This is a genomic window from Hydrogenophaga sp. SL48, assembly GCF_021729865.1.
GTDB lineage: Bacteria > Pseudomonadota > Gammaproteobacteria > Burkholderiales > Burkholderiaceae_C > Hydrogenophaga.
Genome location: NZ_CP063400.1, coordinates 5,362,955 through 5,418,119 on the forward strand (window position 1 = coordinate 5,362,955; position 55,165 = coordinate 5,418,119).

At 66.9% G+C, this 55,165-nt stretch carries 58 protein-coding genes (2 of these 58 cut by a window edge); 22 read left to right on the forward strand and 36 right to left on the reverse strand.

The features are described from left to right. The 3 genes from IM738_RS25565 to IM738_RS25575 all read right to left on the reverse strand — a co-directional run. On the reverse strand, window positions 1–496 hold the 5' portion of the coding sequence (locus IM738_RS25565; protein WP_236963796.1) for a multifunctional CCA addition/repair protein. The gene continues 815 nt to the left of window position 1, outside the view; the window shows 496 of its 1,311 coding nt (coding positions 1–496); the start codon lies at window positions 494–496; its stop codon lies off the left edge, out of view. 24 nt (window positions 497–520) lie between these two features. Beyond that, window positions 521–1,228 carry a glutathione S-transferase family protein gene (locus IM738_RS25570; RefSeq protein ID WP_236963797.1) on the reverse strand — a complete coding sequence of 236 codons (708 nt, stop codon included), beginning with the start codon at window positions 1,226–1,228 and terminating at the stop codon, window positions 521–523. Between the two features lie 255 nt (window positions 1,229–1,483). Continuing rightward, window positions 1,484–1,813: a metal-sensitive transcriptional regulator gene (locus tag IM738_RS25575; RefSeq protein ID WP_236963798.1), complete on the reverse strand. Its 330-nt coding sequence runs from the start codon at window positions 1,811–1,813 to the stop codon at window positions 1,484–1,486. A 234-nt stretch (window positions 1,814–2,047) separates the two neighbouring features. Between IM738_RS25575 and IM738_RS25580 the strand changes: the two genes are divergently transcribed. Together IM738_RS25580 and IM738_RS25585 are read left to right on the forward strand one after the other, a co-directional pair. After that, the gene (locus IM738_RS25580; protein ID WP_236963799.1) at window positions 2,048–2,626 is read left to right on the forward strand and encodes a DUF302 domain-containing protein; all 579 of its coding nucleotides are present in this window, start codon (window positions 2,048–2,050) and stop codon (window positions 2,624–2,626) included. A 54-nt stretch (window positions 2,627–2,680) separates the two neighbouring features. Then, window positions 2,681–3,931, forward strand: coding sequence for an OmpP1/FadL family transporter (locus IM738_RS25585; RefSeq protein ID WP_236963800.1), 1,251 nt, complete (start codon window positions 2,681–2,683; stop codon window positions 3,929–3,931). Window positions 3,932–4,072: 141 nt separating this feature from the next. On the opposite strand, the gene IM738_RS25590 is transcribed toward IM738_RS25585, so the two are convergent. Together IM738_RS25590 and IM738_RS25595 are read right to left on the reverse strand one after the other, a co-directional pair. Continuing rightward, window positions 4,073–5,026, reverse strand: a complete 954-nt coding sequence (locus tag IM738_RS25590; protein WP_236963801.1) for a complex I NDUFA9 subunit family protein — start codon at window positions 5,024–5,026, stop codon at window positions 4,073–4,075. Further along, on the reverse strand, window positions 5,023–7,011 hold the full coding sequence (locus IM738_RS25595; protein WP_236963802.1) for a lytic transglycosylase domain-containing protein: 1,989 nt from the start codon (window positions 7,009–7,011) through the stop codon (window positions 5,023–5,025). Before IM738_RS25595 ends, IM738_RS25590 begins: the two co-directional genes overlap by 4 nt. Window positions 7,012–7,059: 48 nt before the next feature. Here IM738_RS25595 and IM738_RS25600 point away from each other — a divergent pair, with 48 nt between their 5' ends. Both IM738_RS25600 and IM738_RS25605 read left to right on the forward strand, forming a co-directional pair. Continuing rightward, a complete protein-coding gene (locus IM738_RS25600) occupies window positions 7,060–7,653 on the forward strand; it encodes a 5-formyltetrahydrofolate cyclo-ligase (RefSeq protein ID WP_236963803.1) in 594 nt (197 codons plus the stop codon). Between the two features lie 4 nt (window positions 7,654–7,657). Continuing rightward, on the forward strand, window positions 7,658–8,818 hold the full coding sequence (locus IM738_RS25605) for an alpha/beta hydrolase family protein (RefSeq protein ID WP_236963804.1): 1,161 nt from the start codon (window positions 7,658–7,660) through the stop codon (window positions 8,816–8,818). Window positions 8,819–8,843: 25 nt separating this feature from the next. Here IM738_RS25605 and IM738_RS25610 read toward each other — a convergent pair whose 3' ends face one another. From IM738_RS25610 to IM738_RS25625, 4 genes are all read right to left on the reverse strand, one after another. After that, window positions 8,844–10,217 (reverse strand): ATP-binding protein, encoded by a 1,374-nt coding sequence (locus IM738_RS25610; protein ID WP_236963805.1) that lies wholly within the window; start codon window positions 10,215–10,217, stop codon window positions 8,844–8,846. A gap of 63 nt (window positions 10,218–10,280) precedes the next feature. Then, window positions 10,281–10,658 carry a response regulator transcription factor gene (locus tag IM738_RS25615; protein WP_236963806.1) on the reverse strand — a complete coding sequence of 126 codons (378 nt, stop codon included), beginning with the start codon at window positions 10,656–10,658 and terminating at the stop codon, window positions 10,281–10,283. A 38-nt stretch (window positions 10,659–10,696) separates the two neighbouring features. After that, on the reverse strand, window positions 10,697–11,128 hold the full coding sequence (locus IM738_RS25620) for a BON domain-containing protein (protein ID WP_236963807.1): 432 nt from the start codon (window positions 11,126–11,128) through the stop codon (window positions 10,697–10,699). A gap of 154 nt (window positions 11,129–11,282) precedes the next feature. Further along, window positions 11,283–11,504: a CsbD family protein gene (locus IM738_RS25625; RefSeq protein WP_236963808.1), complete on the reverse strand. Its 222-nt coding sequence runs from the start codon at window positions 11,502–11,504 to the stop codon at window positions 11,283–11,285. Between the two features lie 270 nt (window positions 11,505–11,774). On the opposite strand from IM738_RS25625, the gene IM738_RS25630 reads away from it, so the two are divergent. Next, window positions 11,775–12,407: a response regulator gene (locus tag IM738_RS25630; protein WP_236963809.1), complete on the forward strand. Its 633-nt coding sequence runs from the start codon at window positions 11,775–11,777 to the stop codon at window positions 12,405–12,407. A gap of 33 nt (window positions 12,408–12,440) precedes the next feature. Here the strand turns inward: IM738_RS25630 and IM738_RS25635 are convergent, their stop codons facing one another. From IM738_RS25635 to IM738_RS25665, 7 genes are all read right to left on the reverse strand, one after another. Then, on the reverse strand, window positions 12,441–13,040 hold the full coding sequence (locus IM738_RS25635) for a hypothetical protein (RefSeq protein ID WP_236963810.1): 600 nt from the start codon (window positions 13,038–13,040) through the stop codon (window positions 12,441–12,443). Continuing rightward, window positions 13,037–13,420: a hypothetical protein gene (locus tag IM738_RS25640; RefSeq protein ID WP_236963811.1), complete on the reverse strand. Its 384-nt coding sequence runs from the start codon at window positions 13,418–13,420 to the stop codon at window positions 13,037–13,039. Before IM738_RS25640 ends, IM738_RS25635 begins: the two co-directional genes overlap by 4 nt. A gap of 89 nt (window positions 13,421–13,509) precedes the next feature. Next, complete coding sequence (locus tag IM738_RS25645) at window positions 13,510–13,932, reverse strand: hypothetical protein (RefSeq protein WP_236963812.1); 423 nt, start codon at window positions 13,930–13,932, stop codon at window positions 13,510–13,512. 65 nt (window positions 13,933–13,997) lie between these two features. After that, window positions 13,998–14,159, reverse strand: coding sequence for a DUF1328 domain-containing protein (locus IM738_RS25650; protein ID WP_236963813.1), 162 nt, complete (start codon window positions 14,157–14,159; stop codon window positions 13,998–14,000). Between the two features lie 241 nt (window positions 14,160–14,400). Continuing rightward, on the reverse strand, window positions 14,401–16,857 hold the full coding sequence (locus IM738_RS25655; protein ID WP_236963814.1) for an AI-2E family transporter: 2,457 nt from the start codon (window positions 16,855–16,857) through the stop codon (window positions 14,401–14,403). A gap of 103 nt (window positions 16,858–16,960) precedes the next feature. Continuing rightward, on the reverse strand, window positions 16,961–17,878 hold the full coding sequence (locus tag IM738_RS25660; protein WP_236963815.1) for a DMT family transporter: 918 nt from the start codon (window positions 17,876–17,878) through the stop codon (window positions 16,961–16,963). Between the two features lie 313 nt (window positions 17,879–18,191). Continuing rightward, window positions 18,192–19,202 (reverse strand): LysR substrate-binding domain-containing protein, encoded by a 1,011-nt coding sequence (locus IM738_RS25665; protein ID WP_236963816.1) that lies wholly within the window; start codon window positions 19,200–19,202, stop codon window positions 18,192–18,194. 128 nt (window positions 19,203–19,330) lie between these two features. On the opposite strand from IM738_RS25665, the gene IM738_RS25670 reads away from it, so the two are divergent. After that, window positions 19,331–19,810 (forward strand): DUF2917 domain-containing protein, encoded by a 480-nt coding sequence (locus IM738_RS25670; protein WP_236963817.1) that lies wholly within the window; start codon window positions 19,331–19,333, stop codon window positions 19,808–19,810. A 137-nt stretch (window positions 19,811–19,947) separates the two neighbouring features. On the opposite strand, the gene IM738_RS25675 is transcribed toward IM738_RS25670, so the two are convergent. Beyond that, on the reverse strand, window positions 19,948–20,319 hold the full coding sequence (locus IM738_RS25675; protein WP_236963818.1) for a TfoX/Sxy family protein: 372 nt from the start codon (window positions 20,317–20,319) through the stop codon (window positions 19,948–19,950). Between the two features lie 178 nt (window positions 20,320–20,497). On the opposite strand from IM738_RS25675, the gene IM738_RS25680 reads away from it, so the two are divergent. Continuing rightward, the gene (locus tag IM738_RS25680) at window positions 20,498–21,097 is read left to right on the forward strand and encodes a TetR/AcrR family transcriptional regulator (RefSeq protein ID WP_236963819.1); all 600 of its coding nucleotides are present in this window, start codon (window positions 20,498–20,500) and stop codon (window positions 21,095–21,097) included. A 110-nt stretch (window positions 21,098–21,207) separates the two neighbouring features. Continuing rightward, window positions 21,208–22,197 (forward strand): MBL fold metallo-hydrolase, encoded by a 990-nt coding sequence (locus IM738_RS25685; RefSeq protein ID WP_236963820.1) that lies wholly within the window; start codon window positions 21,208–21,210, stop codon window positions 22,195–22,197. A 101-nt stretch (window positions 22,198–22,298) separates the two neighbouring features. On the opposite strand, the gene IM738_RS25690 is transcribed toward IM738_RS25685, so the two are convergent. After that, window positions 22,299–22,721, reverse strand: coding sequence for a PKD domain-containing protein (locus tag IM738_RS25690; protein ID WP_236963821.1), 423 nt, complete (start codon window positions 22,719–22,721; stop codon window positions 22,299–22,301). Window positions 22,722–22,817: 96 nt separating this feature from the next. Between IM738_RS25690 and IM738_RS25695 the strand changes: the two genes are divergently transcribed. Next, window positions 22,818–24,083: an anion transporter gene (locus tag IM738_RS25695; protein ID WP_236963822.1), complete on the forward strand. Its 1,266-nt coding sequence runs from the start codon at window positions 22,818–22,820 to the stop codon at window positions 24,081–24,083. On the opposite strand, the gene IM738_RS25700 is transcribed toward IM738_RS25695, so the two are convergent. The 6 genes from IM738_RS25700 to IM738_RS25725 all read right to left on the reverse strand — a co-directional run bounded on the left by IM738_RS25700 (window position 24,073) and on the right by IM738_RS25725 (window position 29,058). Continuing rightward, window positions 24,073–24,861 carry an amino acid ABC transporter ATP-binding protein gene (locus IM738_RS25700; RefSeq protein ID WP_442908472.1) on the reverse strand — a complete coding sequence of 263 codons (789 nt, stop codon included), beginning with the start codon at window positions 24,859–24,861 and terminating at the stop codon, window positions 24,073–24,075. The two genes, IM738_RS25695 and IM738_RS25700, sit on opposite strands and share 11 nt — an antisense overlap. Beyond that, on the reverse strand, window positions 24,848–25,498 hold the full coding sequence (locus IM738_RS25705) for an amino acid ABC transporter permease (RefSeq protein WP_236963823.1): 651 nt from the start codon (window positions 25,496–25,498) through the stop codon (window positions 24,848–24,850). The genes IM738_RS25700 and IM738_RS25705 overlap by 14 nt, the downstream gene beginning before the upstream one ends. A gap of 141 nt (window positions 25,499–25,639) precedes the next feature. Next, on the reverse strand, window positions 25,640–26,308 hold the full coding sequence (locus IM738_RS25710) for an amino acid ABC transporter permease (RefSeq protein ID WP_236963824.1): 669 nt from the start codon (window positions 26,306–26,308) through the stop codon (window positions 25,640–25,642). Window positions 26,309–26,339: 31 nt separating this feature from the next. After that, window positions 26,340–27,110, reverse strand: a complete 771-nt coding sequence (locus IM738_RS25715; protein WP_442908534.1) for a transporter substrate-binding domain-containing protein — start codon at window positions 27,108–27,110, stop codon at window positions 26,340–26,342. Between the two features lie 20 nt (window positions 27,111–27,130). After that, window positions 27,131–27,874: a GntR family transcriptional regulator gene (locus tag IM738_RS25720; RefSeq protein WP_236963826.1), complete on the reverse strand. Its 744-nt coding sequence runs from the start codon at window positions 27,872–27,874 to the stop codon at window positions 27,131–27,133. 263 nt (window positions 27,875–28,137) lie between these two features. Beyond that, window positions 28,138–29,058, reverse strand: a complete 921-nt coding sequence (locus IM738_RS25725) for a DUF6279 family lipoprotein (protein ID WP_236963827.1) — start codon at window positions 29,056–29,058, stop codon at window positions 28,138–28,140. On the opposite strand from IM738_RS25725, the gene glmU reads away from it, so the two are divergent. Continuing rightward, window positions 29,057–30,466 (forward strand): bifunctional UDP-N-acetylglucosamine diphosphorylase/glucosamine-1-phosphate N-acetyltransferase GlmU, encoded by a 1,410-nt coding sequence (glmU, locus tag IM738_RS25730; RefSeq protein ID WP_236963828.1) that lies wholly within the window; start codon window positions 29,057–29,059, stop codon window positions 30,464–30,466. The genes IM738_RS25725 and glmU overlap by 2 nt on opposite strands. A gap of 27 nt (window positions 30,467–30,493) precedes the next feature. Here the strand turns inward: glmU and IM738_RS25735 are convergent, their stop codons facing one another. Beyond that, window positions 30,494–31,198: a DUF2726 domain-containing protein gene (locus tag IM738_RS25735; protein ID WP_236963829.1), complete on the reverse strand. Its 705-nt coding sequence runs from the start codon at window positions 31,196–31,198 to the stop codon at window positions 30,494–30,496. A gap of 83 nt (window positions 31,199–31,281) precedes the next feature. Beyond that, on the reverse strand, window positions 31,282–31,776 hold the full coding sequence (locus tag IM738_RS25740) for an Lrp/AsnC family transcriptional regulator (RefSeq protein ID WP_236963830.1): 495 nt from the start codon (window positions 31,774–31,776) through the stop codon (window positions 31,282–31,284). 137 nt (window positions 31,777–31,913) lie between these two features. Here IM738_RS25740 and glmS point away from each other — a divergent pair, with 137 nt between their 5' ends. The 3 genes from glmS to IM738_RS25755 all read left to right on the forward strand — a co-directional run bounded on the left by glmS (window position 31,914) and on the right by IM738_RS25755 (window position 35,339). Further along, window positions 31,914–33,782 carry a glutamine--fructose-6-phosphate transaminase (isomerizing) gene (glmS, locus tag IM738_RS25745; protein WP_236963831.1) on the forward strand — a complete coding sequence of 623 codons (1,869 nt, stop codon included), beginning with the start codon at window positions 31,914–31,916 and terminating at the stop codon, window positions 33,780–33,782. A 670-nt stretch (window positions 33,783–34,452) separates the two neighbouring features. Next, complete coding sequence (locus IM738_RS25750; RefSeq protein ID WP_236963832.1) at window positions 34,453–34,779, forward strand: type II toxin-antitoxin system PrlF family antitoxin; 327 nt, start codon at window positions 34,453–34,455, stop codon at window positions 34,777–34,779. Beyond that, window positions 34,776–35,339, forward strand: coding sequence for a type II toxin-antitoxin system YhaV family toxin (locus tag IM738_RS25755; protein ID WP_236963833.1), 564 nt, complete (start codon window positions 34,776–34,778; stop codon window positions 35,337–35,339). Before IM738_RS25750 ends, IM738_RS25755 begins: the two co-directional genes overlap by 4 nt. Before the next feature lie 311 nt (window positions 35,340–35,650). Here the strand turns inward: IM738_RS25755 and IM738_RS25760 are convergent, their stop codons facing one another. The 9 genes from IM738_RS25760 to IM738_RS25800 form a co-directional block, all read right to left on the reverse strand. Continuing rightward, complete coding sequence (locus IM738_RS25760) at window positions 35,651–36,940, reverse strand: glycerate kinase type-2 family protein (protein ID WP_236963834.1); 1,290 nt, start codon at window positions 36,938–36,940, stop codon at window positions 35,651–35,653. 28 nt (window positions 36,941–36,968) lie between these two features. Then, on the reverse strand, window positions 36,969–37,499 hold the full coding sequence (locus tag IM738_RS25765) for a hypothetical protein (protein WP_236963835.1): 531 nt from the start codon (window positions 37,497–37,499) through the stop codon (window positions 36,969–36,971). A gap of 183 nt (window positions 37,500–37,682) precedes the next feature. After that, complete coding sequence (locus tag IM738_RS25770) at window positions 37,683–38,639, reverse strand: D-2-hydroxyacid dehydrogenase (protein WP_236963836.1); 957 nt, start codon at window positions 38,637–38,639, stop codon at window positions 37,683–37,685. 23 nt (window positions 38,640–38,662) lie between these two features. Further along, entirely contained in the window at window positions 38,663–39,640 is a 978-nt protein-coding gene (locus IM738_RS25775) for a Bug family tripartite tricarboxylate transporter substrate binding protein (RefSeq protein ID WP_236963837.1), read from the reverse strand. A gap of 34 nt (window positions 39,641–39,674) precedes the next feature. Further along, window positions 39,675–40,391 (reverse strand): alpha/beta fold hydrolase, encoded by a 717-nt coding sequence (locus IM738_RS25780; protein WP_236963838.1) that lies wholly within the window; start codon window positions 40,389–40,391, stop codon window positions 39,675–39,677. Between the two features lie 31 nt (window positions 40,392–40,422). Further along, window positions 40,423–40,815, reverse strand: coding sequence for a VOC family protein (locus tag IM738_RS25785; RefSeq protein WP_236963839.1), 393 nt, complete (start codon window positions 40,813–40,815; stop codon window positions 40,423–40,425). Next, on the reverse strand, window positions 40,812–41,750 hold the full coding sequence (locus tag IM738_RS25790) for a hydroxymethylglutaryl-CoA lyase (protein ID WP_236963840.1): 939 nt from the start codon (window positions 41,748–41,750) through the stop codon (window positions 40,812–40,814). The genes IM738_RS25785 and IM738_RS25790 overlap by 4 nt, the downstream gene beginning before the upstream one ends. A 1-nt stretch (window position 41,751) precedes the next feature. Beyond that, a complete protein-coding gene (locus IM738_RS25795; protein ID WP_236963841.1) occupies window positions 41,752–42,990 on the reverse strand; it encodes a CaiB/BaiF CoA transferase family protein in 1,239 nt (412 codons plus the stop codon). Between the two features lie 33 nt (window positions 42,991–43,023). Next, window positions 43,024–43,956, reverse strand: coding sequence for a LysR substrate-binding domain-containing protein (locus tag IM738_RS25800; RefSeq protein ID WP_236963842.1), 933 nt, complete (start codon window positions 43,954–43,956; stop codon window positions 43,024–43,026). A gap of 489 nt (window positions 43,957–44,445) precedes the next feature. Between IM738_RS25800 and IM738_RS25805 the strand changes: the two genes are divergently transcribed. Next, on the forward strand, window positions 44,446–45,321 hold the full coding sequence (locus tag IM738_RS25805) for a tyrosine-type recombinase/integrase (RefSeq protein ID WP_236963843.1): 876 nt from the start codon (window positions 44,446–44,448) through the stop codon (window positions 45,319–45,321). Window positions 45,322–45,328: 7 nt separating this feature from the next. Further along, window positions 45,329–46,534 carry an IS91 family transposase gene (locus IM738_RS25810; protein WP_236963844.1) on the forward strand — a complete coding sequence of 402 codons (1,206 nt, stop codon included), beginning with the start codon at window positions 45,329–45,331 and terminating at the stop codon, window positions 46,532–46,534. Window positions 46,535–47,262: 728 nt separating this feature from the next. On the opposite strand, the gene IM738_RS25815 is transcribed toward IM738_RS25810, so the two are convergent. Next, window positions 47,263–47,916: a TetR/AcrR family transcriptional regulator gene (locus tag IM738_RS25815; protein WP_272907879.1), complete on the reverse strand. Its 654-nt coding sequence runs from the start codon at window positions 47,914–47,916 to the stop codon at window positions 47,263–47,265. Window positions 47,917–48,000: 84 nt separating this feature from the next. On the opposite strand from IM738_RS25815, the gene IM738_RS25820 reads away from it, so the two are divergent. From IM738_RS25820 to IM738_RS25850, 7 genes are all read left to right on the forward strand, one after another. Further along, on the forward strand, window positions 48,001–48,894 hold the full coding sequence (locus IM738_RS25820; RefSeq protein WP_236963846.1) for an NAD(P)/FAD-dependent oxidoreductase: 894 nt from the start codon (window positions 48,001–48,003) through the stop codon (window positions 48,892–48,894). A 109-nt stretch (window positions 48,895–49,003) separates the two neighbouring features. Beyond that, entirely contained in the window at window positions 49,004–49,885 is an 882-nt protein-coding gene (locus IM738_RS25825; protein ID WP_236963847.1) for a class I SAM-dependent methyltransferase, read from the forward strand. Between the two features lie 38 nt (window positions 49,886–49,923). Beyond that, a complete protein-coding gene (locus IM738_RS25830; RefSeq protein WP_236963848.1) occupies window positions 49,924–50,730 on the forward strand; it encodes an oxidoreductase in 807 nt (268 codons plus the stop codon). A gap of 47 nt (window positions 50,731–50,777) precedes the next feature. Then, window positions 50,778–51,239: a methyltransferase family protein gene (locus IM738_RS25835; protein ID WP_236963849.1), complete on the forward strand. Its 462-nt coding sequence runs from the start codon at window positions 50,778–50,780 to the stop codon at window positions 51,237–51,239. 212 nt (window positions 51,240–51,451) lie between these two features. Beyond that, window positions 51,452–52,909 carry an efflux transporter outer membrane subunit gene (locus tag IM738_RS25840; protein ID WP_236963850.1) on the forward strand — a complete coding sequence of 486 codons (1,458 nt, stop codon included), beginning with the start codon at window positions 51,452–51,454 and terminating at the stop codon, window positions 52,907–52,909. Then, the gene (locus tag IM738_RS25845) at window positions 52,906–54,039 is read left to right on the forward strand and encodes an efflux RND transporter periplasmic adaptor subunit (protein ID WP_236963851.1); all 1,134 of its coding nucleotides are present in this window, start codon (window positions 52,906–52,908) and stop codon (window positions 54,037–54,039) included. Before IM738_RS25840 ends, IM738_RS25845 begins: the two co-directional genes overlap by 4 nt. Further along, on the forward strand, window positions 54,036–55,165 hold the beginning of the coding sequence (locus IM738_RS25850; RefSeq protein WP_236963852.1) for an efflux RND transporter permease subunit. 1,963 nt of this gene lie beyond the right edge of the window; the window shows 1,130 of its 3,093 coding nt (coding positions 1–1,130); its start codon is at window positions 54,036–54,038; the stop codon falls past the right edge of the window. The genes IM738_RS25845 and IM738_RS25850 overlap by 4 nt, the downstream gene beginning before the upstream one ends.

Here is a 55,165-nt window from a genome sequence, read left to right on the forward strand (position 1 = left end):
CGGGGGCGACCGAAAAGTCCGGGAAACGGGCGGCAAAACGCGCCACACGCAGGATGCGCACCGGGTCTTCGGCAAAGGCGTGGGTCACGTGGCGCAGCACCCGTGCCCGCAGGTCGCTCAGGCCACCGTGGGGGTCGATCAGGGGCGCCCGGGCCGGGTCGTCGGCGTCGCCCAGGGCCACGGCCATCGCATTGATGGTGAGGTCGCGCCGCGCCAGATCGTCCTCGAGTGTGACGCTGGGGTCGGCGTGGAAGGCAAAGCCCTGGTAGCCCGGGGCTGTCTTGCGCTCTGTGCGCGCGAGCGCGTATTCCTCGCGGGTTTCAGGGTGCAGAAACACCGGGAAGTCGCGACCCACGGGCAGAAAGCCCCGGTCCTGCATGGCCTGAGGTGTCGCACCCACCACCACCCAGTCGCGGTCCACATGCGACGGCGTGGCGTTCGCACCCTCCGCCATCCAGGCGTCCCGCACCGCCCCGCCCACAAGATAGATGTCCATGGGCGGGAGTTTAGGGGGAACGCTTCAGCGGCCCAATCGGTAGGGCTCTTCGAAATCGAGGAAGTCGTGTTCGGCCAGCGCGCCGTCGATCCAGGCCCGCACGCCCGGCAGCGCGGCCACGCGGTCCACATACGCCTGCAGGTCGGCGGCCAGTGGCAGCGCGTAGGTCTTCAGCCGCATGCACACCGGCGCGAAGTAGGCGTCGGCGATGCTGAACGACCCGAACAGCAGGGGGCCACCGCCATCGGGCAGGGTCGCGGGCTGGGCCGCGAGCAGCTCGCCCCAGAGCCCGCTGAGCCGCGCCAGGTCGGCGCGCACGCCGGCCTGGTCGCGCCAGATCAGGCGGCCGGTGTCGGGCAACGAGGCTTCGATGTTCATCGGGCAGTGGCTGCGCAACGAGCCGAAGCCGCTGTGCATTTCGGCGCAGACGCTGCGCGCGCGGGCCCGCTGCTTCGGGTCGACCGGCCAGAGGGTCTTCTCGGGAAAGCGCTCGGCCAGGTACTCGGCGATGGCCAGCGTGTCCCAGACCGCGAAGCCGTCATCCACCAGCACCGGCACCTTGCCCACCGGGTTCACGCCGCGCAGCTGCTTCTTGAAGCTGGAGTCCGCCTCGAACGAGTCGAAGCGCACCATGACCTCCTCAAAGGGAATGCCGGCCTGCGTCATCAGCACCCAGGGGCGCATGGACCAGGACGAATAGTTTTTGTTGCCGATGAAGAGCTGCAATGCCATGGGTGAAATCTCCGTGTGAAGGCGCCCATGCTAAGCCCTGGCCGGCGCCGCATTGATGCCAAAAAACCGCGGTATTGATTCGAGCGAAACAGCCACTCGCCAGCGATGCAGCAGCTTGCTGCGCAAGCTTGCGTGCGACCTCCGGCGCGAAATGCCTCAACCCAGAACGCGGCGGAACTGGCTTTGCCAGGCCGCTCGAGTTGCCCCCTTGAGGGGGTGACGGGCTGCAAGCCCGGCGCGGGGGTGGTTCTCGTGTTATGCGTATTTTTCGAGAATCCGCGTCGAACGCTCGACCTCGCGGAAGGTCTGGTCTTCGGACTCCGACACCGACACCGCTTCCATCACCGAGCAGGCCATCATCCGGTAGAAGGCCTTGTCCATGGCCTTGCGCGCGGCCGACATCTGCTGTGCCACGTCTTCGCAGGGACGGCCACTCTCGACCATGTCGATCAGGCCGCGCACCTGCCCTTCGATGCGCTTGAGCCGGTTGACCACGTCGCGCTGGTGTTCAGAGCGGAAGGTGGCCGAGGCCGACAGCGGGGGGGTGGCGGCGGCAGCTGGCTTGGATTTGGCGGTGGTGGCCATGGAGTGTCCCGTGTGGTGAGTCGGGTCGAGTGTGCCAAAAATTCGAAAGCCCGGGCAACTTGCCGGATGGTTGTTGCCCCATGAGCTTGGTGACTACCCTACCCCCTAGGGTAGTCACCAATGGCGATATTCGAATGCATGGATACGGTGGAGGGTGTCAGCGGTTGAGAAAAGTCAAGGCACGGACGCCTTGCTCTTTCTCGGCCAACACCCATCCACTTCAAGGAATGTTTCATGCCGTTCTGGACACGCTTATCCCTGGGCCTGGCCCTGGTCGCCACCCTGCTCGCCACCACCGGTTGCGGGACGATTTCCACCATGGGCAAACTCGAAAGCGGTGCCGGAGCCGAGGCATCCCGCATGTGGGACCGCTGGATCGAGGGCAATGGCGACATCGCCATTGCCACCACCTGGGAAGCCAAGGTCAAGCCCGGCGTGAGTGCCAAAGACGTGGAAGAGATCCTCAAGGCCGTGGCCGTGGAGCGCAACATGCGCGATGTGGGCACGTTGCCACTGTCCAAAGAACTCGAAGCGCGCTCGGGCAAGAAAGAAAAGCTGCTGACGGTCTACTCGTTCTGCAGCCCGGGAACCGCCCGCAAGATGGTGGACTTCAGCCCCCACATGGCCGCCTACCTGCCTTGCCGCGTGTCGGTGGTCGAGCTCGACGACGGGAGCCTTTGGCTCTACACCCTCAACATGGACATGATGGTCAAGATGGGCCGCAAGCTGCCTTCGCCGCTGAAGGAAGAAGCCCAGGCCGTGCGCGACACGATCTGGGAAATGATGCAACGCGCCTCCAAGGGCGAGTTCTGACCCGAACGCCAGCGCCTGGACAGACTTCACCCCCACAACAACGGAGACACCCTCATGAACTTCCCCCTCCACGCCGTGCGCGCTGCCGCGCTGATCGCCGCTGGCAGCGCCCTGACGGCCGCCCACGCCACCGATGGCTACTTCTCCCATGGTTACGGCATCAAGGCCAAGGGCATGGGCGGGGCCGCCACCGCCCTGGCCCAGGACGCCTTTGCCGGGGCCAACAACCCGGCCTCGGCGGCCTTCACCGGTGGGCGCCTGGACCTGGGCGTGGACCTGTTCATGCCCGACCGCGAGATGTCGCGCACCGGAACCGGCGGCATGCTCGACACCACGGTGCGCAGCGGCAAACGCAACTTCCTGGTCCCGGAGTTCGGCTACATCCAGCCCCTCTCCAGCGACATGGCCGCCGGCGTGACGGTCTACGGCAACGGCGGCATGAACACCACCTATCCCGGCGGTCAGCTCAATTGCGGGCAAGGTCCGGCCAACGCGCTGTGCGGCTCGGGCGAGCTGGGGGTGGACCTGATCCAGCTGGTGGTCGCGCCCACGTTCGCCTACAAGCTCAACCCCCGGCACAGCGTCGGCGTGTCACCCCTGCTGGTGTACCAGGCCTTCAAGGCGTATGGCCTCGAAGGCTTCTCCCGGATGTCGGTGGACGCAGGCCATCTGACGGGCAGTGGCTATGACTACAGCTCCGGTTTCGGGGTGCGCCTGGGCTACATGGGTCAGCTTTCCGACACGGTGAGCGTGGGGGCGTCGTATTCGCCGAAGGTCAACATGAGCCGCTTCAAGGAATACGCCGGCCTGTTCGCCAACGGCGGTGACTTCGACATCCCGGAAAACCTGAGTGTCGGCGTCGCTGTGAAGGCCACGCCCCAGCTGACGCTGGCCGCCGATTACCAGCGCATCGGCTACGGCGACGTGCCCGCGATCGGCAATGCCGCCACGGCGGGCCCGCTGGGCGGTTCACCAGGCGGTGGCTTCGGCTGGCAGAACATCGACGTGTTCAAGCTCGGCGCGCAATGGCAGATGAGCCCCCAGCTGACGCTGCGCGCGGGCTACACCCGCAGCGACAACCCGGTCACCTCGGCCAACATCACCCCCAACATCCTGGCGCCCGGCGTGATGAAGTCGCACTTCACCTTGGGTGCCACACACGCGCTGGCCAAGGACACCGAACTCAGCTGGTCGTTCATGTACGCGCCACGCGTGAAAGTCACTGGCCCATCGATGCTGGGTGGCACCGAGACCGTCAGCATGCGCCAGACCGCCTTGGGCGTGCAGTGGGCGACGAGGTTTTAAGTACCCCCCGCAGCGCTTCGCGCTACCCCCTGGGGGCGGCACTGGCCGTCCGGCAAAGCCGGCCCGGCGGTGCCCTGGGGGCACCGTTTCAGGCGACTGGGTGGCGCTTCGGCGCCATCTTCATCTTCTATCGACGTTGTGTCAGCGACGCAGGCCGCGCCGGAACCCGTCCAGATGGCTGCGGCCACCGCGCTGGCCTAGGTAGGTTGGTGCGACGGACCGCACCGACGCGGGTTCGATCCCCAGGGACTTCAGCCCAGGCCACTGGCCATTCGCGACGTTGTCCACCTGCATGGCCGCGAGGTTGTCGCGGCTCATGAGCGGCTCGCCAGGCATCAGCTCCATCAGGCGGGCCTGCAACTGGCCCAGCGCCCTCGGCAACGGCAACACTGGCCGGGCACGGCTGCCGAATTCGCCGGCGATGTGCACCAACTGGGCCAGGGTCAGCACATCGGGTCCGGCGCAGTCGAAGGTCTGGCCTACGCTGCTCATCGGCAGGCCGCTGTCGCGCAGGCAGGCGATCACCGCGCTGGTCACATCTTCCACCCACACCGGCTGGAAACGCGCGGTCGAACCGGCCAGCGGCACCACCGGAAACACCGCCTGCAGTTGCGCAAACAGGTTCAGGAAACGGTCGCCTGCGCCAAAGATGACGCTGGGCCGCAGGATGCTCAGGTCCAGCCCGGCAGCGCGCAGAACCTCTTCGCCCCGCGCCTTGCTGCGCTGGTACATCGACGGGCCATCGAGCGCCACACCGAGCGCGCTCACGTGCACCAGCCGGCGCACCCCCGTGGCGTGGCAGGCGCGCGCCAGGGTGGCGGGCAGGGTCACGTGGGCGCGTTCGAACGAGGCCTCGTTGCCGTGCAGGATGGCCACGAGGTTGACCACCGCGTCGTGCCCTGGCAGCAGGCGGCGCAGGCTGGCTTCGTCGTGCACGTCGGCCTCGATCACGGTCAGGCGCGGCAGGTGCTGCACCGCTGCTGCGTTGAGGGCGCGCCGTGTGGGCACCGTGCTGCGCCAGCCCTCGCGCTGGATTTTTTCGCAGACATGGCGACCGACGAAGCCGGTGCCGCCGAGGACGAGGATGTTGTTCAAGGGAGTTCTTTGTGGATGGCGTTCGGGTCGAGCGCCGGGCCGACCACGCCCATGCGCGCGCGCAGTGACTGTGGCTGGCCGGTGATCAGGGCCGCGTAGCTGGTGGTGTTGGCGAGCACCTTCTTGACGTAGTCGCGGGTCTCTTCGAAGGGGATGTTCTCGGCCCAGATCTCGCCCGGGAGCACGGCGCCCTCGCGCCAGGCGCGCGCGCGCCTTGGTCCGGCGTTGTAGGCGGCGGCGGCCAGCGGGAGCGAGCCTTCGAGATCGTCGAGCGCGAACTTCAGGTAGGCCGTGCCGATCAGGATGTTGGTGTCGCGGTCGGTGATCTGGTGCGACTGGAAGTCGGTCAGGCCGATCTTGCGCGCGGTCCATCGCGCGGTGGCGGGCATCACCTGCATCAGGCCCGAGGCGCCCACGCCCGAGCGGGCGTCGGTGACGAAGCGGCTCTCCTGCCGGATCAGGCCATAGACGTAGGCGGGATCGAGCCCGATCTCGGCCGCGCGCCGGATCACCAGCGCGCGGTGCGGCATCGGGAAGCGCTGCGCGTGGTCCTGCAGGTCGCGGGTGCGCTCGCTGGTGTTGATGCACCGGTCCCACAGCTCGTTCTGGCAGGCCAGTGCGGCGGCGGCCAGCAGTTCGCGATCGGTCATGCCGCCGGCCGTGTGCAGGTTGGTGCTGTAGTTCCACTCGCGCACGCCTTCGCTGCGCAGGCCCAGCCGGATCGCGGCCAGCGCCCGCTGCAGGCCGGGGTGGGCCTGCAGCCAGGCCAGCTCCTGGGGCGTCAGCGGGGCCGGGGCTGGTGGTGTGGTGATGGGCCGCCCCAGCTCTTCCAGGGCCAGCTGTTCGTGGTAGCCGCGGGCCGAGGCGATGGATTCGTAGAGCGCGCGGGCCTGGGCCTGGGCCGACTGCGCGTCGGGCTCCTTGAGCGCCTGCAGCGCGCGCGCGCGCCAGTAGACCCAGGTGGGTTCGTTGCGCTGGACCTCTTCCATGGCGGCGATGGCGTCGCGCACATGGCCCCAGGCGCCGGCCCGCAGGCCCGCGCGCGCCTTCCAGGCCAGGTGATCGGCGTGCATGAGCCGGTCGTCCCCGTTCACGAAGGCGGCCAGCGCCGGCCCTTGCGGTGTCTGCGCCAGACGCTTGCCGATCACGCCCCAGAGCCAGCTGCGCTCTTCATTCGTGAGCTGCGTTTTCCAGCGCATGTGCTCCATCTCGCGCGCGGCCGCAGCGGTGTCGAGGCTGGCCAGGCGGATGATGGCCAGCGTGACCAGCTCCTTGGTGCGGGGGCGGATGGCGGTGAACTTCTCATCGAGGTAACGCGCGGGGTCCACGGCGATGGCACTGACCATGCCGATCCATTCCGGGTTCAACAGCGCAACGGCCTGGGTCACGACCGCGGGGCGGTTGCTTTCCATCGCCAGGCGCGCGCGCTGCCAGACCACCTCGGGCTGGAGGTGGCCGCTGTCGAGAAAGGCCTTGGCCGCGGTGGCGCAACCGTCGTCGGCCTCGCGCTGCGCGTGCCAGAGTTGTGCGACCTGCCGGGCGGCTTCATCGGCCGGCTTGCGGCGGGCCACGGCGTCGAGCATCAGCGCATAACACCGCACCTGCCGGTCATCGTTCATGCGGTAGCGCGGCAGCTCGGCTTCGAAATTGCCCCAGTCCCGCTGCCGGCCCAGTTGCAGCAGCCAGTCGTTGCGCAAGCGGTCTTCCCAGTAGGTGCCTGCCATGCTGACCATCGCCGCACGCACCTCGTCGGGGCTGGCGGTCTCCAGCCTGGCCTTGGCGTCCCAGTAGATGGCCATGGGTTCGAGCACGTGGCCGCGCACCCGGGGCAGCAGGGTGCTGAGCGCCAACGTGTTGTTGCGCCGGAAGGCGTCGCGCATTTCCAGCAGGGCCGCATCGGCACTGCCTTGTGCCCAGGCGGCGCCCTGCATCAGCAGCGCGGCCATAATGGGCACAAGACCCTGTTTCAGGATCACCAGTTTCATGCGGCGATTATGGACAACAAAGACGTTCAACCTGCAACCGTTCGGCCTTTGGATGGGCCCAAACCCGCTTGGCGCAAACAACTGATCGAGAAGCGCCAGAACCTGGCCGACCGGGCCTGGCGCAACGACCTGTTGCAGCGCGTGATGCGCGTCTGGTTGATCCACCGGCCCGACGCGGTGATCGGCGCCTACTGGCCCATCAAGGGCGAGTTCGACCCGCTGCCGGCGCTGTTCCGCTGGCAGGAGGCGGGGCTCGAAGAAGACGCCCAGGGCGCCCAGAAGCACCGCCGCATCGGGCTGCCGGTGGTCAACAAAATTGATAAGACGCTCACCTTCTACAGCTGGTTCCCAGGCTGCCCGATGGAAGAAGACGCCTACGGCATCCCGAAGCCGAAAGACACCGAGATCATCGAGCCCACGCTCATCTTCGTGCCCTGCGTGGGCTATGGCCCGGGTGGCTACCGGCTGGGCTACGGTGGCGGTTTCTACGACCGCACGCTGGCCTCGCTGAGCCCCAAGCCCTTCACCGTGGGCCTGGGTTACGACTTCTCCTACCTGCCCGACCTGATGCCCGAGTCGCACGACGTGCCGCTGGACGCGATCCTGGCCGACACCGGGGTGATGTGGCCCGTGAGCGGGTGACGCGGTGAGCGGACTGACGCACCAGTGGGTGCACATCGCCTACCGCGAAACCAGCGCCTTCACCGAAACCTACGGTTTTTCCGGCAGCCAGGGCGCGGTCAACCTCGAAGGCCTGCTGATCAGCGCGCCCGGCGCCTCGCGCGAGGTGGTGTTCCTGATGATGCACCCCAGCTCCACGCTGCAGCTGCTCCCCTTGCCCCCCGCGCTGGCCGCGGCCGGTTACCCGGTGCTGTGCATGGGCAGCCGCTACGCCAAGAACGACACGGCGCTGATCATGGAGAAGGTGGTGCTGGACATGGGCGCCTGCGTGCGCCACGCCAAAGAGGTGCTGGGTTTTGAGCGCGTGATCCTCATGGGCTGGTCGGGCGGCGGGTCGCTGGCGCTGTTCTACCAGTCGCAGGCCGAGCACCCGACCATCACCCAGACACCGGCGGGCGACCCGGTGGACATCGTGGGTGCGGGCCTGATCCCGGCCGATGGTGTGGTGCTGGAGGCCGCGCACCGTTCGCGCGCCCAGTGCCTGCGCGACTGGATCGACCCGTCCGTGATCGACGAGGCCGACCCGGACCAGCGCAATCCCTCCTTCGATCTGTATGCGCCGTCACTGCCCTTCAGCGCGCCGTACCCGGCCGACTGGCTGGCGGCCTACCGCGCGGCCCAGCTCGCGCGCCTGCGGCGCATCACGGACCGCGTGAAAGAAACCCTGGACGAGCTGCGGCGCCGGGGCGGTGCCGAGCTGGAGCGCGGTTTTGTCACCCACCGCACCCTGGCCGACCCGCGTTTCCTTGACGGCTCCATCGACCCCAACGGCCGCCCCGTGGGCCGCTGTTACCTCGGGGTGCCGGAGACCGTGAACAGCGGACCGGTGGGCATGGCGCGTTTCTCGACGCTGCGCTCCTGGCTCTCGCAGTGGTCCATTGACGACTCGCGCGCCGATGGCGAGGCCTGCGCGCGCCAGGTCAGCGTGCCGCTGCTGGCCATCGAACACGGCGCGGACGATGCCGTGCCGCAGCCCGACATCGGCCTCATGTTTGCCGCGGCCGGCAGCGCTGACAAGGAGATGCACGTGATCCCCGGCGCCAACCACTACTTCCAGGGCCAGCCGGTGCCCTTGCAGGCGTCGGTGCTGCTGGTGAGCGACTGGGTGGCACGCCAGCTGGGGTGACGGCCGGGCGGTGAGGGCGCCGCCGTCAGGCGGGCGCTGGCGCGGCCTGGGTCGCGGGCAGTTCGGCGGTGATGGTGGTGCCGTGCCCCGGCGCGCTGAAGACCGTCAAGCGCCCGCCGTGCGATTCCATGCGCACCCGCATGCCGCTCAGACCGTGGCGCCCGTGGGGAACCCGGGCGGGAGAAAAGCCCTGCCCGTCGTCCTGAACCGAGAGCTGCACCGCCGGGCCGAGCTGTTTCAACCGCACCTGCACCCGGGCGCACTGCGCGTATTTGCCGATGTTGGTCAGCGATTCCTGCGCGACCCTGAACAGGGTCAGCTCGGCACCGCGGTCCACGGCGACGGGCTGCAGCTCGGTCTCCACCGGTTTGCCCAGCACGCCGGCCATGTCGCGGCACAACATGTCCAGCGCCGGCACGAGCCCCAGCTGGTCCAGCGACGAGGGGCGCAGGTTTTCGATGATGCGGCGCTTGATCGCGATGCCCTCGTTGAGGCGTGATTCCACCGACGCCAGGCGCTCGGTGGCCTTCTCCGGCATGTCGGGCAGGCGGCGCAACCGGGCAAACTCCAGTTTCATCGCGGTCAGCAACCCACCCATCTCGTCGTGCAGTTCGCGCGCGACGTGGGCCCTTTCGTCTTCCCGGGCGTTGACCAGGTGGGTGGCCATCTCGGTGAGTTCGGCGGTCCGCTCTTTCACCCGGTCGGCCAGCAGCAGCCGCTCCCGGGCCAGCTTGCGGTCTTCCTCGCGCAACAGGTGCTGGAAGTAAAACAGCGCCAGCGCGGTGGCCAGCGCCAGCAGGTGGATGGCCAGCCGGTTCAGCGACAGCGCCCGGTACAGCGAATACCGGGCGTTCTCCTGGATGGCGCCCGACTTCTGCAGCACCAGATCGAACTCCTCGCGCAACTCGTTCCGGCGTGTGCGCGTGACGGCACTGACAGACGCGGCGATGGCCTTCGCGGTGTCGCCGCGCTCAAACGCCTCTACCCAGGCGTCGGTGCCGCGCACGTGATCCGCCAGAAGCCGTTCCACCCGTTCGAGCGAGATGGTGTGGTCGGGGTCCATCTGGCGCACCAGCGCGACAGCGTCATTTTTCAGGCTGTCCAGGCGCTGGAGCGTCTCCCGGTACTTGGCGAGCTCCTGCGGGGCCTTCGACATGAGGTACGACCGGGCGTGCAGGTCCGTGTCCGTCAGGGCCTGCAGCGCTTCGGCCGACCGGATGCGTGCGTCGGTGAGGGCAATGCCGCTGGACAAGGTGCGATGGGAGTGCTGGTAGGTGGACTCGTTGATCCCCATGGCCGCCACACCCACCACCACCACGACCGGCATCAGGTAGCGGCCGCGCGCCACCCATTCGATGGTGGAGCGCAGTTTTCCGGGTGCGGTGTCTTCCAAGCTCATGATCGGGGCCGGCCTGCCAGGGTGATGGGGGTGCAAGGGTAGCTCACCGGGGCGAGGCTGCGATCAGGCGCTGGGCATGCCTTCGCAGTAGGTGATCAGTTCGTCGAGTTCCCGTGATTTGTCGAAGAGCCGGTCGGCGCCGAGGGCCGCGCAGCGCTGTCGCATGTCGGGAGAGGGGTAGTTGGTCAGCACCACACGGCGCATCGGCAGGTTCAGCGCCTGCGCGCGCGCCAGCACCCCCAGGCCACTTCCCGAGGCGAGGAAGATGTCCACGATGACCAGGTCGAGGTCTTCCTTGCGCTGCTCCAGTTCCCGAACCGCGTCGGCCTCGGTGCGCGCAGTACCGACCACGCGCACCGGCGTCAATTCCTCCAGGGTGGTGACCAGGTCTTTCAGGATGACGGGGTTGTCCTCCACGATGAAGGCGCGAACAGGGGACATGGTCGTGGGTCGTCGGCAGCAGTCAGGGTGAGTTGGCGCTACGGCTTCTTGACCAGGGTGAGGTGGTTCTTCACGTCCACCACGCCCGTCACCGCCTTGACCAGGGTGGTGGCCCGGTTGATGGCCTCTGCGCTGGGCGCGGGGCCGTACAGCGAGACCACCGCGTTGGTCGTGTCGACGCTGATGGCCCGCGCACTCAGCTCGGCGTCGGCCGCCAGCGTGCCTTTGACGCGTGCCGTGATGGTCAGGTCTGCAGACGAAGCGGACATCGCGTTGACGGCACTGACCGCGTTGTCCTTGACCTCGATCGCGACTTCCTTTGATTTTTCAATCGCACTGTCGACCCTCTGGCCGACGGTGGGGGGTGGGGCGGGCGCCGTCTGGGCGCATGCGCCGAGGCTGGTCAAGGCCGCGACGGCAAAGGTCGCGAGCGCGGTGCGCGACACAGGAAAGTGGGCGTGTGTGGACATGGTGTGAAGCCTTGGTGAACGACATCGCGACCGCGTGGGGCGTTTGAAACACAGTGTATCGGTGGCGCTGTCATGGGGTTGTAGGACATGGCTGACAACACCGGGGCTCGCGTGAGCGCCTGGCGCGTCAGCCGGCGGGTTCAGCGGCGGGTCATCAGGGTTTTTTGAACCAGTCGTCGCTCGCGCGGCTTTCCCAGTCGGCCACCTGTTTTTCGGCTTCGTCCTTGGCGCAGCCGTAGCGCTCCTGGATCTTGCCGGTGAGCTGTTCGCGTTTGCCGGCCACGACGTTCCAGTCGTCGTCGGTGAGCTTGCCCCATTGTTCGATGGCCTTGCCCTTGAGTTGTTTCCAGTTGCCTTCAATGCGGTCCCAGTTCATGGTGATGCTCCTTCGTCAGTGGTGTTGCGGGCCCCCGTGGGAGCCCCCGGAAAACAGCGGCGAGCGGTGTCGCCGGGCTGTGTAGAAACTGTAGTTTTTTGAACGGTCAGCCGGTGTCGGTGCGCACAGCGTTGGCCTGTAGGACAGCGTGCCGTCGGTGCGTCGGTTCGGAGCCGACCCGGGGCGCGTCCTCCCACCGGGCAGGCACCGCATTCCCGCGTTACAGTGCGCCTTTCCGCGCCGCGGGCGCACCAGACACGGAGGCACGGGATGATTCGAGTGGGGATCGTGGACGACCACAAAATCGTGCGCGCGGGGCTCAAGCAGTTCCTGTCCGAGCACGTGGACCTGCGCGTGACTGGGGAGGCCGGCAACGGGGTCGAGGCGCTCGAACTGGCCCGCCAGGGCGAGGTGGATGTGTTGCTGCTCGACCTCTCCATGCCCGAACAGGGCGGTGTCGATGCGCTCAAGGCCATCAAGGCGCGGGCGCCCGAGCTGCCCGTGCTCATCCTCAGCGGGTTTCCCGAAACCCACTACGCCATCACCCTGCTGCGCCAGGGCGCCAGCGGTTATCTCAACAAGGAGTGCGACCCCGAAGAGATCGTGCAGGCGATCCGCACGGTGTCGATGGGGCGCAAGTACATCAGCCAGGCCGTGGCCACGCTGCTGGCCGAAGGCGTGGCCGGCGGGCTGGAGCGGCCGGCCCACGAGCTGTTGTCCGAGCGCGAGCTGCAGGTGTTTCTGCGCCTGGCCAAGGGCGAGACCATCGGCAGCATGGCCGAGGCCATGTTCCTCAGCGTCAAGACGGTCAGCACCTACCGCACGAGGGTGCTGGAGAAGCTCAAGCTCGGCAGCAACAGCGAGCTCACCTACTACGCCATGACCCATGGCCTGATCCAGTAGGCCGCTGCCTGCCCCTGCAGAGGGGCTGACGCGCTAAGGGGTTTCGCCCGGGGGCGGCGGTGCGGTGGCGTCCGCCTCGCGGTCCTGCGCGCGTTGGGCCTGTTGGCCCAGGTCGCTGATCCAGGCCGCGAGCGCCCCGGCCACGGCCATCTGCACCGAGGCGTGTCCCAATTGCGACCAGAGCATGCCCCCCAGATTGGCGCGCCACGGCGCCCAGCGGTTCCTGGCCGCTCCGAAGACCCAGGGCGTGAGGCTCACCAGCGCCGCGCCCACCGCTGCACCGGCCGCCAGCGCGGCCCAGGGGTGACGGCGCACGATGGGGTTGACCTGTTGCGCCACGGCGGACGCCACCAGCTCCGCCGGTGCGTGCCAGGGCTGCCGTCGCCACCACCGCCGTGCCAGCGTCTGGGCGGCGCCGAAGAGCCCGAGTCCCACGCCGTGCCGCCTCATGCGTGCGGCGAACGAGGCGGCCGGGAATGCGCTGGTGCCGTGAGCGGTGGCGCCTTGCACAGGGGCGCTCCCGCAGTGGGAAGGCTCTTCGGGCGACAAGGCCAGGATCAACCGGGTGCGGGACGCCTCGATCCGCGCGAGCGCTGCGGCCTTGCGCTGTGGCTGTGGCAGCGGGAGGTTCATTCGTCGCCCAGGATTTTCAGCGTGGCCATGTCCTGAGCCCATTGCGCGCGCAGGGACTCGAACGCTGGAGGCTCGCGGCGCGTGGCCGCGATCCATGCCAACAGGGCCGCGCCCAGCAGCGGCACCGCCGGCACGGCCCACAGGAGCCAGGGCATGGGCATGGACGCCAGCGGAAGCACCGCCCACAGCAGCAGCGAGGTGCCCATCAGCATCAGGCCGACCAGGCCCAGCACGGCGGTGGTCACCCAGATCAGGGCGCGCGATTTCAGTTGTCCCGTCACACCCTGCCACTCGGCCATGGCGAGGTCGACGTAGGCGTCAGCGTGCTCGGTGAGCAGGCCGGGCTGCTGGGCCAGGGAGATGAAAAGGGGGTGGATCACGGCAGGCGCGCTTTCTTGCAGGCAGGGTCTTCAACACACCGCTGCGAGACCACCCGCCGAAGCGGGTGGTCTCGCAGGGGGCGGTTGTTTCAATGGTGGCTGGCGCGGTTGCGGGTGGCCCAGCTGATCGCCAGCGTCACCGCGGCGCCAGCGGCCATGGCGATCAGCAGCGCCTTCGTGGGCTCCCGGCGCACGTAGCTGGCGGTCTGGTCGTTCAGCTGATGCGCCTTGTCGGCCACCGCGGCGCGCGCAGCCCGGGCCTTCTCGATCCCGGCGCGGGCCAGCTCTTCGGCGGAGGTGGCGGCGCGGGAGATCGTCGCCGGAATGGCGTCGCGCAGCTGGTGGATGCCGGCCTGGACGGCTTTTTCGGTTTCGGCGGTGGCTCGCTGGGCTTCGTTCATCAGGTCGTCGGCCTTGCCGACGACCCGGGACGCAGCGACTTCGGCCACGCGGGCGCCGGTGTCCACCATGTCCTGGGCGGCGGCGGTGATGTGTTGGGTGGTGGCATTCATCTTGGGCTCCTTGAGTGAGTGAAGGGTGAGGGTGGGCGGTGAGTGGGCCGGCGTCGGTGCCGTGTTCAGCGCTTGAGCCAGCCGAACAGGAAACTGACGACGGCCATCACCAGGAAGACCACGAACAGGATCTTGGCGATGCCGGCGGCGCTGGCGGCGATGCCGCCAAAGCCCAACACCGCTGCGATCAGCGCGACAACCAGAAAGACAACGGCGTAGTGCAACATGGACAACTCCTGAATCCCCCCGGTGGGGTGGTGGGCTTCGCAACGCCTGTCGCTGCGATGAATGAAGTCTATGGACGCGCTGTCCTTCACGGTGTCGGTCAATCCCACGGGTTGGCGTAGGACTGGGCCGACAGGGCGTCCCTGAGCGTGGGGGCTCAGCGATCCACCGCCGGGCCGCCCCAAGGCGGATCAGCCCCCTCGGGGGGCAGCGACCCGCGCAGCGGCGGAGCGTGGGGGCTCATCAGACCACGTTGCCGTGCAGCCGGGCGGTCAGGCTGAGGCCGAAGGCCGCTTCCACCTGCGCCTGCTCCGGTTCCCGGTGGTCGCGAGCCGACCGTGCCGTGATCAGGGCCTGCACCTCGGGCGCCAGATCCATGGCCATCTGGGACAGCAACTCGGCTTCGCCATGGGCCAGCGCATGGCCGGCGGGCGCATGCAGCGCGAGCACGCCCAGCACCGCGCCGCGGGTGTCCAGCACCGGCTTCCCCGCGAAGAAGAGGTACCGTTCCAGGGCCGGGTGCTGGCCGGCGGCCTGCGCCGGATCGAGATGCAGCTCGGGCTGGGCGCTCTCACCCGCCAGCAGCCGACCCGGAGGCGAGGTGTCGGGCGGCATGGATTCGGTGGACCAGCCGGGCTCGGGCACATCCCCCGCCAGCAGGCAGCGCACCTGGGTGGCCCCGGTGGACACCATGAGGCTCACCACGGGCACACGGAACACCGCGGCGGCGCGCTGCACGCTGCGGTGGATCGCTTCTTCCCGGGCTTGCACCGGCGTCGGTGCGGTGGCAGCGCCAGGCTGACCCGGGCCGTCGCCATCGCCACCTTGCGCGGGCGGCGCTTCGGTGCGCTCGTGCTCGGCCAGCGCCAGCACCTCCGGCAGCCGGAACAGCACGGCCGACACCCCGATGGCCTGTTGCCGTTCGGGCTCGGCCAGCGCCTCGACGCCCCGCCAGGCCACCAGCCGGACCACCACGTCCGGCCAGTGGCGGCGCAGCCGCCGGCACACCAGTCGCACCTGCGTGTCGGGGGCCTTGGACAAAGAGCACAGGTAGACCACCTCCACCGACGCCGCATCGCGCAGATCCGCACGGCCCTGCTGGAGGGCGGCCACCGGCAGGGCGCGGGCGCGCAGGCCGGCGTGGGCCAGTGCGTGCGCCAGCATGTCGGCCGACAGGGTGTCGAGCTCGGTGCGCAGGCCCACGCACAGCAGCGTCGGCGCGAGGGCGTTCGAGGCCTGTGCGGCGGTGTCGTCGGCCTGCAGCTCGGTCACGAAACGCGCCGTGCCGTCGAGCAGGCGGTGGCGGTGGGCGGCGGTCACGCCTTCGTCGCTCAGGCGCGCGGCCAGCCCCAGCATCGGCAAGGCCGTGTCGCCGTAGAAACGCGCCAGCGAGGTCTGCCGCACCTCCTGGTAGGCCATGTCCTCGGCCTCGTCGAGGTCGCCTGAAATCAGCCTGTGGTAGAGCTGGGTGGCGCTGTCGAACACCGGCTCGCTGCCCAGCAGCACCTCCAGGAAGCGCAGCGGGGCCAGGTGGCGGCCAACCACCACCAGGCACACCGTCAGCGGTGTCGCCAACACCAGGCCCAGCGGCCCCCACAGCGTGGCCCAGAAGGCGGCCGAGATCAGCACCGCCAGCGGCGACACGCCGGTGTTGCCGCTGTAGGCCAGCGGCTCGACGACGTTGTTGCTGATGACCTCGAGGACCAGGATCAGGGCCAGTGTCCACAGCACGACCGACCAGCCCGGGTCCACGGCGAACGCCAGCACGAGCGGGAAGATGGCGCCGATGGCCGGCCCGAGAAACGGGATGAAACGCAGCAGCGCCGCCAGCCCGCCCCAGAGCCAGGCGCCGGGCACGCCGATCCACCACAGGCCCAGCGCCATCGGGATGCCGTAGCCCACGTTGACCAGCACCTGGGCCAGCAGGTAGCGGCTGACCTTCTCGGCCGACTCGGACAGGGCGTCGGCCATCTGGTGCTGGTCGCCGCCCATCACCCTCAGCAGACGGTCGCGCAGCTCGATGCGCTGCAGCAGCATGAACACCACCAGGATGATCACCAGGCCGGCGGTGGCCAGCTGCACCCCCACCGTGGTCAGCACGTTCAGGGCGACCTCCTGCGGGCTGCTGTCGCTGGTGTCGACCGTGACGCGGGTGGCGCCCGGGGACTCCTTCTTGCCCATGTCCAGGGTCTTGGTGGCGGCATCGAACTCGCCCATGACCACGCCGAAAATCCGGCCGAACTCCCGCACCGTGCCCGACGGCACCACCGCCGGCCGCAGGTCGTGCAGCTTCTTCTGGATGTTCTTCCGGTAGGTGGGCAGCTCCTTGCCGAAGTCGCTGACCTGGTTGGCCATCAGCGCGCCGGCGCCCACCAGCATGGACAGTGTCAGCGTGAGCACCGCGCCCACCGCCACGCCGCGCGGCACCGAATGGCGACGCAGCCAGGTCACCACCGGGTCGAGCACGAACGCGAGCAGCGCGGCAAACGCCAGCGGCATGAGCAGCGTCTTGCCGTGGTGGAGGGCGAGGATGCCCAGGCCCAGGGCGGCGCCGGAGAACACGAAGCGCTGCACCCCCGGCAGCACCTGGGTGTCCGTGCCGCTGGCCGACGGGGCGGTGTCGCGTGGCGGGCCGGCCGCGGGGCCGGGGGCGGCCGTGGCGGGCTGGGACGGATCGGGGTTCGACGGGGGGGTGTTCACGGCAGGGGGGCTCTCGGGGAGGTTCGGCCGCTGTGCCGGGCCAGCACTGGGGGTGGGATCGGGCCTCATTTTGCATGAGGTCGGCCTGCGGTGCAGGCGCGTTTCAGGGGTGCTCCGCGTTGGCGTGCACCTCGCTGATGCGCTGTTCGCGGCGCACGAGGTAGAGGCCGCTGCCCACGATGATGGCCGCGCCGAACCAGGTGTGCGCGCCGGGCAGGGTCTGCCAGATCAGCCAGTCCAGCCCCACGCCCCAGGCCAGGGCGGTGTATTCGAACGGCGCCACCGCGCTGGCCTGCCCGCTGCGGAAGGCCTCGTTGATGGTGAGCTGGCCCAGAAAACCCGTGACCGCCAGCGCGAGCAGCAGCGCCGTGTGGTCCAGCGACACCGGCTTCCAGTCGCTCCACGCCAGCAGCCCGCCGCCCACGCTCATGAACAGCATCATGGTCAGGATCAGCGATTCGGTGCTGTCGGTGCGGCTGAGCAGCCGGCCCGCGACGGCGGCCACCGCGTAGCAGAAGGCGGCGATGATCACCGCGATGCCGCCGGTGGTGGCGAACCCGGCCTGCAGGTCACCACCGCTGGGCCGGATCGCCACCAGCACGCCGATGAAGCCGACCCCGATGGCCCACCAGTGCGCCTGGGGCACGCGCTCCTTGAGCACCGGCACCGACAGCGCCGTGATCAGCAGCGGCGCGATGAAGAAGATGGTGTAGGTGGCCGACAGCGGCAGCTCGCTCACGCCGCGCGTGAACAGCGAGAGCATGGTGATGCCCAGCAGGCCGCGCAGGATGTGCAGCGACCAGCGCAGGTTTTTCAGCCGCCCCCAGCCGCGCCGCCACTGGATCCAGGCCAGCACCAGCGGCAACGCCGTCAGCCCGCGCAGGCAGGCCATCTGCAGCGGCGGGTAGTGCGCCGACAGCGTCTTGAGCACCGCGTCCATGAGCGAGAAGAACATCACCGCCAGCAGCATGTTGACGATGCTGCGCAGGTTGCCGGCGGCGTGTTGGGCTTGTGAGGTCATGGGATCAGAAGAAGAGCCGCGCAGTCTGCCTGAAACAGGGGGAGATCAGGGCACCACCCAAGGTCCCGCAGAAGGAACCGCTGCCACCTGCGTTCCCCACCGGAGCGCGTGCCCGAGCCCGGCACACGCCGAAGACCCGGCTCCGCCGGTCCAAGGGCGTGGTCCCCCTTGGGGGGAAGCCGCGCAGCGGCGCAGGGGGAAGCCTTCCATCACCGGAGCGCGTGCCCGAACCCAGCACACGCCGAAGATCCGGCTCCGCCGGTCCAAGGGCGTGGTCCCCCTGGGGGGAAGCCGCGCAGCGGCGCAGGGGGGGTCAATCCATGTGATCGACGGTGTCCGGGTCGGGCACATCGCCCACCGCTTCGCGCGTCGCGGCCGCCTGTTGCTGCAGCCAGTCGCTGAAGGCTTTCACCTCCGGGCGCTGCAGGCTGCGTGGGGCCACCACCAGCCAGTACACCAGCGGCGAGTCCAGCCGCATCTGTGGCAGGGGTTCGACCAGGTCGCCGCTGGCCAGGCTCTCGGCCACCAGCGGCAACCGCGCCAGCGCCACGCCCTGGCCGGTGAGCGCGGCCTGCACGATCTGATGGGCGTAGTTGAAATACAGCCAGCGCTGGGGCGAGAGCTTGGTTTTGGCGCCTTTGCGCGCCGCACCCGAGGTCGAGAAATTTTCGAGCCAACGTTGCCAGGTCAGCCATTCCAGGTGGCGCGTGCGGTGTGCGTCGCCGGCCTCGATCAGGGTCACCTTGGACAGGTCGTCCAGCGTGGCGATGCGGTGGGTTTTCAGCAGCCAGGGGCTGGCCACCGGCGTGAGCTGCTCGCCAAACAGCCGGATCGCGCCGGCCGGCATGGCCTGCGGCACCGCGTAGCGCAGCGCGAGGTCGACGTCGGCCGTGCTCAGGTCCACCGCGACATCGGACGCGTCGATGCGGATGTCGATGTCCGGGTGCTCGCGCTGGAAGGCCTCGAGGCGCGGGATCAGCCACATCGAGGCGAACGAGGCCCAGGTCGTGATGGCCACGCTCTTGCGCCCGGCGCTCTGGCGGATCTGACGCACGGCCGCATCAATCCGCTCCAGCGCCGAGCCCGCCGCGCGCAGCAGCTGGTTGCCCGCGCTCGTCATCTCCACGGCGCGCGTGTGGCGCAGGAAGAGGGCGGTGCCCACCTCGTCTTCCAGGGCCTGGATCTGCCGGCTGACCGCGCTCTGCGTGAGAGACAGTTCCTCGGCGGCGGCACGGAAGTTGAGGTGTCTCGCCACCGCCTCGAAAGCGCGCAGGTGGCCGGCCGAGATCGGGCGGGTGCGGGGGTGGCTGGAGGTGAGCTGCATGGTCAACGGGCGGGTGGGGGCTGCGGGATTGATGCGTTTATCGAATCAATAGCTTATCCCCATTTCATTGGACGGGCGGGCCTGCGCGCGAGAAGATGCCCCCCAATCTGCTGTTTCTGGAGAATGCCATGTCCCACCTCTCTGCCCCTGCTGTCCGTTGCCGCTCTGTGGGCGCCTGGCGCCTGCACCCCGGCCACGCCATGAGCCTGCGGCCGAAGCAGCCCGCCGTGTTGCGCGTGTATTGCGGGCGCGTGTGGGCCACCCTCGGGCAAGGCGCCGAGGTGGGGGCGCCCGACGACGGCGGCGACCGTTTTCTGGGCCCGGGCGAGGTGCTGGTCGTGCCGGCCGGTGCGAGCCTGGTCATGGAGCCGGTCACGGTGCCCGGCGACCGGGGGCCGGTGCATTTCGACTGGAGCGACGCCAGTGCGGCGGCGGCACCCAGCCGGTTTGACTGCGAAGTGGCCGCCCCGGCGCGGGAGCTGCGCTCCTCGCTCGGGCACGCGGCCGTGGCGCTGACGCGCATGGTGTTCGGTCTGCTGGGCTACAGCGAATTCCTGGTGGCCGGGCGGGGACGGGTGCTCTCGCCGTTGGAATCACTTCGTTCTTGATTGGGGGCACCCCCGCCGCGCTGCGCGCGACCCCCAAGGGGGCGGCACTGGCCGTCCGGCAAAGCCGGCCCGGCGGTGCCCTGAGGGGCTTCCCTGCGTCCCATGGGCACCACCCGCAGAACGCTTTCGAGAACGCCTCAAGACTTTGAAGCCTTGGGTTTTTTCGCCGGCTTGCGCGCCGCGACCGCCGCGTCCAAGGCCAGCCGCGCCCAAGGTGCCATGAGCGCGGGCGATTCCAGCGCGTCTTCGGGCGGCGTGTGGTAGTGCAGGGACATGGTCTTGCCCTTGGCCTCGTACCGGAACGGCTGCGCACCGGCGGCCAGCCAGCGCGGTTCCGTTTCGGCGTTGGTCTTGAGGAACAGGGTGTCCCAGGCAATGATCGCCACGTTCATGCCGTCCACCGAAATCCCCCAGCCACCGAACATGCGCACCGCCTTGCACGGCCCCAGGCAGGACAGCAGCTCGCAGGCGTGCAGGACAAACGGATCGGTGATGGGTTGGGTGGCCATGCGCCATCGTAGTGAGCAGTGCGCAGCGCAACAAGCCGTCGGCGCGAAATGACTTCACCCCAGGGCACCGCGGAACCGGCTTTGCCGGGCCGCCAGTGCCGCCCCTTGAGGGGCGGAGCGGCTGCGCGCAGCGAGCAAGCGACGGGGGTGGGTCACATCAAGTGGACAATGTCCACCCATGGCCAGACCCAAATCCGCTTCCCACGACCTCAAGCGCGATCAAATCCTCGACGTCGCCGCCCAGTGTTTTGCCCTGCAGAGTTTCCCGGCGGCGAGCATGAACCACATCGCCACCGCCTGCGGCACCAGCAAGGCGCGGCTCTACCACTACTACGAGAGCAAGGAAGCGATCCTGTTCGATCTGCTCGACCGCTACACCCAGCGCCTGCTGGCGCTGATCGGCGAGGCCGAAGCGAGGGCACAGCGCAAGAACCTGAGCGAGCGCGAGGCGCTCAACGAACTGGTGCACGCTTTTCTGGCCGAGTACGAAAGCTCGGCCACGCGCCACGTGGCGCTGGTGTCCGACACCAAGTTCCTGGGCGAGACCCAGCGCGAACTCATTCTCAACCGCCAGCGTGACGTGGTCGCCGCGTTCACCCGCTTTCTCAAGCGCGCCTACCCCGAGCGTGTCACCCCCGCGAACCAGACCGCGCTGACCATGATGCTGTTCGGCATGATCAACTGGACCTTCACCTGGTTGCGCCCCGGCGGGGCCATGAGTTACGCGGCGTTTGCCGACGAGGTGGCGGCCGTGCTCGAAAAGGGACTGGCGGCCTGAGCCCCGGCGCTGGAGAAGGTTATTTGTTTACCGATCCGTAATCGATTTCGTTTAGTTAAAATTTGCGCGTTTGCCGATCTGCGCAGCCGACCCCACACACAGGAGACCCCATGAGCAAAGCCTTCGCCTCCCAGGCCGATCTGGCCGACAAGAAAATCACCTTCGAGCAGCTCAGCCCGCACTGCTGGGCCTACACCGCAGAAGGCGACCCGAACTCGGGCGTGATCATCGGTGACGACTTCATCATGGTCAGCGACGCCACCGCCACCCCGGCCATGGCGCGCGACCTGATCCAGCAGATCCGCAAGGTGTCGGACAAGCCCATCAAGTACGTGCTGCTCACCCACTACCACGCGGTGCGCGTGCTGGGCGCCAGTGCCTACTTCGCCGAAGGCGCGACCGAGATCATCGCCAGCCAGGGCACGCTGGAGCTGATCCGCGAGCGCGGCGCGCAGGACATGCAGAGCGAGATGGAGCGCTTCCCGCGCCTGTTCCGTGGCGCCGAATCGGTGCCGGGCCTGACCTGGCCGAGCATGGTGATCGGCGGCGGCGATGCGGTCAAAGGCGAGAAGCCGGGCAAGCTGTCGATCAACCTCGGCGGTGTCGTGGTGCAGATCTGGAGCCCGGGCCATGGCCACACCCGTGGCGACACCATCGCCTGGGTGGAAGAAGAAAAGGTGCTGTTCAGCGGTGACCTGGTCGAATACGAAGCCGGCGTCTACACCGGTGATGCCCAGCTCGAAGAGTGGCCCGCCACGCTGGAAGCCCTGCGTGCACTGAACGCCGAGTTCATCGTGCCCGGCCGCGGTGAGGCCATGAAGGGCAACGCCGACGTGAACAAGGCGCTGGACTACACGAAGCGCTGGGTCACGACGCTGTTCCAGGCGGGCAAGGAAGCCGCCGCCGGCAACATGGATCTCAAGGCCGCCATGGCCCACACCCGCAAGAGCATGGACCCGGTGTTCGGCCACGTGTTCATCTACGAACACTGCCTGCCGTTCGACGTGAGCCGCGCCTACGACGAGGCCAAGGGCATCAAGAACCCGCGCATCTGGACGGCCGAGCGCGACATGGAGATGTGGAAGTCGCTGCAGGGCTGAGCTTTTTCGGAATCCTGCCCAGGATGCACAACAAAAAACCCGCCGAGGCGGGTTTTTTGTTGATGCCGACCTGAGTCTGAGCAGGCGCGCAGGAGGCGTGTCTATGGGGTGCTGGTTCCGGTGGTGCCCGTCGTGGTCGGGGTTTCCGTTTCCGTTTCTGTCGTGGTCGTCGGCAGCGCTTCCTTCACCGTCAGCGGTTCGGTCACCGTGGCCTCGCGACCGGCGCTGTCGGTCACGGTGAGTTCCACCGTGTAGGTGCCGGCCTTCTCGTAGGTGTGGGTCACCACCTCGCCTTTGGCGGTTTCGCCGTCGCCGAACTTCCAGGACCAGCCGACCGCCACGTTGTCTTCGGGCAGGTTGGAGACGACCGAGCCCGAGGCGTCGAACGTCAGCTCGGTGCCCGCGCGCGCGGTGCTGGGCGTGACCTCAAAGATGGGGATGGGCAGGCAGCCCGTGAGCGCCAGCGCCACGAAGCTGGCCAGCAGGAATTTCGAGAAGGTGAGGTTCTTGTGGGTGGATGTCATGTGTGCTCCCGGATCGTTGAACAACGATGGTAATCCGATTCAACGGGGGTGGTTTGCCTGCTTGCCCCGACAATCGTGTATCCATCTGTAGCTTTCATGACCGCCCTTTCCTCCTTCGCAGCTCCGACCCCCGCCGACTGGGGCGTGATCGCCGTGTTTGCCACGGTGTACCTCGGCATGTTTCTCGGTGGACTGCCGCGCCTGAAGCTGGACCGCTCGGGGGTCGCGCTGCTGGGCGCCATCGCCGTGATTGCGCTCACCGGCCTGCCGCTGGAAGACGCCGCGCGCTCGGTGGACCTGCCCACCATCGTGCTGCTGTTTGCCTTCATGGTGGTGTCGGCGCAGATGCGGCTGGGCGGTTTCTACACCGAGGTCACGCGCCGCGTGGGCGCGCTGCCGCTCTCGCGTGCCGGTCTGCTGGCGGCGCTGATCGTGGTGTCGGGCGCGCTGTCGGCGATCTTCTCCAACGACATCGTCTGCCTGGCCATGACACCGGTGGTCGCCCAGCTGTGCCTGCAGCGCGGCCTGAACCCGATCCCGTTCCTGATCGGGCTGGCCTGTGCGGCCAACATCGGCTCGGCCGCGACGCTGATCGGCAACCCGCAGAACATGCTGATCGGTTCGGTGCTGCAGTTGCACTTCGCCGACCACGCGCGCCAGGCGCTTGCGCCGGTGAGCGTCAGCCTCGCGCTGCTCTGGCTGTGGCTGGCCTACGGGCCGGGCGCGCGGGCCGGGGCGCCCGAATCCGCGCCGTCGGTGCAGGTGCCGCTGCGCACGGACGGTGAGCCGTTCGACCGCTGGCAGACCGCCAAAGGCCTGGTGGTGGCCACGGCGCTGATGGCGGTGTTCCTGTTCACCGACTGGCCGCGCGACGTGGCGGCGCTGGTGGGCGCGGGCGTGCTGCTGCTCAGCCGCCGTTTCCACTCTGCCGACGTGATCGGCTTCGTGGACTGGCCGCTGTTGCTGCTCTTCATCGGCCTGTTCGTGGTGAACCACGCGTTCGAGCAGACCGGCCTGTCCGCGCAGGCCGTGGCCTGGCTGGCCACCCAGGGCGTGCACCTGAGCGACCCCGGTGCCCTGGTGGTGGTGGGCGTGCTGCTGTCCAACCTGGTGTCGAACGTGCCGGCCGTCATGCTGATGCTGCCGCACCTGGGCACCGACCCGCAGCAGGCCGGTGTGTTGCTGGCGCTGGTGAGCACCTTCGCCGGCAACCTGCTGCTGGTGGGCTCGATCGCCAACCTCATCGTGGCCGACCTCGCGGCCAAGGAAGGCATCGTGCTGGACTGGAAACGGCACCTGCTCACCGGGCTGCCGGTGACGCTGGTGTCCCTGCTGGTGGTGTGGGGCTGGTTCAGTCTGTGATCGAAGAGAGGAACTGCTGCAGCTCCGGCGTCTGCGGGCTGCCGAAGAGCTGATCGGGCGGGCCCATCTCGTGCACGCGGCCCTGGTGCATGAAGATCACGCGGTCGCTCACCTTGCGCGCGAAGCTCATCTCGTGCGTGACCATCAGCAGCGTCATGCCCTCGTCGGCCAACGACTCCACCACACGCAGCACCTCGCCCACCAGTTCGGGGTCGAGCGCCGAGGTGATTTCGTCGCACAGCAGCACGGCCGGTTCCATGGCCAGGGCGCGGGCGATGGCCACGCGCTGCTGTTGACCACCCGAGAGCTGGTCGGGCCAGGCGTCGAACTTCTCCGCCAGGCCCACGCGGGCCAGCAGCTGGCGGGCGCGTTGTTCGCCCGCCGCCTTGTCGGTCTTCTTCACGAGCCCGGGGGCGAGCATCACGTTGCGGCCCACGCTCAGGTGCGGGAACAGGTTGAAGCCCTGAAAGATCATGCCCACGTGCTGGCGCAACTCGCGCATCGCTGCGGCGTTGCCGTGCAGCAGGGGCTGGCCGTCGACGCTGAGCGCGCCCGACTGGAACACCTCCAGCCCGTTGATGCAGCGCAGCAGCGTGCTCTTGCCCGAGCCGCTCTTGCCGATGATGGCGATCACCTCGCCGCGCTTCACTTGCAGGTCGATGCCCTTGAGCACCTCGTTGCTGCCGAAGGACTTGCGCAGTTGGCGGATGTCGACGATGGGACCGTGCGTGTTGGGGGTGGCCATCGCAGGGGTGGGCAGGGTGTCAACGGACGACATTGAGTTTCCTTTCAAGGGAGCGCGCGGTGAGGCTCACGGGGAAGCACAGCGCGAAATACATCAGGGCCACGCAGCTGTAGACCAGGAAGGGCTGGAAGGTGGCGTTGGTGATCATGGTGCCGGCCTTGGTGAGCTCGACGAAGCCGATGACGGACGCCAGTGCCGTGCCCTTGATCACCTGCACCAGGAAGCCCACGGTCGGCGCGATGGCGATGCGTGTGGCCTGCGGCAGCACCACATGGCGCAGCTGCTCAGAGAAGTTCAGCGCCAGGCTCTGCGCCGCTTCCCACTGGCCCTTGGGCACGGCCGCCACGCAGCCGCGCCAGATCTCGCACAGGAAGGCGCTGGTGTAGAGCGTGAGCGCCAGCGCGGCCGAAACCCAGGCCGAGGTCTCCACGCCAAACAGCGCCAGCCCGAAGTAGGCGAGAAACAGTTGCATCAGCAGCGGCGTGCCCTGAAAGAGCTGCACGTAGCCGGCCACGAAGCGCTCGGCGCCCGGCCAGCGCGCGGTGCGCGCCACCAGCAGCGCCATGCCCACCAGCCCGCCGCCGATGAAGGCCACCAGCGAGAGCGCCACCGTCCAGCGCGCGGCCAGCAGCAGGTTGCGCAGGATGTCCCACAACGAAAAATCAACCATGTTGAACTCCGGTGATGCCGCTGCTTGGCCAGGCTGTGTGAGTGCCGGCCACCCGAGACCAGGGAGACCGCGGAACGGGCTTGGCCCGGCCGCTGGTCTCGTCCCCCCTCGGGGGGGAAGGCGCGAAGCGACGCAGGGGGGTCATCGTGATCCTCCGAAGATGAAACGCGGGCCGGCCCAGTTCAGCAGCGCGCGCACGCCCACCGACAGCAGCAGGTAGATGCCGGTGGCGATGATGAAGGCCTCGAACGCGCGGAAGTTGCGGCTCTGGATCAGGTTCGCCGCGTAGCTCAGCTCCTCGGTGGCGATCTGCCCGCACACCGCCGAACCCAGCATCACGATGATGATCTGGCTGGTCAGCGCCGGCCACACCTTGCGCAGCGCGGGCGGCAGCACCACGTGCACGAAGGTCTGGGCCTTGCTGAGGGCGAGGCTCGCCGCCGCTTCGAACTGGCCTTTGGGCGTGGCTTCGATGCCGGCGCGCACGATCTCGGCCGCATACGCCCCGAGGTTGATCACCATCGCGATCACCGAGGCGATCTCGGGCGTGAGCTTGACGCCCGCCGCCGGCAGGCCGAAGAACACGAAGAACAGCTGCACGATGAAGGGCGTGTTGCGGATCAGCTCCACATAGGTGCCCGCCACCCAGCGCAGCCACACCGGGCCATGGCTGCGCGACCAGGCGCAAGCCACCCCCAGCAGCAGGCCGAGCACGGCCGAGATCGCGGTCAGACCCAGCGTCCACAGCACGCCGTGGAACAGCAGGGGCCACTGGGCCAGCACGGCGAGGAAGTCGAATTCGATGCGCATGGCGCCCGTCCTTCGTGTGCGTCAGCCGGGTTTATTCAGGCAGCGTGCCGGCCGGGCGGCCGAGCCACTTTTTCGCCATCGCATCCAGCTCGCCCGCCTTCTTGGCCGCGAGGATGACCTCGTTGACCTTGGTGCGCAGCGCGTCCTCGCCCTTGGCCACGCCGATGAAGTTGGGGCTGTCTTTCAGCAGCAGCTTGTATTCGGTGTTGAGCTGCGGGTTGCGCGCCATCAGGTTGCCGGCGACCGACGCACCCGTGGCGATCACCTGCACCTGGCCCGAGACGAAGGCCGAAACGGTGCCGTTGTTGTCTTCGAAACGCTTGATGTCGGCCGTGGGCGGGGCGAGTTTGGTGAGCTCCTGGTCTTCGATGGCGCCGCGTGTCACGCCCACCGATTTGCCGGCCAGGTCGGCGAACGAAGCCAGCGGCATCGACTTGGTGGCGAACACCGCCTGGAAAAAGGGCGAGTAGGCGACGGTGAAGTCGATCACCGCGAGGCGCTCGGGGTTCTTGCCCAGCGTGGAGATCACCAGATCGGCCTTGCGCGTCTGCAGGTAGGGGATGCGGTTGGCGCTGGTCACGGGCACCAGTTCCACCTTGGCGCCAAGCTTGGCGGCGATCAGTTTGGCCATGTCCACGTCCAGGCCTTGGGGCTGCAGGTCGGTGCCGACAAACCCGTAGGGCGGGAAGTCGGTGGGGATGGCGATCTTGATGGTCTTGGACTTCATCACATCGTCCAGTGCGGTCTGGGCGGTGGCCAGGCCGGTGGTGGCCAGCGAGGCGAGCGCGATGGCGGAAGCGATGAAGGCGCGTTTGTTGAAGTTCACAGCAGGGCTCCTAGGTAGGTTTCAGCGGGGGGTTGAGGGGTGTCATTGCCGGTCGGCAAGGGTGCGGGGGTGGCGCGCACCGGGGCGAGCGCCTGGCGCAGGTTGGCCAGCGGGTCGTCCGCCGGGGCCAGGCGCAGGGCCGCCTGCACCTGCCCGATGTGTTCTTCCATCAGGCGTTCGGCCAGGGCGGTGTCGCCGCGCGTCAGCGCCTCGACGATGGCCACGTGGTCCTGGCACGACTGCACCGCGTCGTGCGTGGACTGGTAGAGCATGGCGATCAGCGTGGTGCGCGCGGTGAAGTCGCGCAGCGTGTCGGCCAGCAACTGGTTGCCCAGGCACTCGGCCAGGCAGACATGGAAGTCACCCAGCAAATAGCTGCGCTGGCCGACGTCGTCGCCTTTGAGCGCGTCCTGTTCCTGTTTCAGGTGTTGCTTGAGCCGCTTGAGGGCGGCCTTGTCCAGGGGTCCGGTGCGGCGGATCAGCCCGGTCTCGATGACGCGCCGGGCTTCAAAGGCTTCGCGCGCTTCTTCGTGTGAAGGTTGCACCACGTACCAGCCGCGGCGCGAACTGACGGTGACGATGCCGCGCGCGGCCAGCCGCACCAGCGCCTCGCGCACCAGGGTGCGGCTGCAGTCGAACAGCATCGAGAGGTTCTGTTCACCCAGGCGCGTGCCGGGGGCCAGGCGCTGCGCGAGCACGGCTTCGATGATGCGTTGGGCGATGTCGGTGGAACTGACCATGCCGCAGCAGCTTGCGAAAAGCGTGCCAGCGCCATGCAGGCCTTGTATGCAAGATGGGTGCGCCAGAGTTGTGCGCTGAGCCTGATTTCAGCGGTCAGGTGCACCAGAACAGCAGGCTGGTGTGCCCAGACTGGTGCCTGAGCGGTGGGCATGCGGTGTCGCCCAAGGGCACCGCCGGGCCGCCCTTCGACAAGCTCAGGACGGACGGCCAGTGCCGCCCCCCATGAGGGGGGGTGACGCGAAGCGGCGCGGGGGGTGTTTCTTCAGTACTGTTCGGCGGTCAGCGAGCGCAGGTCGGTTTCGTAGTCCTTGAGCACCCGCACCGCGTGGGCCCGCTGTTCGGCGGTGGTGGTGTTGTGCAGGGCGGCGAACTGCTCGCAGCCGCTGCGCACCAGCGCGTCGCTGTAGGCCGGGAAGCCGGGCGTCGGCGACTGCATGACCCGATCGTGCCAGCCGCGCAGGGCCACCACGGCCGCCGTGGGGTTGCGTTCGGGCTGCAGCTCGCGCAGCGTCTTCAGCAGGTCGACCTGGCGGCGCAGCCGCTCGGCGTTGACGCGCGACCCGTCGAACGGGGATTGCCGGATGCGCTCGCGCAGCAGCTTCAGCTGCGCGTCGCTCAGGTCGCCGTACAGCGTCTCGTAGCGGTCGGTGGCGCGCTCCAGCAGGTTGTCGATCCGCTCTTCGGCGCTCACGCGCACGTAGTCCGATTCAAACTCCTGGTTGCCTTTGGCGTAGCGGCGCTGCATGTGCTGCAGCTGGGCGGGCGTGAGGGTGGTGGCGAGCCGGGCCATCGGCTCCAGGGCGCGGTCGACCATGCGCAGGTAGGCCGTCTGCACCTGGGTGAACTGCACGCATGTCTGTTCGGGGTTGCTGTCGGCGGCGGCCAGCTGCTGCCATTGCTGCAGGCGGCTGATGTAGGACGGCAGCTCGCTGCTCCGGTGCCAGGCGAAAAAGCCGTCGATGTCGCGCCGCAGCACGGTGGTCTGCGCGTCGTTCAGGTCGGCGTAGCCGTCGATCCACCAGTAGCCCAGGCTGGGCGCCTGGTTGTAGGCCAGGCGCACCGCGCTGCACGCCGCCAGCACCAGCGCCAGGGCGGTCAGCAGCAGGCTGCGGGCGATAATCCGGCCCTTGTTGAAGACCGGTTTCGGCCGTTGGCCCGGTGTGGCCTCAGGAAAGGTGCTCATGTCGTTCCCTGTGGATGTGGTGGTGATGGCGGCCGGCAAGGGCACGCGCATGAAAAGCAGCAAGCCCAAAGTGTTGCACCGTTTGGGCGGGCGCGCTCTGGCCCAGCATGTGATCGACACCGCGGCCCGGGTCTCGGCCCGTTCGGTGGTGGTGATCACCGGCCATGGTGCCGAGCAGGTGGAGGCGGGATTGGTCGCACCGGTGTCGGAGTCGGGCCACGCGCTGAAGTTGCAATATGTGCGCCAGGAACCCCAGATGGGCACCGGTCATGCGGTGCAGCAGGCCGTGCCGGTGCTGGCCGACGACGGCGTGACCCTGGTGCTGTCGGGCGATGTGCCGCTCACGCGGCCCGAGACGCTGCAGGCTTTGCTGGACCTCTGCGGCGGCGAGCGCCTGGCCTTGCTGACGCTGGACATGGCCAACCCGACCGGCTACGGGCGCATCGTGCGCGAGGCCGACGGCTCGGTGGCGGCCATCGTCGAACACAAGGACGCCAGCGACGCGCAGCGCGCGATCACCGAGATCTACAGCGGCATCATGGCCGTGCCCACCCGGCTGCTGCGGGGCTGGCTCGCGCGCCTGGACAACCAGAACGCCCAGGGTGAGTACTACCTGACCGACGTGGTGAAGTTCGCGGTGGCCGACGGGCAAAGCGTGCAGGCGCACCGCATCAGCGACGCCGTGCAGGTCGCGGGCGTCAACAGCCCGCTGCAACTCGCCGAGCTGGAGCGAGCGCACCAGAAGCGCGTGGCGGAAGCGCTCATGGAGCAGGGCGTGCGCCTGGCCGACCCGGCGCGGCTGGACGTCCGGGGCATCCTCAGCTGCGGGCAGGACGTGGACATCGACGTGAACTGCGTGTTTGAAGGCCAGGTGAGCCTCGGCGAGGGCGTGCGCATCGGCGCAAACTGCGTGATCGCCAACGCCCACATTCACGACGGCGCCGTGATCCACCCTTTCACCCACATCGACGGCGAGAAGCTCGGCGTGAGCGTGGGGGCGGGCGCGCTGATCGGCCCATTCGCGCGGCTGCGCCCGGGCGCGCAGCTGGGGCGCGAGGTGCACATCGGCAACTTCGTGGAAGTGAAGAACAGCACCCTGGCCGACGGCGCCAAGGCCAACCACCTGGCCTACCTGGGCGACGCCACGGTGGGCGAGCGGGTGAATTACGGCGCGGGCAGCATCACCGCCAACTACGACGGCGCCAACAAGCACCGCACCGTGATCGAGGCCGACGTGCACGTGGGCAGCAACTGCGTGCTGGTGGCGCCGGTCACGATCGGCGCGGGTGGCACGGTGGGGGGCGGTTCGACCATCACCAAGAGCACACCGCCGGGCGCCCTGAGCGTGGCGCGCGGCAAACAGGTGGTGCTGCCGAACTGGCAGCGCCCCGCGAAGAAAAAGCCCTGAGGGGCCGGCCCGGCAAGTGCGCGGCGCTCAGGCGCGCCGGCGGACGCCTTCCATCTTGCGGTCGAGATCGTTCTTGCGGTCGGCCTTGGCCTCGCCCAGTCCCATGAGGCCACTCAGGCCCATGACCTCGGATTCCCGGAAACCGGTGATGGGATAGACCAGGGTGTCGTAGTCCGACATCTTGGATTCCAGGCGCTGGCGCACGCTGTCCTGGACCTCCACTTCCTGGGGCTTGGGTCGCGGCAGGGCCGCCAGGTCCAGCTGGCGCCGGAAGTCGTCGGGTGACGGCATGCGGTGGATGCTGTTCTTCAGGAACAGGAAGCGCACGCCGGCCGTTTTGAGGATGCGGTTCTTGATCTTCAACTGATGGGCTCTGGCCTTGGCGTTGCTCAGGTGGTATTGCTCCACGTCGAACGCAAACACAGGGCGCCCTTCGGAGTCGCACACCACGAAGTCCACTTTCTGGGTCGTCAGCCGCTCTGTCGCGCGCTTGCGGTCACTGGCGCGGCGGATCGACAACATGTTACGCAACGGCAAGTTGGGCAGCACCACCTGATCGGGAAACGTCTCGCGCAGGTAGTCCAGCATGATGACCTGCTCGGGGGTGAGGATCCGCTCGGGGGTGTAGCGGTCTTCGCGACCGGACACTGTCCTGAAATAGCGGCGATACACCCAGACACCCAGCGCCACCAGGGCGATGGCCACCACAAACGCAACCCACAATGGAAACATGAAACCTCCGGGCAACTACGCCATTTTTGTGACGGAATTTTAGGTGGCCGTTACGCGAGTGGGGCGGTGATAACCCTTTGTTACTACCGGATGTGGCTTGGCAGCGGCAACCTGGGGTCGAACTTGGCCCGGCGCAGGCTGAAGAAGGCCTTGACGTTGCGCACGTTGGCGTCGCTGGTGAACAGGCGTTGCGCCAGCGCCAGGTGGTCGGGCATGTCGCGGCTGTGCACCACCAGCACAAAGTCCGGCCCCGGGCTGACCCGGTAACACTGTTGCACCGCCGGGTCGGCGACCGCGCGGTCTTCGAAAGCCTGCAACTGCTCGGCGCCCTGGCGTTCCAGCGTGATCTCGACCAGGGCGGTGAGGCCATGGCCTGTCAGGGCCGCCAGGCGGTCCGGTTGCAGCACGGCCACCTGGCGCTCGATCAGCCCCAGCGCATGCAGGCGTTTGATGCGCCGCAGGCTGGTGGGCGGCGAGACGTGGGCCAGCTCCGCCAGACGCTGGTTGCTCAGCGACGCATCGTCCTGCAGCAGGCTCAGCAAGCGAAGATCGGCTTCATCCAGTTCAACGGATTCCATAAATCACCAGAGTATGGTTTGAAAATTTCATGCCTCTGCGAATAAGGAATTATCTTCCGTAAACTGCAAAAACAAGACTGAAAATTTCCTTTGATGATGGGTAGCATGCGTTTCACGTTGATTTTCTGGAGCATGGCATGTGTGGCATCGTGGCAGGGGTTTCGGGGCGCGACATCGTGCCCGTGCTGGTTCAGGGCTTGCAGCGCCTGGAGTACCGGGGTTACGACTCCTGTGGGGTGGCGGTGCATTCGGGTGGCTTGAAACGGGCCCGCAGCACGGCCCGCGTGGCCGAGCTGGCCAAAGAGGTACAGACCCACCACCTGGCCAGCGGCACGGGCATCGCCCACACCCGCTGGGCCACCCATGGCGCGCCCGTGGTCCACAACGCCCACCCCCACTTCAGTCACGGCCCGTCGGCGCCGGCTGGCGCGGCCGGTCGGGTGGCGCTGGTGCACAACGGCATCATTGAAAACCACGACGAGCTGCGTGCGGCGTTGCAGGCCAAGGGCTATGTGTTCGAGAGCCAGACCGACACCGAGGTCATCGCCCACCTGATCGATTCGCTGTACGAAGGCGATGTGTTCGCGGCCTTGCAGGCCGCGGTGGCGCAGCTGCATGGCGCCTACGCGCTCGCCGTGTTCCACAAGGACGAGCCGCACCGTGTGGTCGGCGCGCGTGCCGGCTCGCCGCTGGTGCTGGGGGTGGGGCAGATCGATGGCGTGGTCGGCGCCGAGCACTTCCTCGCCAGCGACGCGATGGCGCTGGCCGGCGTGACCGACCAGATCGTCTACCTGGAAGAAGGCGATCTGGTGGACCTGCAACTGGGCCGCTACTGGGTGGCCGACGCGCGGGGGCGGGTCTTTGAAGCCGGCCAGCGCCCGGTCAGGACCGTGCACGCGCACAGTGGTGCGGCCGAGCTCGGGCCCTACCGCCACTACATGCAGAAAGAAATCTTCGAGCAGCCGCGCGCCATTGCCGACACGCTCGAAGGCGTCGGTGGCATCACGCCCGAGCTCTTCGGCGACGGTGCACACGGCGTGTTCAAGGCCATCGACAACGTGCTGATCCTGGCCTGCGGCACCAGCTACTACAGCGGGTGCACGGCGAAATACTGGCTGGAAGAGATCGCGCAGATGCCCACGCAGGTGGAAGTGGCCAGCGAGTACCGCTATCGCACCAGCGTGCCCAACCCGCGCACCCTGGTCGTCACCATCACGCAAAGCGGCGAAACCGCCGACACCCTGGCTGCGTTGCGTCATGCGCAGGGCCTGGGCATGAAGCACACGCTGACGATCTGCAACGTGTCCTCCAGCGCCATGGTGCGCGAGTGCCAGCTGGCCTACATCACCCGCGCGGGCGTCGAGATCGGCGTGGCTTCGACCAAGGCCTTCAGCACCCAGCTCGCCGGCCTGTTCCTGCTGACGCTGGCGCTGGCCCAGTCGCGCGGGCGCTTGAGCGACGAGCAGGAAGCGCAGCACCTGAAAGCCATGCGCCACCTGCCCGTGGCGCTGCAGGCCGTGCTGGCGCTGGAGCCGCAGGTCATCAGCTGGGCCGAGGACTTTGCGCGCATGGACAACGCCCTGTTCCTCGGACGCGGCCTGCATTACCCCATTGCGCTCGAAGGCGCCCTGAAACTGAAAGAGATCAGCTACATCCACGCCGAGGCCTACCCGGCGGGCGAGCTCAAACACGGCCCGCTGGCCCTGGTGACCAGTGCGATGCCGGTGGTGACCGTGGCACCCAACGACGCGCTGCTGGAGAAGCTCAAGAGCAACATGCAGGAGGTGCGCGCGCGCGGCGGCGTGCTGTACGTGCTGGCCGACGCCGACACCCGCATCGCGAGCGGCGAAGGCATCCACGTCATCCGCATGCCCGAGCACTACGGTGCGCTCTCACCCATCCTGCACGTGGTGCCGCTGCAGCTGCTGGCGTACCACACGGCGCTGGCCAAAGGGACGGACGTGGACAAGCCCCGAAACCTGGCGAAGTCGGTCACGGTGGAGTGAGCATGAACCTGTTGACACTGGAACTGTTCTTGACAATTAAAGTCGTAAACTCGTTATTAAAGTCGTAAACAGGTCAAGGTTCTTTTTCTGGTTACATGCTGGTACTGCCCAGAGTATGTGGTTGTGCCTGATGTGAGGCAAGCATCCGGCCAACACTTGTGATTGCATCCAAAGCCTGATCGGCTGCACAGGAGTTGTCACTTGCCTTGACCGGTTGATGCCAGGAGGGTAGGACCGTTGTGCGCGACAGCCGTATGTCGCGGCCGGGAGCTGAGTTCATAGTGCCTGGCACGAAGCTGCCATCGGCTTACCCGGCAATGCGGCAGCATCGATGACCGGTATCGAGAGAACTGCAGTCGTCCAGCATGGCAGGTCGCCTGATGCTCCGCCAACTCGCGGCCGAATGTCAGCAGCTCGGAGGGCCGAACTCACGCTCTCGACCCATACCGGCTGAACAGCATTCTCCAATGCTGACCACCGATGCGCCTAGAGGAGGATCGGCAGGGATTGTTGCAAAAAAGCCGTAGAAACGGGCCTAAGCCAGGATTGCGTGTATTTTCAGCTGTTCATCCCCTTTCCCGCTGTAGGCCCTCGCCAACTGTGTCGTTGATCTGGTAATGCAAGTGCATTACTATGCGTAGCATTCGTCCTCCCATCCGGAGATTGCGACATGCCCACCGCACTTGAAGCTGAGTCCACTCTGACCGACCGCTACCAGACCACGGTTCCAGAACCCGTCCGCCGCGCGCTGCGCCTGGGCAAGCGCGACAAGATCCACTACGCGATCAAATCTACAGGCGAGGTCATCCTGACTCGCGCCGCTGCCGGAGAGGCTGATCCTGTTATCGGAAAGTTCTTGGACTTCCTAGCCCGCGACATCGCCGCGCACCCCGAACGTCTCCAGCGCATTGACATGGGCTTGGTGCAACGGGGGCGCGAGCTGACCGCTGGTGTGAAGTTCGACATGGACGCACCACTCTCACCAGAAGGTGAATGAGCCGCACCCGCCATGTGGGTGCAGGTGTTCCGCCGTCACGCCTGCCCAACTTCTCGGAAAGATCGACACAACAACCCGATGTGGTTATCCATGGCTGGACGGTCTTCGCACACCCCCTGTTCCTTTATCAGTACGAGAAGCTGCTCCAGCAGGTTGCCGAGCTGCGAGCGAAAGACCCGCCTGGCTACGAGAAGAAGAATGCCGCAAAGAGGCTTGCAGCCATCGTCAGCCTGGCGTTCAATGTTATTCCGCAAGACCCGGCACGGCCTGAGTACCGGCAGTGCAACACGCGTGGCGACGAGCACAAGCACTGGTTTTGGGCCAAGTTCTTCCAGCAATATCGGCTGTTCTTCCGGTTCCACGCGCCCAGCAAGGTGATTGTCCTGGGCTGGGTCAACGACGCGGACACCGAGCGAACATACGAGAGCGATTCCGATGCGTATCTTGTGTTCAAGAAGATGCTGGCCAATGGGCATCCACCGAGCGACTGGGAGCCGCTGCGCGGCACCATGGGGAGAGCTCCCCGCTGTTTTTTCAAGCACGGGAGGTGCTTCTCTTGAGGCGGTAATCGCGACCTTCGATTTTCCTAGTGCGGCTTTGCAGCGATTGAGGTCTTTCACCGGCGCAGCGCCAACACAACGCTGGACCTCAAAGGCGTCTTTCGACGGGCCTCGATCCCAGGGTTCCAACGACCGCTCTAGACCGAACTGCCGACGCAGACCACCCTTGCGGCTGCGTGCTATGAAGCGGCCTCCGGCAACCAGCCTGGTTGCTTCGCAGCGCCCCGCGCCGACAGTCGATTTGTCGTTCGTGCAGTCAGGCAACTCCAGGTTCCCACCTCTCTTGTTCTAGGGAAGCGGATGTAGAGCCTTCAGAGCACCAAGATTGCTCTGAAATCGTTCACGTTCGTGTGAGTGGGACCTGTGATCACCAGATCATTCAATGTCTTGAAAAAGCCATAAGAGTCGTGGCGATCCAGATGGCGCTGCAGGGACAGCCCCGCCAGTTCTCCACGGGCAATGGTGTCCGGCGCCACGAAGGCCCCGGCGTTGAGTTCGACACCGTCGATGCCATCGGTGTCGGCGGCCAGTGCCCAGATGTTGGGCTCCCCGCCGAGGGCCAAGGCAAGACCCAGGCAGAACTCGCCAGCCCTGCCACCGCGGCCTCGGTTCGGGACCAATGGATTCACCGTGACCGTGGTCTCTCCACCCGAGAGGATGACGCACGGCCTCTGCAGGGAGCTTTTGCCGTGGGCCACCGCCCTCGCAATCTCGGCGTGCACCTTGGCGACTTCGCGCGATTCGCCTTCGATCGAGTCGCTCAGCACATGAACGTTGAAGCCCGCCAGGCGGGCGGCTTCTGCTGCCGCCTGGAGCGATTTCCATGGCGTGGCTATCAACGAGACGTTTTGGTTCCATGTTGATGGGCTCGCATCGGCAGCGTGCGCGCGCGCCTCGCGTTCAAGGTGTTCCAGAACCGATCCCGGGACACGAATACCGTGGCGTTTGAGCAGTTCAAGCGCCTCGCCCGGCGAACTCGAACACGGGATGGTCGGCCCGCTGCCGATGACCGAAGGGTCGTCACGGGGCACATCACTGATGGCCAGCGTCACCACCTTCGCCGGTGCGCAAGCCTTGGCCAGCTGACCGCCCTTGATCCGGGACAGGTGCCGACGGATCACATTCATGTCCTTGATGTTGGCTCCAGAGGCCAACAACTGCCGGTTGATGTCCTGCTTCTGTTCGAGCGACAGCCCTTCCACCGGCAACACCAGCAGCGAGGATGCTCCGCCGGACAGGAGACACAGCACCAGATCGTCTTCGGTGAGTCCCGCCACTTCCGACAGCATCCGCTCGGCAGCATCGACACTGGCTTGGTCCGGGACCGGGTGCGCGGCTTCCAGAATGTCGATCCGATGAGCGAGTCCGGGCGGATGCGGCGGGACATGGCCGTAACGCGTCGCGACCGCACCTGAGATGGCGTGCCCGCTCGGCCAGTGTTCTTCCACCGCGTACGCCATGGCCGCCGCGGCTTTTCCGGCGCCCACCACCACGGTTCGACCTTTGGGTGGCGCGGGCAGGTAGGTTGCCATGACCTCGCGGGGGTGGGCGCGACCGATCGCGCTCAGAAACAGGGCTTGAAGCAGATCTCGGGGATTCATGGTGAACACAGCGTTGAAGGGGGACTGCTCAATGCAACGGGAAGCTGCGATGGAACGGGTAGAGCCGCCGCGCGTTGTCGTCGGCCTGACCCGGGGAAACGAACGCCTCATCGGACCACCAGCAGCCCGCTTCCGCCTGGGGCTGGCCACTGCCCAACACCACCCTGTCCGGGGTATGGCGACACACCAGCCGGTTCATGGGGTGGAAGCCGTCGTCTGACTGGGAGCCGGTCAGCTTGAGGTAAACATTGCCCATGTCGAACCACCACAGAATGGTGGGCGCCGACGGTTCGTGGGCGTCGGGGCGGGACCTCGCAGGTGCGAGGCAAAACCTGCGATCCAGCCGGGCCAAGAACGGGGCAAGCCTGCCCACCAGGTCCCAGGGCATGTCCAGTTCGATGTGCCAGGTGCGAGGCAAAACATCGTGCAAACGCTGTACCTCGTCTTGAGCGCGAGCACGCGTGTCGGACGCCGTCAACCGGACCAGGGCACCACAGGTGCCGTGCGCCTGCAGGTGGTCAAAACCCAGGGACAGGTCGTGGCCGTTGATCAGTGCCACGCCGCAGGCTCCCTGGCCGAGACCCAGGCGCGACATCCATTCGTTCCTGGATCTCGGATCGGCGCCTTTCTGTACAAACACCACCCCGGAAGGCTTCCAGCGCCTGAGGTGCTGGTCCACACGGTCGGGATTCGTGAGACTGCAGACCTCCAGGTGGCAGTCGTAGTGCATGGCGAGACCGGGTTATGCCGCCACCAGATGCTTCGGCTGCCCGCTCACGAACGCTTCGATGTTGTCGATGAGCTGGTCGGCCAGGCCCTGGATGCCTTCGTCGCTCGCCCATGCCACATGCGGTGTGAGGATGAAGTCCGGGCGCTGGTTCAAGGCCATGAACGGGTGGTCGGGCGGCGGCGGCTCGACGCTGACCACGTCAAACCCTGCGCCTGAAATCTGCCCAGCAGTCAGCGCTGGCCCGACCGCAGACTCGTCGACCAGCCCACCCCGCGCCGTGTTGATGAGCAGGGGCTTGCGCCGCATCTTCGCAAACTCGGGCGCACCGATCATGTCCCGCGTTTCGTCGTTGAGCGGGCAGTGCAAGGTGATGATGTCCGACCGTTCCAACACATCGTCGAACAGTGTGTACAGGGTACCCATGGGCTTGTGACCCTTGAACCCTGAAAACAGCACCCGCATGCCCAGCGCTTTGCCCATCTCGGCCACGGACTGCCCCAGCACGCCATCGCCGATCACTCCGAGCGTGGACCCTGCCAGGTCGCGGATGGGGTGGTCGAAATAGCAGAACTGCCCCGACGCCTGCCAGCGGCCCGCCTTGACCGAGTCGCGGTAGGCACAGATGCTGCGGCGCAGGGCGAAGATGAGCGCAAAGGTGTGCTCGGGCACGGTGTGGACCGCGTAGTTGCGGATGTTGCTCACCGCAATGCCACGGGCGGCGCAGGCCTTGAGGTCCACGTTGTCCGTGCCCGTGGCTGCCACCGCCACCAGCTTCAGGCGGGGCGCCTGCCGCAGCATGTCCTGCGTCAGCTTCACCTTGTTGACGACCACGATGTCGGCCTCGGCGATGCGCGGCCCGACATCCTCGGGCTGCGTTCTGCCGTGGATCGTCAGCTGGTGCGCAAACCCGGGACTGCGCAGCACCGTCTGTGGCGAAATGGTTTCCCGGTCAAGAAATACGATGTTCATGGGGTGTGGGTCTGGTTCGAAGGTCAGTCCAGCGTGATGGCGGCCTTTTTGATCACCTGGCCCCAGAACTCCAGTTCCTTCTTCGTGTAGGCACCCAGCTGGACGGGCGTCATGACCTCGGTGGTCGTGCCCGAATCCTCGGCCTTCTTTTTGACATCCGGCTGCTGAAGGATCTTACTCACGGCCTGGTTCAGGGTCTGCACCACATCGGCCGGGGTACCCGCAGGCGCGTACAGCGCAAACCAGGAATCCAGCTTGAACTGCGGCAGGCCGGCTTCCGCCACCGTGGGCACATCTGGCAGGGAGGGCAAGCGCTTGTCGCTGGTCACCGCGAGGGGTTTCATCTTGCCCGCCTTGATCTGGCTTACCACCGATGCCGGCGTGGTGATGAACATGTCCACATTGCCGCCCAGCAGGTCCTGCACCGCCGGAGCGGCGCCCTTGTAGGGCACATGGGTCATCTCTGTCCCGGTTTGCTGCTGGAGCATTTCGGCCGCGATGTGCTGGATGGAGCCGTTGCCCGACGAGGCGTAGTTCAGCTTGCCCGGGTTGGCCTTTGCGAAAGTGATCAGCTCCTGCATGCTCTTGAAAGGCAGCGCCGTCTTGATCACCACCACCTGTGGCGCCCTGGTCATCATGGCCACCGGCTCGAAATCCTTGATCGGGTCCCAGCCGGCCTTCTTGAACAGGTGCGGGTTGCCGACCTGGTAGCCGCTGTAGGCGACGAGCAAGGTGTAGCCATCGGGCTTGGCGCGGGCCACGGCCTGGTTGCCAATGTTGCCGGCGCCACCGGCCTTGTTCTCCACGATCACCGGCTGACCCAGCGCCGTGGACAGCTGATCGGCCACTAGGCGGGCGGTGAAGTCGGTCGTGCCGCCCGGCGCGCTGGGCACCACCAGTGTGATCGGCTTGTCCGGGAACTTGCCTTGTGCATAGGTGGCGCCTGTCATGGCACACAACAGGGCCGAAGCGCCCAAGAGGGTAAGGTTGCGTCGTTTCATTTTTTTGTCTCCGGTGGGTGGTGGTTGGGGGAACTCAGGAAGGGTTTCGGGTGCTGTCGAGCCAGTGGCCCAGCGCTTGTGTCACGGCCACCGGTTGTTCGATGGTCGACAAGTGACCGCAGTCCTCGATCACGACCAGTCGGGAACCGGGGACGCACGCCGCCATGGCTTCGTGGTCGGCCAGGGGTGTCACCGGGTCCTGCCGGCCGCAGATCAGCAGCGTGGGAACGTCGACCCGTTTGAGGTCCTGGTGGGAGTCCGGGCGGGTCAGCATCGCGGTCTGCTGTTGGTACTGACCCCGGGCACCGACGCTGCGGGCCATGCTGCCCATCAGCTCCACCAGCGCGGCGTCTTGTGTGTGTGCCGGCAAAAGCCAGCGCGATGGCAGCACGGGAATGAGTGCCTCGATACCACCTTGCTGGACGGTGGCGATGTCGCGCAGCCGGCCGTCCCGGCGGGCCGGGTGGTCGGCCACCGCGGTGGTGTCGATGAGCACGAGGCGCTCCAGCCGGTGCAGAGCCTGTCGGATTAGCTCGAACGCCATGTACCCGCCCAGCGACAGCCCGATGAGCGTGAAGCGTTCGGGGGTGTGGGCCAGCAGGTGTTGCGCCATGGCCGCCATCGAGGTCTGCTCGCGGAAGACGAACACTTGGCAGTCGTGGGTCGCGCTCAACGCCTCGATCTGGTGGGCGTAGAGGCGCTCATCCGTCATGTGCGCGCAGGCGAACGCGAGAAAGGGTCGTGTGCTCATGCCGTCGTTCCTCAGGGGCCGGGCGGCCGTGTCAGGCCAGCTCCGAGATCTCGATGAGGTTCAGGTCCGGGTCGCGCACGTAGACGGAGCGGATCTTCTGGGTCGCGCCGGTACGCATCACGGGCCCTTCGACGATCGGCCACGGCGCTGCGTTGAGCCGCTCGACGACCTGTTCCAGCGGCACGCTGGCGATGAAGCACAGGTCCAGCGCACCCGGGACCGGCAGATGGGCCTTGGGCTCGAACTCCGCGCCTTGCACATGCAGGTTGATCTTCTGGTGTCCGAACTTGAAGGCCTGGCGTTCCACAGGGGGTGTGCCGCCGACGAAGGTCTCCAGCTGCATGCCCAGCACGCGGGTGTAGAAGTCGACGCAGGCCTCGCGGCGGGCGGTGGTGAGGACCAGGTGGTCGAGGTGGTGAATCATGCGAACTTGCTCCTGATGTCGGCAACGAAATCGGGTTCGGGGTGCAGGTCCAGGATGCGGCCGGCCTTGGCCACCTGGCCAGGCACCTCGTGGCCCACGATCTCTGGCAATTGCCGGGCAACCGACAGCAGGCGGGTCAGGTCGATGCCGGTCTCATAGCCCTCGGCCTGCAGCATGTGGATCGCGTCTTCGCTGCAGATGTTGCCGCTGGCGCCCGGGGCGTACGGGCAGCCGCCCAGGCCACCCAGCGATCCGTCGAAGCGGTCAATGCCCTGCTGGGCGGCCGCCAGCACATTGGCCAGCCCCATGCCGCGGGTGTTGTGGAAATGCAGGGTCAGCTGCAGGCCGGGGAAGCGCGCGCGCAGCGTCTCGCACAGCCGAGCCACCTGCGACGGATGGGCCATGCCGGTGGTGTCGCAGATGGTCAGGCCCCGAACGCCCAGTTCGGCGAAGCGATCGGACCAGGCGATGACCACGTCGGCCGGCACCACGCCCTCCATCGGACAACCGAAGCAGGCCGACAGCGACACGTTGATCGGCACCCGGCCATCGGCCAGCGCAATGACCTCCTTGAGCGCGGCGAAACTGCGCTCCCGCGGCATGCGCAGGTTGGCCAGGTTGTGCGTCTCCGAGGTCGACATCACGAGGTTGAACTCGTCCGCCTTCGATTCCAGGGCACGCTCGGCGCCCCGCACGTTGGGCACCAGCACGGTGTACTCGACGCCCGGCACCCGCTGGATGCGCCCCATCACCTCTTCGGCGTCGCGCAGCATCGGAATCGACTTGGCGGAGGTGAAGGACGTGACCTCGACCTTCGCGTAGCCGCACAGGCTGAGGGCATCGACCAGCGCCACCTTGCTGTCGGTGGGCACGAATTCGGGTTCGATCTGGAAGCCGTCGCGGGTGACGACATCGTTGAAGTAAATGCGTTGCATGTCAGCGTGTCTCCACAATGCCGCGGTCGATGAGTTGGCGAATCTGTTCGGGACTCAGGCCGATGTCGTTGAGCACCGACACCGTGTCCTGCCCCAGGCGCGGTGCCACCCGGTCACGCGCGCCCGGCGAGCGCGACAGCTTGGGCACAACACCAGGCACAGCCAGTTCGGTGCCGTCGTCCATGCGCACCTTCTCCAGCATGCCCCGGGCCTGGTAGTGGGGGTCTTTGGCGATGTCCTCCACCGTGTAGATGCGACCGGCGGGCACCGAGGCGGCATCCAGCGCGGCCATCACCTCGTCCACCGTGCGGTCCTTCGTCCACCCGCCGATGACCTGGTCCAGTTCGGCGACCCGGGCCACACGGCCGGCGTTGTCGGCCAGCGCCGGGTCGTTGGCCAGGTCCTCACGACCGATCAGCGCCATCAGTCGGCGGAAGATGCTGTCGCCGTTGCCGGCGATCAGCGCGTAGCCACCATCGCGACACAGGTAGGCGTTGGTGGGGGCGATGCCCGGCAGCGCCGATCCAGCAGGCCCGCGCACAACGCCGAACGCGCTGTATTCGGGCAGCAGGCTTTCCATGCAGTTGAAGACCGCTTCGTACAGCGCCACATCAATCACCTGGCCTTCACCCGTGGTGTGGCGGTGCTGCAGGGCCAGCAGGATGCCGATGACGCCGTGCAACGCAGCCAGCGTGTCGCCCAGGCTGATGCCCACGCGCACCGGCACACGGCCGGGCTCCGCCGTCAGGTGGCGCAGGCCGCCCATGGCCTCGGCCACGACGCCGAAGCCGGGGCGGTTGCGGTAGGGCCCGGTCTGCCCGTAACCGCTGATGCGCAGCACGATCAGGCGCGGGTTGATCGCCTGAAGCTCGTCCGGGCCCAGGCCCCAGCCTTCCATGGCACCGGGTCGGAAGTTCTCAATCAGCACATCCGACTCCGCCGCCAGGCGCCGGACGATGTCCTGCCCTTCCGGGGTGCGCAGGTCCAGCGCCAGCGAGCGCTTGCTGCGCGACTGCACCTGCCACCAGACGGAGGTGCCGTCCTTGAGCAGGCGCCATTTGCGCAGCGGGTCGCCCGCGCCCGGCGCCTCGATCTTGATCACGTCGGCGCCGAAGTCGGCCAGTGTCTTGCCGGCGAACGGACCCGCGATCAGCTGGCCCAGTTCCAGTACCTTCAGACCCGACAGCGGACCGGGCCGTGAAGGGCGCTTTGTCTCGGTGTGTTCTTGGTGTGTGTCCATGGCCGGCAGTGTCCGGCCGATGTCTCACACGGTCTATTTGAACTTGGCGAGGGAAGCCTTAGCGTTTTGCTTAGGGTCACACAGGAAATCCCGGATGGCGCGGATCGCAGGATCGGCGTCCGACCGGATAGCGATCTTGAGCTGGCGGTGCGACCAGTCGTCGCTCAAGGGCCGCCAGGCCAGCTTCATCGCCTTGATCACAGGTAGCGCCGCGCCCTTGGGCAAAGCCGCGATGCCCAGGCCCGAGGCCACCATGTGGCCGACCGCGTCGAAACTGCGTACCTGCATGCGCAGCTTGAACGGACGCCCGCAAGCGAGGGCGGCCTGTTGCTGCTTGATCAGCAGTGCCGCCCCCGCCGTCAGGCTGATCCACGGCTCGTCTAGGGTGTCCGCAAACGCAATGGGCGAGCGCCCCGCCAGCCTGTGGCCGGGCGGAATGATGAGCACCAGCTGGTCCTGGCGGAAGTTGCGCGCGTCCAGGCCCTGGTCGTCCGGACCTTCCACATAGGCGCCCACATCGGTTCGCCCGTCGCGCAGACTGGAGACCACGATTTCCGAAACCTGCTCATCCAGATCGACCTGGACATCGGGGTTGACCTGGGCGTACCGCGCCAGCAGCGGCGGCAGAAACTGGTTGATGGCCGCCGTGCTGGACGTCAGGCGGATGTGCCGCACCACGCCCTTGCGCAGATCGGACAGGTCTTCCATCAGCAGGTCCATCTCCTGCAGCAGCACCAGCCCGTGCTTCAGAAACGCCCGGCCCGCCGGCGTCGGGTGAAGTCCGCGGGAGTGGCGCTCGAACAGCGGTTCGCCGATGCTGGCCTCCAGATCGCGGATGCGGCGGCTGGCCGCCGGCAGCACCAGGTTGCAGTCGCGTGCCGCGGCGGTCAGACTGCCGCTCTGGGCACAGAGCACCGCCAGGCGGACAGAGACGAAGTCGAATCTTGCCAAGTTGTATGGATTCATGTTCATTGCCCTGCTGCTTCGGGCCAAGATCATGGCCTATGTTCATTTCAAGTCCTTTGAGAACCTGAAACATCCGGAAGTAGAGAATTCCCAGCAACGGAGCCCCCACACGAAGAGATCCAGATTCTGACCTGCTCACTCTGGACGTACCAATCAAAAGTAGAAGTCCGGGTTCAAGGGTACCCCCACTCAATTAACTGAAGTAGTCGACCACCGCGAGGGCGATAGATCCAGCCGATACGCGGCGAGCCTCTCAGTCGAGTTGCCGGTTCCGAGGGTGAAGCAGCCATTCAGGGCAGGCAGCGTTCAACGACTGGTGTTGGGGATTGCAGCCGCTCAGGCATTGAACCGTGAATGACTCTGATCAGCCTTGGGACTAAACCGCTCGCGCGGTAGTCTCCGAGCCTGGATGGTTGGTTGACGGCGTGGGCACACGTGCCGATGTTGTGAGCCGAGGCAATTGGCCTCGTTCACGACAGGAGCACCATCATGAACGCACCCCATCCGACGGTTTCGCCGTTGCGCCAGCGCATGCTCGAAGACATGCGGATGCGCAGGCTTGCACCGAAGACCCAGACTGCCTACATCCGTGCCGTGCGCCGGTTCTCCGCCTATCTGCACCGGCCGCCGGATACCGCCACCGTGGAGGACCTGCGCAACTTCCAGCTTCACCTAGTTGACGAAGGTACCTCACCCACGACCCTCAACGCCACGATCACCGGGCTGAAGTTCTTCTGCGAGATCACCCTGGATCGCTCGGAGTTGACGGCCAAGATGCAGCCCGTTCATCTGCCCCACACTTTGCCGGTGGTGCTCAGCCGCGAGGAAGTGGCTCGCCTGATTGCCGCAACTGGAAACCTCAAGCACCAGACCGCACTGTCCCTGGCCTACGGCACAGGTCTGCGTGCCAGCGAAGTCGTGTCTCTGAAGGTCAGCGATATCGACAGTCAACGCATGACGCTGCGCGTGGAACAGGGCAAGGGCAGCAAAGACCGCTACGCCATGCTCTCGCCAATCTTGCTGGAGCGCCTTCGGGTCTGGTGGCGTGTAGCCCGAGCGCAAGGCAAGATGCTCGATGGTGGCTGGCTGTTCCCAGGCTTGAACCCGATCGAACCTCTGACCACCCGCCAGCTCAACCGCGCCATTCACATGGCGGCTGACGCCGCGAACATCGACAAACGCGTGTCCATGCATACCCTGCGCCACAGCTTTGCCACCCATCTGTTGGAGCAAAAGGTGGACATCCGGGTGATCCAGGTCCTGCTCGGGCACAAGAAGCTGGAGACGACGGCCATGTACGCGCAGGTAGCCACCGACGTCCTGCGTGAGGTGGTCAGCCCGCTGAAGCAGCTGAGCACCGCGTAGGCCCACCATGGGCACCGCTGCCCTGGAGGTGGCGGACATCTTCCGCACCCACGGGCCGGCCTGGCGGCAAGCCCAGCGCTCCCACCTGAGCCTGGGTCAGCTTCAGGTCATGACAGCCATCGAGCAGTGCCGCAGCGCGGCACTGGGGGGACATGTGCTGCGCTGTGAAGACTGCCAGCGCCTGCAGATCGCCTACAACTCGTGCCGCAACCGGCACTGCCCCAAGTGCCAGGCCAGTGCTGCACAGCGCTGGTTGGATGAGCGCCAGGCAGACCTGCTGCCCGTGGACTACTTCCATGTGGTCTTCACGCTGCCCGCCCCCATCAGCGAGATCGCGTACTGGAATAAGGCCGTCGTCTACGGCCTGCTGTTTGAGGTGGCGGCCCAGACGCTGCGCACCATCGCCGCCGACCCCCGGCACCTGGGCGCGCAGATCGGTTCCACCCTGGTGTTGCACACCTGGGGTTCGGCACTCACGCACCACCCGCACGTGCACGGCATCGTGCCCGGCGGCGGGCTCTCGCTGGACGGCCAGCGTTGGGTGGCTTGCCGACCGGGCTTCTTCCTGCCGGTGCGCGTGCTCTCGCGCCTGTTCAGGCGGCTCTTCCTGGAAGCACTGGAACAGGAGCACCGCGCAGGTACGTTGCAGTTCTTCTCGCAACACACCGCGCTGGCAGATCCGAAGGCCTTTGCTCAATGGCTCGCGCCGCTGCGACGGTGTGAATGGGTGGTTTATGCCAAGAAGCCGTTTGCGGGGCCTCCGGCAGTACTGGCCTACCTCTCGCGCTACACGCACCGGGTGGCGATCTCCAACTCGCGCCTGGTGGCGCACGACGAGCGCGGGGTGACGTTCCGCTGGAAAGACTACCGAGACAAGGGCCGAGGCCAAGGCAAAACACGCCACAAGACGATGACGCTCTCGCCCGAGGAGTTCATGCGCCGCTTCCTGCTGCACGTGCTACCAGGCGGGTTCCACCGGATCCGGCACTACGGGCTGCTGGCCAACAACCATCGGCGAGAGTGCATTGAGCGGGCTCGCCAGCTGCTTGTGCCTGAGGCACCTGGCGGGCAGATCGAGAGGATCCTGTGTGGTGTTGCGGAGCCGGTCCGCCCGAACTTCGTGTGCGTTCACTGCGGCGCGGCGATGATCATCGTCGAGACGTTCGCACGCGGGCAGTCCATTTGCACACCTCACCAGCGAGGACCACCATGACCGCGTTGGCATGCGTGGCCTTGTTGGTGTCTGGAGCGGGCTCACCGCAGCTCGTCGGGGACAGCTGCGCCCGATCTAGAAATCGACGGTGTTGCCCCTGCGAGAACTGCTGCAACTGTTCATCTGAGCCCGTGCTGCACACCCCAGTGAAGCCTTCGAGCCTGGATCAGGCGGCGCAATTGCCACCGACCAGAACGCGGAACTCCGTCAAATCCCCATAGCTGCCAGCTGGTACGCCCAGATTGGTGCTCCCCTCGGTTTCCTCCCTAGAGGCTTGTACGACGCCCACCCTGGTGGTCAGCGTGTGTCGTCGGCTCGCCAGCACGGGAGGGCGTCCTACAACCCTTAACTCGAGCGGGTTCTGACCGGCGATAGGCCAGTCTGTAGCGGCTGCAGTGGGTCAGTCCTAGCGACCACCGCGCGCTCAACCAGTCGATAGGCTGGGCGCCATGACGCAAGCCAATCACAAGACCCGTTTGCGCCACAGCACTGCGCCGAACTCAAGCAAGACATCCTGGCCGATGTGCGCTCGGTCTGGCGCCTTCTTGGCCGCCTCAGCTACCGAGGTCCGGTCTGCCTCTCGCAGTACCGCAATCATCTGCTCGTCTGTGAGTCGGCCTTTTCTCATGGGCTCCTCGCAGATTGGGAAGCAATTCGCCGTGATGGTGTCCACGCCGGGGCGCGCGCTCGAGACCGCGGGCCGCGGCCCGCGGCCCGCGTTGCGCAGTCTATGCGCCGTAGGCTGCCAAGAAGACCCGTACGGCCTCGCGCAGTAGGGCTTTGTTTTCCCGTTCATCCGGCTTCTCCAGCATCAGCAGGCCGCGAAAGTGCGCCGCACCCAGAAACATCGACAGGAACAGGTCCGCTGCCTGAATCGGGTTCCGCACCTTCAGCGTGCCTGCCGAGTGGGCCCGGCGCAGGTAGGACGCCAGCTCTGCGTTAAAGCGCTCGGGGCCGTCCTTGTAGAACGCACGGCAGACCTCCGGCTGCGACCCTGCGACGCCATACACAGAGCGCATCGTGCCCAGGGCGTCGTCGCCGCGCGTCAAGTCGAGAAACCGGGCCCCAATCGCTAGAAGCACCTTCTCCGGCTGGTCGGGGTCCAGTGCCTCGACACCGGGGACGCCGGTCACCGTCGTCGCCGTCCTGTCGTGCACGACCGCCTGGAACAGCCCCTCCTTGGAGCCGAAGTTGCTGTACACGGTCATCTTGGACACACCGGCATCAGCGGCAATGGCATCCACGCTGGCACGCTCCAGGCCATGCGCGTTGAAGTGCTTTTGCGCGGCCTCCAGGATGCGCCGGACGCGCTCGGGATCGCGCGGCCGTCCGCGTTGGGGCTTTTTTGGGGGGGGGGACTGAGGGAGTGTGCATGGGTTTATTTAATGGACTTGACAGTTCATTATATGGATCGTACATTGTTGTACTTGTTAGTCCAGTAATCAACCAAAACGGAGCCCATCACCATGAATGACGTCATCATCATCGGCGGCAGCTTTGCCGGCCTCGCCGCTGCCCTGCAGCTCGGCCGTGCCGGTCGCAAGGTCACGGTTCTCGATACCGGCCTGCCGCGCAATCGCTTCGCCGGTCACTCGCATGGCGTGCTTGGCCACGATCACAAGCCACCACAGGACATTTTGGCCGCGGCGCGCCAGCAGCTGGCGCGCTATCCCGCGATTAGGTTGGTCGCCACCCGGGCAGACAACATCTCGGGTGCCATTGACGACTTCTCCGTCTTCACCAGCGATGGCGAAACCCTCAAGGCGCGTCGCCTGATCCTGAGCTATGGCGTCGTCGACCAGATGCCCAATGTTCCGGGCTTCGCAGATAGCTGGGGCACGTCCATCGTGCCATGCCCCTACTGCGATGGCTTTGAAGTCGCCGGGCAGCATTGGGGCGTCGTCTGGTCCGGGCCGCAGTCGCACCAGTCCGTCCGGCTGTTCCGCGATTGGACCGACAAGTTGACTGTCTTCGCCGATGGTCATGACATTGCGCCCGAACTCCAGGCCGATCTGGCGCTCCGCAAGATACCCGTTGTGGACGGCCGAATCGTCGAGATCGCGCATCACACCGGCCATATCGAAACCGTCAATCTCGATACCGGCCGCCATGTCGCGGTCGACATCCTGTTCGCCCAGCCGCGCAACAAGCCGTCCGCAAGCCTGCATGAATCGCTGGGCCTCGCCACGGTGGATACGCCCACCGGCATTGTCCTCAAGGTCGACGAGCGCCGCCAAACCAGCATTCCTGGCATTTACGCCGCTGGCGACCTGGCCACGCCCTTCCTGCCCTCGGTCACGCAGTCAACATGGCAGGGCGCGATGGCGGGCATCTTTGCCCAGCAATCGATGCTGGCTTGATAGCGCAGATCCCGTCCCCGATTGCATCGTCGTTTTGGCTGCGCCTCGGCTTCCCATTGCCTCCATCAAACGCCAGCAGGTTCAGAGCGAATCAAAGCAAGGATATGACTTGACAGCGAAAAATGCCAATCAGAACGCCGACTGGGATGATCAGAGCGGGCAGCTCTGGGTCGCAAACCAGACCCGGCTCGACGCCGTGGCGTCGGTGTTCGGCGAGGCCGCGATCGAAGCCGCCGCGCCAGCGACGGGTGAGCGCGTGCTGGACGTCGGCTGCGGCGCTGGCGCGTCGAGTCTGGCACTGGCCGCCCGCGTGGGCCCAGGGGGACAAGTGCTGGGCGTGGACATATCTGAACCATTGATCGGCCGAGCGCGCGAGCTTGCGCCACAGGAAACGTCGGTGCTGTTCGAGGTGGCCGACGCCAGCAGCGCTGATCTGCCCGAGGGCGTGTTCGACATCCTGTTCTCGCGCTTCGGAGTGATGTTCTTCGACGATCCAACGGGGGCGTTCGCACATATGCGACGCGCCCTCAAGCCAGGCGGGCGGGTCGCGTTCGTCTGCTGGCGCGGAGCGGACGAGAACGATTGGATGCGGCTGCCGATGAGTGCGCTCAAGGGCCTTGTCCGGCAGAGCGCGGCGCGCGAACCTGAAGCGCCCGGCCCATTTTCGTTTGGCGACCACGGACGGGTGTCGCACATCCTGGCGGCAGCCGGCTTTACCGATATCACCATCGAGCCCTTCGATGCTTCCGTACCGTTCGGCACAGGAAAGACGCGAGACGCTGCGATCGACGACGCAGTGAGGATGGCGCTCGAGGTCGGCCCGCTGTCGCGCGCACTCTCTGATCTGCCCGACGACATCCGCGCCCGCGCCTCGGCTGCGACACGTGCCGCGTTCGCTGACCTTCCCGGACAGCGGTCGGTGTTGATCAACGGCGCGGCGTGGATCGTCACGGCACGCAATCCGTTCAGGCGTGCCTCCTTACACAACTGATCTCCCTCACTCCCCATCTTTCAAACAAAGGAACTGCCATGTCAAACTCAAAAGTTGTCGTTGTCACAGGCGTGTCGTCAGGCATCGGGCGCGCCGCCGCCATCCGGCTCGCTGAAAAGGGCTGCCGGGTCTTCGGCACCGTGCGCAACCCGGCCAAGGCGCAAGCCATACCCGGTGTGACGCTTATTGAAATGGATGTTCGTGACGAAGCTTCCATTGATCGTGGCATCCAGAACATCATTGCGCAAGCCCAGCGCATCGACGTACTGGTCAACAGCGCGGGCGTGACCTTGCTGGGCGCGACGGAGGAAACGTCGATTGCCGAAGCCCAGACACTGTTCGACACCAACCTCTTCGGCGTCTTGCGCACGACGAAGGCCGTGCTGCCACACATGCGCAAGCAGCGATCCGGTCGCATCGTCAATGTCAGCTCGGTGGTGGGCTTTCTATGTTCGCCGTACATGGCGCTGTATTCGGCCTCCAAGTACGCGGTGGAAGGGCTGTCCGAGTCCCTGGACCATGAAGTGCGCCAATTCGGCATCCGCGTATCGCTGGTTGAGCCCTCTTTCACCAAAACCAACCTCGATCTCAACGCACCCCAGACTGCTGCTCGAATCCCCGACTACAGCAAAGAGCTTGCCATCGTCACCAAAGCCGTCCAGAACAATGTGCAGAAGGCGCCCTCGCCCGAAGGTGTCGTGACGACGATGGTCAACGCGGCATTGGGCCCCTGGCAGATGCGCCATACGCCCAAGGGCGAAGCGTCTCTCCTGGCCAAGCTGCGCCGTTTCATGCCGGCAGGACCGGTTGAGAAGGGCCTGCGCAAGACATTCGGACTGGCCTGAAATCACAAGTGTTCACCGCCGGGTGCTAGATCTCATCGTGTAGTGATATGAGCGCGCTTGAACTGAAGGTTCCTCCCCCCATTGTGGCGCTGGTCCTGGCGCTTCTCATGTGGCTGACGCCAGCCTACGCGGGCCTTGTGCAGATACCCCTGATGGCCCGTGTGCTCTGGGCCGTCCTGTTGGTGTGCATTGGACAAGGTATCGCCATCGCCGGAATGCTTGCATTTCGGCGCGCCAAGACCACTGTGAACCCGGTCAAGGCAAGCCAGGCGTCCTCGTTGGTCGTCCAAGGCGTTTACCGGTACACGCGCAACCCCATGTATGTCGGGCTCTTGCTGGCCCTGTTGGCATGGGCAGTGTTTCTGGCGAATCCGTTTTCTCTCTCATGGGTGGTCTTGTTCGTGCTCTACATCACCCGGTTCCAGATCATTCCGGAGGAACGGGTGTTGACTTCTCTTTTTGGCGCTGAGTACGAGGCCTACAAGGGGAGAGTACGCAGATGGGTATGAAGCCTCACGGGCTTCAGGCGCTTTGCCCTTGAGGAAGTTCTGCGACTGCAAGGCCCAGTTCGCATCCGTCACCGCGTACCTGTTCGCTGCTCGTTTCCAGCACCTTGCTTGACTGCCTGCATGCGGTGTCTCCTCTTCGCCATTGGCCTTATTTTATGTACTTGCAAGTCCATGAATTTTACGTACAATTAATGGACCACGGAGTACACCAAATGAAAACCTCTCCTCTGACACCTACTGCGGTGGCCGCTTTGTCGGTGTTGATCCTGACCGGATGTTCCACACCAGCGCCTCAGGCGCTCTCCCCGTCAGTGCCGCTAGCGGTTAGCTATTCGAACGAACAGCTTGCCGCTTCAGTCCCATCCGATCTCAACGATCGATGGTGGGACGGCTTCGGCGACGCCACGCTGACGCGGCTCGTGAACGAGGCCTTGTCCGCCAACCACGACGTGACCATCGCTTTGCAGCGCGTCGGGCAGGCGCGCGCAGGCGCCGAAGCGCAGGCTTCTCGGCTGTGGCCCACGCTGAGCCTGCAAGCTGCCGCATCGCGCAGCCAGAGCGGGGCTCCTGAACCGGTCAAGCAGGGCATGCCCGACACGCGTGCGCTGCGCGCGGGGCTGGACCTCGCCTGGGAGATTGACCTGGCCGGTGGCGTGCGGGCAGCGCGGGATGCGGCGCAGGCCGATGCGTCTGCCGCGGTTGCGGGCGTCCACGGGGCCCGCCTGCTGGTGGCCAGCGAGGTGGCTCGGCAGTACTTCGTGCTGCGCAGCGCCGAGGAGCGGCTGCGCATCGTGCAGGCCCTGGTAGCCGCCCAGCGCCAGACCGCGGTTCGGGTGGAGAGCCGCTGGCGTGAAGGCCAGGCGAGCGCCTTCGATCTGGACCGGGCGCGCGCCGAGGCGGATGCGCTGGACGCCCAGCTGCCTGCGCTGCGCATGCTGGTCGGCACCACGCACACGGCGCTGGCGGTGCTGCTGGGCCGCAACCCGTCGACCCCTGTGGTCGGCGCGGACAGCGCCTTTGCATGGCCGAAGGCGCGGGCCATCGCTACGGGCCAGCCCAGCGAACTGCTGAGGCGCCGGCCCGATCTCGCCGCCGCAGAGGCCCGCGTTGCCGCCGAAGCACTGCGCAGCGCCGAAGCCCGCGCGCAGTGGTGGCCCAAGCTGTTCCTGAGTGCACTGGTGGGTCGACAGGACCTGCGGCTGAACGCGCTGGACCTGGCGCCGGTGCACTTCTCCAACGTGGCGCTGGCCCTGGCGGCGCCGATCTTCAACGCCGGGCGCATCGATGCCGGCATCCAGGCGCAGTCGGCGCGGGCCGACGAGGCCTTGCTGGCCTGGCAGAAGTCGGTGCTGGTGGCGGTGCAGGAGGTCGAGAACAGCCTGCTCGTGCGCTCGCAGGAAGCCGAGCGCCACGCCGCGCTCGCGCTCACCGTCGAACACCGTCGCCGCTCGCTGCAGCGCGCTGAGTCGCTGCAGCGCGAAGGACAGATCGACCTGCTCGTGCTGCTGGACGTGCAGCGCTCCGTGCTGGCCAGCGAACTTGCCCTGTCGGACAGCCGCCTGCAGCAGGCTCTGGCCGACGTGCAGCTTTTCAAGGCCCTGGGCGGGGGCTTCTCCCTGGCCCAGGCCGATGCCACCCGAACACCCATTGCCGCAAGGACTCCCCAGTGAATCGCATCCTCACCACCCTCTCGCTCTCCAGCCTGGCCACCGCGAGCCTGTGGCTCGCCGGTTGCAGCGAACCGCCGGTGCCCCCGGCAGCCGTCCGGCCGGTTTTCGTGACCACCGTCCAACCGGCCCCCGCGGTCCAGACCCGCAGCTTCACGTCGACCGTCCGCGCACGCATCGAAAGCGACCTGGCCTTTCGCACCGGCGGCAAGGTGGTCGAGCGGCTCGTCGAGATCGGCGACGCCGTGAAGGCCGGCCAGGTGCTGGCGCGGCTGGACCCGGCCGATTACCGGCTGGCCGTCCAGGCCGCCGCCGACCAGGTGCAGGCGGCCACGGTCGATGCCCAGCAGGCGGCGTCCGACGAGGCTCGATTCGGTCGCCTCCTGGCCGACGGCTCGGTGGGTGCCGCCGACCATGAACGCCAGAAGGCCCGCGCCGACGCCGCCGCAGCACGGCTGGACCAGGCCAGTCGACAGCTGGAGCTGGCGCGCAACCGCGAGGGCTATGCCGCACTGGTGGCGCCTTATGCCGGCGTCGTCACCGCGATCCGCTTTGAACGGGGCCAGGTGGTGCCCGAGGGCCAACCGGTGCTCTCGTTGGCGCGCGATGGCGACAGGGAAGTGGTGGTCGACCTGCCCGAAGACTGGGTGGGCCGCGCTCGCAAGCTCACGGCCACTGCCGCTCCTTGGACCGACACGAAGACCTCGCTGCGGCTCGTGCTGCGAGAACTGTCACCGCAGGCCAGCGCCCAAGGCCGAACCTACCGTGCGCGCTACTCGGCCACGCCCGAATCGCGCGCACAGGTGTCGGCGCTACCACTGGGCAGCACGGTGCAGCTGACGCTGGCTGCGCCCCAGGCTGGGCCAGCCTCCGTCCAGCTGCCGGTCAGCGCGCTGGTCAAGGGCAGCGGCCCCGAGGGCGTCTGGACCCTGAACGCACAAGGGTCCGGACTGGTGTTCACACCGGTCCAGGTGGTCGCCATCGACGACTCCACGGTGCGGGTCACTGGCCTGACCGAGGGCAGCCGCGTGGTCAGCGTCGGCGCCCAGAAGCTGGACGCCGGCATTCCCGTGCGAGCCATCGAGCGGTCCACCGAAGCCGCCACGACCGAGACCCCCAAGAGCCGCTCATGAAACGCTTCAATCTCTCCGAATGGGCGGTCACGCACCAGCCCATGGTGCTGTTCCTCATCATCCTGACGCTGGTCGTTGGTCTGTTTTCGTTCAGCCGCCTCGGGCGCCTGGAAGATCCGACCTTCGAGGTGCCGCAGATGACGGCCATCGTGGTGTGGCCCGGCGCCACCGCACAGGACGTGCAGGACCAGGTGCTCAACCGCATCGAGCGCAAGCTGCAGGAGTTGGACCAGTTCGACTACGTGCGCAGCTTCGCGCGCCAGGGCTACGGCGGCATCACGCTGTGGATGAAGGGCGGCAGCAGCAAGGCCGAGCTCGACGAGGCCTGGTACCAGGTGCGCAAGAAGATCGGCGACGTGCGCCAGGAGCTTCCCGAAGGCGTGCGCGGCCCGTTCTTCAACGACGAGTACAGCGACCGCTACAGCGTGCTGTATGCGCTGAGCGCGCCCGAGCTCTCGATGGCCGAGCTGCTGACGGTCACAGAAGACGTGAAGCGCCGCCTGCAGGGCGTGCCGGGTGCCGGCAAGGTCGACGTGCTGGGCAAGCAGGCCGAGCGCGTCTACGTGGAGGTGTCCACGCAGCGGCTGGCGGCGCTGGGCATCCCGCCTTCGGCCGTGTTCGACGCGCTGGCGCGCCAGAACCTGGTGACGCCGGCCGGCTCCGCCGACACCCCGCATGACCGGGTGCAGGTGCGCGTGGACGGCCGCTTCAACGGTGTGCAGGATGTCTCCGGCGTGGCGCTGGACGTGGGCGGTCAGTTGCTGCGACTGGGCGACGTGGCCAGCGTGCACAGCGGCTACGAAGACCCGCCCAGCCTGACCATCCGCCACAACGGCGTGCCTGTGCTCGCCATCGGCGTGTCGATGAAAGCCAACGGCAACGTCACCGAGTTCGGCCAGGCCATGGACGCGCGCATGGCGCAGATCCGCCAGGAGCTGCCGGCCGGCGTGGAGATCGAGCAGTACGCCGACCAGCCGCGCGTGGTGGCCGATTCGATCTGGGAGTTCGAGCGCGCCTTCCTCGAAGCGCTGGCCATCGTGCTGGCGGTCTCGTTCCTGTTCCTGGGCTGGCGCACCGGCATCGTGGTGGCGGCGTCGGTGCCGCTGGTGCTGGGCCTGGTCGCGGC

Coding starts and splice junctions, on each gene's coding strand:
- IM738_RS25570 (WP_236963797.1), bottom strand. CDS start 1,228: ATGGCATTGCAGCTCTTCATCGGCAACAAAAACTATTCGTCCTGGTCC.
- IM738_RS25575 (WP_236963798.1), bottom strand. CDS start 1,813: ATGGCCACCACCGCCAAATCCAAGCCAGCTGCCGCCGCCACCCCCCCG.
- IM738_RS25580 (WP_236963799.1), top strand. CDS start 2,048: ATGCCGTTCTGGACACGCTTATCCCTGGGCCTGGCCCTGGTCGCCACC.
- IM738_RS25585 (WP_236963800.1), top strand. CDS start 2,681: ATGAACTTCCCCCTCCACGCCGTGCGCGCTGCCGCGCTGATCGCCGCT.
- IM738_RS25595 (WP_236963802.1), bottom strand. CDS start 7,011: ATGAAACTGGTGATCCTGAAACAGGGTCTTGTGCCCATTATGGCCGCG.
- IM738_RS25610 (WP_236963805.1), bottom strand. CDS start 10,217: ATGAGCTTGGAAGACACCGCACCCGGAAAACTGCGCTCCACCATCGAA.
- IM738_RS25615 (WP_236963806.1), bottom strand. CDS start 10,658: ATGTCCCCTGTTCGCGCCTTCATCGTGGAGGACAACCCCGTCATCCTG.
- IM738_RS25620 (WP_236963807.1), bottom strand. CDS start 11,128: ATGTCCACACACGCCCACTTTCCTGTGTCGCGCACCGCGCTCGCGACC.
- IM738_RS25625 (WP_236963808.1), bottom strand. CDS start 11,504: ATGAACTGGGACCGCATTGAAGGCAACTGGAAACAACTCAAGGGCAAG.
- IM738_RS25630 (WP_236963809.1), top strand. CDS start 11,775: ATGATTCGAGTGGGGATCGTGGACGACCACAAAATCGTGCGCGCGGGG.
- IM738_RS25635 (WP_236963810.1), bottom strand. CDS start 13,040: ATGAACCTCCCGCTGCCACAGCCACAGCGCAAGGCCGCAGCGCTCGCG.
- IM738_RS25645 (WP_236963812.1), bottom strand. CDS start 13,932: ATGAATGCCACCACCCAACACATCACCGCCGCCGCCCAGGACATGGTG.
- IM738_RS25650 (WP_236963813.1), bottom strand. CDS start 14,159: ATGTTGCACTACGCCGTTGTCTTTCTGGTTGTCGCGCTGATCGCAGCG.
- IM738_RS25660 (WP_236963815.1), bottom strand. CDS start 17,878: ATGACCTCACAAGCCCAACACGCCGCCGGCAACCTGCGCAGCATCGTC.
- IM738_RS25665 (WP_236963816.1), bottom strand. CDS start 19,202: ATGCAGCTCACCTCCAGCCACCCCCGCACCCGCCCGATCTCGGCCGGC.
- IM738_RS25670 (WP_236963817.1), top strand. CDS start 19,331: ATGTCCCACCTCTCTGCCCCTGCTGTCCGTTGCCGCTCTGTGGGCGCC.
- IM738_RS25675 (WP_236963818.1), bottom strand. CDS start 20,319: ATGGCCACCCAACCCATCACCGATCCGTTTGTCCTGCACGCCTGCGAG.
- IM738_RS25680 (WP_236963819.1), top strand. CDS start 20,498: ATGGCCAGACCCAAATCCGCTTCCCACGACCTCAAGCGCGATCAAATC.
- IM738_RS25685 (WP_236963820.1), top strand. CDS start 21,208: ATGAGCAAAGCCTTCGCCTCCCAGGCCGATCTGGCCGACAAGAAAATC.
- IM738_RS25690 (WP_236963821.1), bottom strand. CDS start 22,721: ATGACATCCACCCACAAGAACCTCACCTTCTCGAAATTCCTGCTGGCC.
- IM738_RS25695 (WP_236963822.1), top strand. CDS start 22,818: ATGACCGCCCTTTCCTCCTTCGCAGCTCCGACCCCCGCCGACTGGGGC.
- IM738_RS25700 (WP_442908472.1), bottom strand. CDS start 24,861: ATGTCGTCCGTTGACACCCTGCCCACCCCTGCGATGGCCACCCCCAAC.
- IM738_RS25705 (WP_236963823.1), bottom strand. CDS start 25,498: ATGGTTGATTTTTCGTTGTGGGACATCCTGCGCAACCTGCTGCTGGCC.
- IM738_RS25710 (WP_236963824.1), bottom strand. CDS start 26,308: ATGCGCATCGAATTCGACTTCCTCGCCGTGCTGGCCCAGTGGCCCCTG.
- IM738_RS25720 (WP_236963826.1), bottom strand. CDS start 27,874: ATGGTCAGTTCCACCGACATCGCCCAACGCATCATCGAAGCCGTGCTC.
- glmU (WP_236963828.1), top strand. CDS start 29,057: ATGTCGTTCCCTGTGGATGTGGTGGTGATGGCGGCCGGCAAGGGCACG.
- IM738_RS25725 (WP_236963827.1), bottom strand. CDS start 29,058: ATGAGCACCTTTCCTGAGGCCACACCGGGCCAACGGCCGAAACCGGTC.
- IM738_RS25735 (WP_236963829.1), bottom strand. CDS start 31,198: ATGTTTCCATTGTGGGTTGCGTTTGTGGTGGCCATCGCCCTGGTGGCG.
- IM738_RS25740 (WP_236963830.1), bottom strand. CDS start 31,776: ATGGAATCCGTTGAACTGGATGAAGCCGATCTTCGCTTGCTGAGCCTG.
- glmS (WP_236963831.1), top strand. CDS start 31,914: ATGTGTGGCATCGTGGCAGGGGTTTCGGGGCGCGACATCGTGCCCGTG.
- IM738_RS25750 (WP_236963832.1), top strand. CDS start 34,453: ATGCCCACCGCACTTGAAGCTGAGTCCACTCTGACCGACCGCTACCAG.
- IM738_RS25755 (WP_236963833.1), top strand. CDS start 34,776: ATGAGCCGCACCCGCCATGTGGGTGCAGGTGTTCCGCCGTCACGCCTG.
- IM738_RS25760 (WP_236963834.1), bottom strand. CDS start 36,940: ATGAATCCCCGAGATCTGCTTCAAGCCCTGTTTCTGAGCGCGATCGGT.
- IM738_RS25770 (WP_236963836.1), bottom strand. CDS start 38,639: ATGAACATCGTATTTCTTGACCGGGAAACCATTTCGCCACAGACGGTG.
- IM738_RS25775 (WP_236963837.1), bottom strand. CDS start 39,640: ATGAAACGACGCAACCTTACCCTCTTGGGCGCTTCGGCCCTGTTGTGT.
- IM738_RS25780 (WP_236963838.1), bottom strand. CDS start 40,391: ATGAGCACACGACCCTTTCTCGCGTTCGCCTGCGCGCACATGACGGAT.
- IM738_RS25785 (WP_236963839.1), bottom strand. CDS start 40,815: ATGATTCACCACCTCGACCACCTGGTCCTCACCACCGCCCGCCGCGAG.
- IM738_RS25790 (WP_236963840.1), bottom strand. CDS start 41,750: ATGCAACGCATTTACTTCAACGATGTCGTCACCCGCGACGGCTTCCAG.
- IM738_RS25795 (WP_236963841.1), bottom strand. CDS start 42,990: ATGGACACACACCAAGAACACACCGAGACAAAGCGCCCTTCACGGCCC.
- IM738_RS25800 (WP_236963842.1), bottom strand. CDS start 43,956: ATGAATCCATACAACTTGGCAAGATTCGACTTCGTCTCTGTCCGCCTG.
- IM738_RS25805 (WP_236963843.1), top strand. CDS start 44,446: ATGAACGCACCCCATCCGACGGTTTCGCCGTTGCGCCAGCGCATGCTC.
- IM738_RS25810 (WP_236963844.1), top strand. CDS start 45,329: ATGGGCACCGCTGCCCTGGAGGTGGCGGACATCTTCCGCACCCACGGG.
- IM738_RS25820 (WP_236963846.1), top strand. CDS start 48,001: ATGAATGACGTCATCATCATCGGCGGCAGCTTTGCCGGCCTCGCCGCT.
- IM738_RS25830 (WP_236963848.1), top strand. CDS start 49,924: ATGTCAAACTCAAAAGTTGTCGTTGTCACAGGCGTGTCGTCAGGCATC.
- IM738_RS25835 (WP_236963849.1), top strand. CDS start 50,778: ATGAGCGCGCTTGAACTGAAGGTTCCTCCCCCCATTGTGGCGCTGGTC.
- IM738_RS25840 (WP_236963850.1), top strand. CDS start 51,452: ATGAAAACCTCTCCTCTGACACCTACTGCGGTGGCCGCTTTGTCGGTG.